This window comes from Streptomyces sp. CA-135486 (assembly GCF_050936555.1).
In the GTDB taxonomy this organism is placed as follows: Bacteria; Actinomycetota; Actinomycetes; order Streptomycetales; family Streptomycetaceae; genus Streptomyces.
In genome coordinates this window covers 1825326-1882156 of sequence record NZ_JBNJMM010000001.1, presented here as the reverse complement: position 1 = coordinate 1882156, position 56831 = coordinate 1825326, and the positions used below count along the sequence as shown (strand labels likewise).

Sequence of the window (56831 nt, the reverse complement as noted above, 5' to 3'; positions counted from 1 at the left end):
GGGGTGCGGGACCCGAAGGTGCTGGCGGGCGTGGTGTGGAAGTCGCAGTCGGGCCGGTGGTACGTACTCGCGGCGGGCAGCGAGCAGTTCACCTCGCTGGCCACGTCGGGCGGGGTCGACGGCAACGCGAACGGGCATCTGCTGGCGGTACGGACGAAGGAGGGCGCACAGGCGGAGCTGAACGGGCGCTTGGGGGACGGGAGTCGGGTGGGCGCGTTGCACTGAGCCGTGCCTGGCGGGGCGTTCGGCCGCACCGCGGCCCGGTATGCCGACGCGGGCGTCTCGCGCTGCCGAAGCGGAAGGCTGGTTTTCGCCTGTAGATGGCCTGTGGAGTACCTGTGGAAAGTGCGCGCGGGCCACTCGGTAGGCTGTTCGCATGACGACCGGGGTACGCCGCAGGATGGGCGTCGAGGAGCGCAGGCAGCAGCTGATCGGAGTGGCGCTGGAGCTGTTCAGCCACCGATCCCCCGACGATGTGTCGATAGACGAGATAGCGGTGGCCGCGGGAATCTCGCGGCCGCTCGTCTACCACTACTTCCCCGGCAAGCAGAGCCTGTACGAAGCGGCACTGCGACGAGCGGCCGAGGAGCTGGCCGGCCGGTTCATGGAACCGTCGGAGGGACCGCTCGGGGCGCGGCTGCTGCGGGTCATGGGCCGGTTCTTCGACTTCGTGGACCACCACGGGCCCGGGTTCTCCGCGCTGATGCGCGGCGGTCCCGCGGTCGGCTCCTCGACGACGAACGCGATGATCGACCAGGTCCGGCAGGCCGCGTACGAGCAGATCCTGGCCCATCTGCGGATCGAGACCCCGCCCGCGCGGCTGGAGTTGGTCGTCCGTTCCTGGGTGTCGCTCGCCGAGTCGACGGCGCTGATCTGGCTGGACGGGCGGCGGGTGCCGCGCGCAGAGCTGGAGTTGCAGCTGGTGCACGACTTCGCGGCGCTGTGCGCGGTGAGTGCCGCGTACGACGAGGAGATGGCGGGCGTGCTGCTGCACATCCTGGCGGACGAGCCGGCCGAGGGACCGTTCGGCGATCTGGCCGACCGGCTCATGTCGTTGGCGCCGGTACTGTCGCAGGTGCCCGTTCAGCGCTTGCGGCACGGGTGACCGGCGGGTACCGGGTGGTTGTGGGACCCACCCGTGCGCGCGTCTCCATGACCCCGTCAATAATGCCGGAATGAAGATCACCTGTCGGCTCGCCGCCCATTCCGACGCGGAAACCCTGGTCGCCCTCTTCGACGGGGCCGCCCGCTGGATGCAGCTCAACGGCATCGCGCAGTGGAAGCCCGGCGACAAGGACGCCGACCACTTCCGGCACTGGATCAAGGAGGGGGAGGTCTGGATCGCCGAGACCGGGGAGGGCGAGGCCCTGGGGGCGTACGAACTGTGGTGGGAGGACCAGCCGGCGTGGGGGATCCAGCCTCCCGTGGCGGGGTATGTGCACCGCCTCATGATCGACCGGGACACCGCCCCGGAAGGCTTCGGCCGACTGCTGCTCGCGCATGCCGAGCAGCGGATCGCCGACACCGGGCGGGAGTTCGTACGGCTCGACTGTCTGTCGAACAATCCCGCGCTGCGGACCTACTACGAGGCCGCCGGCTACCGCGTCGTCGGCGAGGAGCCCGGCAAGGTGGCCAAGGACGGCAGCCGCTACGGAGTCGTCCTGCTGGAGAAGCCCGTCAATTGAAGCCCGGCCAAGGCTTGCGGGGCGGCCCGATCCGCACTCGGCCCGCCCCGCCAACTCGCCCGGATCAGCCTCGGGCGAAGACGCCGACGGTACGCGCCGGCACGGTGAAGCCGCCTGAACTCCCGTCATACGAAGCCGACTTGACGGCAGAGTCCGCGCCGGCCGCCTGGACGGGATGCAGGCCGTACGCCTTCCCGGCGAGCGCCGGGATCTTCTGCGTCTGCTGCTCCGGGGTCGCGTTGAAGACCACCACCAGGTCGCCGAGGGCCATGGTGATCACGCCCGGGGTCTCGTCCTTGCCCGAGAGCGGGAAGGAGACCGTGGACTGCACCTCGCCCGCGGACGCCAGGCTGAAGGCATTCTCGGTGCTGCGGATGGTGAGCAGGTCCCGGTACGCGGCCGAGGCGCCGTCGATCTGTCCACATCCCACCGCGAGCGACGTGGCGGTCAACAGCGGCTTGGCGAACGGCCACTTGGCCTTGTTGTCGGCCTCCGGCGGCAGCCCACGCCCGAAGCCGTTGCCGTCCCGGCAGTCCCAGTGGATCGCGTTGAACCAGTCTCCGCTGTCGTAGGAATTGCGGTCCAGCGACTTGGAGCGCAGCAGATCCGAACCGGCCTGGGAGAGCGCGGGCCCCTGGGAGAGCGTCGCGGTCGCCATCGCGAGCACCTGCATCCGCGCCCGGTCCGCCGGTGAGGTGGAAACGGGCAGTTTGAAGGCGAGGGCGTCGTACAGGGACTCGTTGTCGTGGGCGTCCGCGTAGGCGAGCGCGTCGCCGGGGACGGCCGCGTACCCGGCGGGGGCGCCGTTGTAGTCGACCTCGGAGCCCTTGACGGTGCGGCCGGAGCTGTCGGTGAAGGTGTACGCGGCGAGATTGCCGGTGAGACCGACCTTGATCAGGTCCTGGTAGTGCAGGAGGCGGGCCTTCTGCTCGGCGGGAGTGCCGTTCGCCGCGGCGGAATTGGGGTCGGTGAACAGGCCTGAGGCGAAGCCCTGGATGCCGGGGTCGGCATCGAAGGGGCCGCCGCCGCGGACCGCGTCACGGGCCCGGTCGGAGAAGGTCGCAATGCCCGTCCCGGCCATGTTCTGCTGGGTTGCCTGGACGAACCGGGCGTCGTCCGCGATCTCGCCGAAGTTCCAGCCCTCCCCGTACAGGATGATCTTCTTGCCGTCGACGCCGTCGCGCTGAGGGGTCAGGGAGTCGAGAGCCCCCCGGACCGCGAGGATGTTGGCCTTCGGGTGGTGGCCCATCAGGTCGAAGCGGAAGCCGTCGACCTTGTACTCCTTCGCCCAGGTGACGACCGAGTCGACGACGAGCTTGCCCATCATGGCGTGCTCGGGGGCGGTGTTCGCGCAGCAGGTGGAGGTGGCGACGGTGCCGTCCGCGAGCAGCCGCTGGTAGTAGCCGGGCACGATCCTGTCGAGTACGGACGTGTCGGCCTGCCCGCTCGCCACGGTGTGGTTGTAGACGACGTCCATGACGGTGCGCAGGCCACTGGAGTTCAGGCCCTGGACCATCTGCCGGAACTCGACCGTGCGCCTGGTGCCTTCGGGGTCGGAGGCGTACGAGCCCTCGGGGACGGTGTAGTGCAGCGGGTCATAGCCCCAGTTGTAGGCGTCCTTGGCGGCGGCCTCGGCGATGCACGCCTGCTGCTCGTCGGAGTCGGGCGCGTACACCAACAGGTCGCAGGCGGGCGAGGCCTGGTCGGACTTCCTCTCGGGGATGGTGCCGATGTCGAAGACCGGCAGCAGATGGACGTACGAGGTACCGGACGCGGCGAGCGACGCGAGGTGCTTCATACCGGCCGAATCGCGGTCGGTGAAGGCGAGGTACTGACCCGGGTGCTTCGACGTCCGGTCCGCGACCGAGAAGTCGCGGATGTGCAGCTCCTGGATCTGCGCGTCGCGCAGCGGGGTTGCGGCCGGCTTCTTCAGGGTCGCCCAGCCGGCCGGGGCGAGCTTCGGGTCGGCCAGGTCGACGACCAGACTGCGTGCCGAATCGGTGGTCAGGGCGGTGGAGTACGGGTCGGTGACCTTGTTGGTGACGATCTTCTGGACGCTGGGCGCCCAGACCTTCACCGCGTAGCGGTACGGCTTGCCCGCCCAGCTTTGCGGCCCGGTGACCGACCAGACGCCGGTCGCCTCGTTCCGCCGCATCGGGACCGTCCTCCCGTCGAGTTCGAGGGAGACGGAGTGTGCTGTGGGGGCCCACAGGGAGAGGATGGGACGGCCGCGGTCGAAGACCGGCCCGAGCTTCGCGCTCGTCGCGTCGTACAGGTCGTCGAGGACACCCGGGATCTGTACACCGGTGGCGGCGAGCAGTGCGCCGTTCGCCGCCCGCTGGGTCGCGATCAGCTGGCCGCGCAGCGCGCCGCGCACCCGGTCCCGGTCGCGGGCGTCGACGGTGAAGGCCGGATAGTCCGCCAGGTGCGGATACTTGGCCTTCTGGGCCTCGGTGAGCGCGGCGGGGGTGAGCCGCAGCCACTGCCCTTCGTCGCTCAGCGCGCCGTCGACGACGGAGATCCCGGCGTCCTTCGCGTACACCAGCTGCTGGCTGGTCGCACCGGTCGTCTTCACCTTCCAGACGACGGTGTCCCGGTCGATCCACTGGGCCTCGGCCTTGGTGAGGTCGAGCGAGGGCGCGCCGCCGGTCTGCGGCAGCAGATACTTCGGCACTCCGGCCAGCAGCCAGACCTCGTTCGTGTACGTCGCGAGGTCCAGGGACTGATCGCTCGGCAGGTCCTTCTGGTCGCCCTTGTGGACGATATAGCTGAGCGAGGTCGCGCCGGGCGCGAGCGGCACCTCGAAGGTGACTCCGTACGCGTCCTTCTTCACCGGCTGGAGCGGCTTGGACCAGTCGGTCGGGTCCTTGGCGCCGGTCCAGGTGTGCAGACCCCAGCCGTCGTAGTCGCCGTCCGCCCGGTGGTAGTGGAGGACGGCCTTGCTCTTGTCCTGCGGCGGGTAGGCGCCGTCGGGCGCGGTGTCGCTCTGGCCGTCCTTGCCCTGGGAGATCCAGACCTCGCCGGTGCGGGCGAGGGTGACGCTTCGCTGCGGGCCGTCAGCGGTGCCGTTCTTCTCGACGGTGTACGGGACGGTCGCGGCGCCTTCGGGAACCTTGACCCAGGCGAACGCGCCGTACGCGTCACGGCCGGTGAAGGCCGTCTGCTGGTCGCCGGTCTTCAGCTGCCAGCCGTCGTAGTCGCCGCCCGGGCGCTGGTAGTGGACCACCGCGTAGTCGCGCTCGACGGCCACCGGCTTCTCGGGCGGCGGGGCCTGACCGGCGGTCGTCGATGCGAGGGCGCTTGCGGTGCGGCCCGCGCTGTCCACCACGACCGCCTTGTAGCGCAGGGGCGTTCCGGCCTTCACCTTCGGGTCGATGTACTGGGTGACGCGGTAGGGGGCGTGGTCGGACGAGCCGAGCGTGCGCCATCTGCCGTTGCCCGTCTGGGCGGCGAAGACGACACGGTTCAGCCCGCCGCCGGCCACGTCCGCGTTGATCTCGACGGTGCCGGTGGCGCCGGCGGCCGGGGCCTTGAGGCCGATCGTGGGCTTGACGGCGGGCTCGGGCAGCGGCGCGGTGGCCCGGAGCACGAGCGAGGAGAGCGCCGGGACGGTGACGGTGACCTTCCCGTCGGTGGCGCGGATCGTGCCCGAACCGCCGTAGAGCGTACGGAAGTCGGTGGCATCGGCCGGGATCGACACCTTCTTCGCGGTGTCGGCGTTGTTGACGGCGACGACGTATTCGATGCGGGCCTTCGGGTCCGTACGGGAGAACGCGTACACGGAGTCGGCCGAGTACCGCGGCGTCTGGACGCCGTCGCGCAGCGCCGGGTGCCGCCTGGTGAGCCGGGACAGCTGAGCGATGCCCTTGTAGAGGGGGTGCTGTGTGTCGTACGCATCGGATGCGTGCGTGCGGTCCGTGCCGAGCTGGTCGTCGTCGAGGTAGTCGGCGGTCCTGGAGGCGAACAGGCTCTGGCGGGCGTCCTTGTCGCCGCCGGCGCCGGTGAAGCCCTGCTCGTCGCCGTAGTAGATCACCGGGTTGCCCCGGGAGAGGAACATCAGCTCATTGGCGAGCCGGGCCCGCTCGACCAGTTCGGCGTCGTCGGCCTTGGGGTTGTCCTGCTTGAGGAAGCTGCCGATGCGGCCCATGTCGTGATTGCCGAGGAACGTCACCTGCTCATAGGCGTTGGCCTTGTCGCTGGTGTAGCGGTAGTCGTCGGCAAAGACGCCTGCGAGCCCTGCGGCGGACGCGCCCTGCGAGGCGTAGGCCCGGGCCGCGCCCTGGAAGGGGAAGTCGAGGGTGGCATCCAGCCGGCCGCGCGTGACATACGGCGAGGTGATGGCCGGGTCCCCGGCGAAGACCTCGCCGAACATGAAGAAGTCGTCGCGGCCGTGCTGAGCGGCGTACGCGTCGAGGGCGGTGGCCCACTGGGTCCAGAAGTCCATGTCGACATGCTTGACGGTGTCGACGCGGAAGCCGTCGATGTCGAAGTCGCGGACCCACTTCTCGTAGATCTGCTGCATGCCCTTGACGACTTCGGGGCGCTCGGTCCAGAGGTCGTCGAGACTGAAGAAGTCGCCGTACTCGGAGCTCTCACCGGCGAAGGTGGAGTCGCCGCGGTTGTGATACATCGTGGGGTCGTTGAGCCAGGCGGGGACCTTCGGCGCGGTGACCTTGGGCGTGTACGGGAAGGAGTCCGCGTCGACCTTCTTGATGCCGTCGCGGTCGTCGAAGGGACGGCCGTCCTTGTCGAGGTAGGGATAGGCGCCCTTGGGCCGGTATCCGTACGCCTTCTCGGCGTAGTCGACGGTGTCGGCGGTGTGGTTGGTGATGACGTCGAAGAAGACCTTCATGCCCTTGGAGTGGGCCTTGTCGATCAGCTTCGCCAGATCGGCGTTGGTGCCGAAGTGGGGGTCGACCTGGGTGAAGTCGGTGATCCAGTACCCGTGATAGGCGGCGGACGCGTCCTTGCCGGTGCCCTGGACGGGCCTGTTCTTGAAGATCGGCGCCATCCAGATGGCGGTGGTGCCGAGGCCCTTGATGTAGTCGAGCTTCTGGGTGAGCCCCTTGAGGTCGCCGCCCTGGTAGAAGCCCTCGTCGGTGGGGTCGTATCCGGTTTCGAGGCGTGACCCGGTGAGACCGCCGCGGTCGTTTCTGGTGTCGCCGTTCGCGAACCGGTCGGGCAGCACGAAGTAGAACTGCTCCCGCGTCAGATCATGCCGCGCGGGTTCGGCGGCGAGCGCCTTGCCGGAGGGCGGTGCGGGGGGTCTGGGCGCGCCGGCGGCCGGCCCGGCGGATATGAGCGCCGCGAGGAGGGCGGCGACGGTGCCTAGGGCCGTGCCGGCCGCGCTGGCGCGGGGGGTGGGGGTCACCGGTGGGTTCTCCTTAGGTGGGGCGGAGGTGTTGGTGTCGAGAGGCGGGGCGCGGGTGGCCGCTGCGCGGGCGTTCCCCCCACCCCGCCCCTCCCGTAACTGGGGCTTCGCCCCAGACCCCGGAACGCCCTTCGGGCGTGTCCTCAATCGCCGGACGGGCTTGAATTTCCGGCCGTCGAGCTGAAGATTCAGGCCTACCGGCGGAAATCAAGCCCCGCGGGGGTCCCCCCGGACGAAGTCTGGGGGAGATTGAGGCGGGGGGTCCGGGGACGGAGCCCCGGTTCAAAGTCAGGCCGCGGCTAACTCGACCCGCAGCCGCGCGCGTCCACATGCAGCGCCACCGCCGTATTCGCGCCGAGTGTCGCCGTGAACTGGCCCGAGCCGTTCACCGTCACGCCCCTGCCCGACTGCACGTCGCAGTAGCCGCCCGCCGGCAGCGACGTCTGGAAGGTGCGGGTCAGCGACCACGCCTCGTGGTTGATCGCGACGTACGCCTTCGAGCCCCGCCCGAAGGCGATCTGGTCGCCGCCGTTGTCCCACCAGTTCACGACGCCCTGACCGCGCGCCGTGTTCCGGAAGGCCACCATGGACGCGATCTCGCGCCAGGCGTGCTGGCACTTCCAGCCGTCCTGCCAGCACGCGTTCACCGTCCCGCCGTTCGGCGGTCCGGCGTCCTTGTCGGTCCACTCGTAGCCGGAGTGGACGTCCGGCGACCCGTACGGCCACGCCAGCATGAACACATTCGCCAGCGTGTAGTTCGCGCCGTCCTTGTAGTTGAGGGTGTCCCCGCCGCGCTCGGTGTCGTGGTTGTCGACGAAGACCGCCGACTTCCCCGACTCCATGTATGCCCAGCCCTCGCCGTAGTTCTTCAGATACGCGAGGTTCTCGTTGTTGAAGACCCGCTTGAGGTCACGGGCGTACCGGAACTCCTGCACATCCCCCGACCCCAGGTACTCACTCGGCGAGACCGCCTCACCCGCCCCGTAGATCGCCTCCAGCTTCCAGTAGACGCCGGGGTTCGACAGACATGACTTGATGTTGGCGAGGTCGGCGGCCGGCATGTGCTTGGCCGCGTCGATGCGGAAGCCGTCGACGCCGAGCGAGAGAAGGTCGTTCAGATAGGCCGCGATGCGTCCGCGTACGTAGTCCTCACCGGTGTCCAGGTCCGCGAGCTGGACCAGCTCGCAGTTCTGGACGTTCGCCCGGTCCTGGTAGTTGGTGATCTGCGACCGGCAGTCGTCCATGTCGGCGCCGGAGTAGATCCCCGGGTAGCCGTACTTCGTATACGACGAGCCTCCGGTGCCGGTCCCGTCCGCCGACGCCATGTGGTTGATCACCGAGTCGGCGACGACCTTGACGCCCGCCGCGTGACAGGCGCTCACCATGCTGCTGAACGCGGCGCGGTCGCCGAGCCGTCCGGCGATCTTGTAGCTGACGGGCTGGTACGAGGTCCACCACTGGGGGCCCTGGACGTGCTCCTGGGGCGGGGAGACCTGGACATAGCCGTAGCCGGCCGGGCCCAGGGAGTCGGTGCACGCCTTGGCGACCGACGCGAACTTCCACTCGAAAAGGACGGCCGTGACGTCCTTGTCTCCCGGCGGGGCCGCCTGCGCGGGGCCCGCCGGTGCAATCACACTCACCGCCGCGCCCGCCACAAGGGCAAGCGCCGCGGCAAGAGGTCTGCCGGCCATGTTTCCTCCTGCATGGGGGGAGGTGCGGGTGACGGTGCAGCCTTGTCCGGCAACGCGCCGTGCCCGTAAGGCCGTTGATGGTTCCGATGATGTCTGCTGCGCCACTTGACGGTTCTTGCTGCAAGAACGCAGAAAGTTATTGCGGTCGCGACCGTACGAGCCACCCCGGCCCAGGGTCAACCCTTTGGACACACTCTCGTCGCGCCGCAGAAATGTTGCCGTTTCCCAACTGCAAGACCTTTCGCAAGTTTTGCAGTGGTGCTACGTTCAACCATGGCTCCGGGCCGGCCGGTCGGGGGTCCGGCAGGTCCGGGCCCCACGCGCCCGGCCGGCCGGTCCGGTCACGCGCCTACCGGCGTGCCTGCGCGGTGGTGCCGCGGACCACGAGTTCGGGCTGGAACACATACTCCGTGCTCTGTACGGGACTTCCCTGCAGCTCCTCCAGCAGCGCGCCCACCGCCGCGGCCGCCATCGCCTTCACCGGCTGGCGGAGTGTCGTCAGCGGCGGATCCGTGAACGCCACCAGCTGCGAGTCGTCGAACCCGACCACCGAGAGGTCGTACGGCACGTCGAGGCCGCGCTCCCGGGCCGCCCGGATGACGCCGAGGGCCATCATGTCGCTGCCGCAGACGATGGCGGTGCACCCCTTGTCCAGCAAGGCGCCGGCCGCCGCATGGCCGCCCTCGACGCTGAACAGCGAGCGCTGGAGCAGCTGTTCGGCCGCCGCTTCGGTGTAGCCCAGGACGGAGCGGAGGCCGTCGGTGAAGCCCTCGGCCTTGCGGTGGGCCGGCACATAGCGGAGGGGGCCGATCGCGAGGCCGATCCGCTCGTGCCCCAGCTCGGCCAGATGGTGTACGGCCGTCCGCATCGCCGCCCGGTCGTCGCAGGAGACGCACGGCGCGCTGATGTGCTCGCTGTAGCCGTTCATGAGGACGAACGGGACTCCCCGGTCGAGGAGTTCGGCGTACCGGGTGTGATCGGCCGAGGTGTCGGAGTGCTGCCCCGACAGGAAAACGATGCCGTTGACACCGCTCTCCTGGAGCTGTTCGACCAGTTCGTCCTCGGTCGCGCCGCCCGGCAGCTGGGTGCAGAGCACCGGGGTGTAGCCGTGCCCGGCCAGGACCTGCTCGACGGCCTGGGCGAAGGCGGGGAAGATCGGGTTGGTGAGCTCGGGGGTCAGCAGGCCGATGAGGCCCGCGCTGCGCTGCCGCAGCCGTACGGGCCTCTCGTATCCGAGCACGTCGAGCGCCGCGAGCACCCGCTGACGGGTGCCGCTCGCCACTCCCGGTTTGCCGTTCATGACCCGGCTGGCGGTCGCCTCGCTGACCGACGCCTGGGCCGCGATGTCCGCGAGCCGCGGGGCGGCGCCGGACTGGACGGCGCCGACCCGCGACGGGGGAATCGTCACACCGTCCACCACACAGCGCTGTCCGCGGGCAGTTCGGCCTCGCCGTCGGCCGGCTGCACGGCGCCGCTGGCCAGCAGAACACGGCCGGGGGCCGGTATCCGTACGGCCGCGTCCGTCGTGTTGACGGTGCAGACGAAGCCGCCCGGGCGCCGGAGGGCGAGCACGCCCTCGGGTGCGTCCAGCCACTCGACCGCGTCGCCCGCGCCCAGCGCGGGGTGCTCACGGCGGGCCGCGAGGGCGCTGCGGTACAGCTCAAGGGTCGAGTCAGGGTCGCCGGTCTGCGCCTCGACGCTGAGCCCGGCCCAGCTGTCCGGCTGGGGCAGCCAGCTGCCGCCCGCGCCGAAGCCGTACGAAGTTCCCTCGGCGGTCCACGGGATCGGCACCCGGCAGCCGTCGCGGAAGCCGTCCTGGCCCTCGGTGCGGCCGAACGCCGGGTCCTGGCGGACCTCGTCGGGCAGGTCGGTGACGTCGGGAAGGCCGAGCTCCTCGCCCTGGTAGAGGTAGGCGGAGCCGGGCAGCGCCAGCATCAGCAGGGTCGCGGCGCGGGCCCGTCGCAGACCCAGTTCACGGTCGCCGGCCTCGCGGATCTGGGTGCCGGACGCCGGGCCCGCGAAGCGGGTGGCGTGCCGGGTCACATCGTGGTTGGAGAGCACCCAGGTGGCCGGGGCGCCGACGGGCCGCATGGCGTCCAGCGACGCGTCGATGACCCGGCGCAGCTCGGCCGCGTCCCAGTGGGTGCCCAGGTACTGGAAGTTGAAGGCCTGGTGCAGCTCGTCGGGGCGCACATAGTTGGCGGTGCGCTCGACGGTGGGGGTCCATGCCTCGGCCACCGCGATGCGGTCGCCCGGGTACTCGTCCAGGATCGTGCGCCAGGCGCGGTAGATCTCGTGGACACCGTCCTGGTCGAAGAACGGCATGACATCGCTGCCCAGCAGCTTCAGCTGGTCGCTGCCGCCGATGTCGGGCAGACCCGCCGCCTTGACCAGGCCGTGGGCGACGTCGATCCGGAAGCCGTCGACGCCCATGTCGAGCCAGAAGCGCAGGATCGAGCGGAACTCGTCGGCGACGGCCGGGTGTTCCCAGTTGAAGTCGGGCTGCTCGGGGGCGAAGAGATGCAGATACCAGTCGCCCGGGGTGCCGTCCGGGTTACGCGTACGGGTCCAGGCGGGACCCCCGAAGATGGACTCCCAGTCGTTGGGGGGCAGTTCACCGTCGGCGCCCTTGCCGGGACGGAAGTGGTAGCGGTCGCGCAGCGGGGATCCCGGGCCCTCCTTCAGCGCGCGCTTGAACCATTCGTGGGCGTCGGAGGAGTGGTTGGGCACCAGGTCGACGATGATGCGCAGGCCGAGGTCGTGCGCGTCCCGGATCAGCGCGTCGGCGTCGAGGAGCGTGCCGAACATCGGGTCGATGGCCCGGTAGTCGGCGACGTCGTAGCCGGCGTCGGCCTGCGGCGACGCGTAGAAGGGGCTCAGCCACACGGCGTCGACGCCGAGTTCCTTGAGGTACGGCAGTCGGCTGCGGATGCCCGGAAGGTCGCCCATGCCGTCGCCGTTCCCGTCGGCGAAGCTGCGGGGGTACACCTGGTAGATGACGGCGTCTCTCCACCAGTCCGCGGAGACCGCGGGCAGGTCGGCGTGATGGGCGTCAGCCAGGTACTGGGTCATTCGCGATCCCTCTGAGGCTCGGTGCGATTCGGGCGGAACATCAGGCAGCAGGGGCACCCGGCCGGTCAGGCGGCCGGGTGCCCCGGTTCGTGGGGTCAGGATTTGGCGGCGCCGGCGGTGAGGCCGGTGACCAGGTGGCGCTGGACCAGATAGAAGAACAGCGACGCCGGGACGGCGATGAGCACGGAGGTCGCGGCCATCAGGTCCCACTGGGTGTCGTGCTCGCTGATGAAGGTTTTCAGGCCGACGGCGAGGGTGTACTTGTCGTCGCTGAGCATGAACACCGACGCGTAGGCGACCTCGGCCCAGGCGGTGAGGAAGGTGTAGAAAGCGGCCACCGCCAGGCCCGGCCGGGCGAGCGGCAGGATCAGCCGGTAGAAGGTGCCGAACGGGGTGAGTCCGTCGATCCGGCCCGCTTCGTCGATCTCCGCGGGGATGGTGTCGAAGTACCCCTTGAGCAGCCAGGCGCAGTACGGGATCGCCGTGGTGCAGTAGACCAGGATCAGGGCCCAGTAGGTGTCCAGCAGACCCAGGTTGGCCAGGATGTTGTAGAGCGGCACCATGAGGATGGCGACCGGGAACATCTGGGTGACCAGGAAGGTCCACATCAGCTGGCGGTGGCCGGGGAAGCGCATCCGGGAGACCGCGTAGCCGGAGCTGGCGGCGATGAAGACGCCGAGCAGGCAGGTACCGAGCGCGACGATCAGTGAGTTGACGAACCACTGGAGGAACGACGTGTCGTTCAGGACCGTCGTGTAGTTCTCGAAGCTGATCTTGTCGGCGATCTTGCCGGGGTGGAGGAAGTCGGTCTTGTCCGGGCCGAGCGAGATCCAGGCGATCCAGCCGATCGGGAAGGCCGCGACAAAGCTCGCGATGATCAGCACGGTGTGGATCAGCACGGATGCGGAACGGGGACGCTCTCCGCGCTTCAACTGCCGCTTGTCCGCGGGGCGCTTGCGGGGCGGGACGGCGGTGGCCGCTTCGGCCGCTCCCGTGACCGGGAGATCTGCTGTGGTGCTCATGGGGTTGGCTGCCCTCTCTTTCGTCATGGCTGGTGCTGTTGCTCGACGGCCCGGGGCGGCCGTCAGGCGGCCTTCTCGTTGCGGGCCAGCCAGCGCCGGTAGAAGGAGGCGAAGACGATGAGCATCGACAGGATGATGACGCCGTACGCGGCGGAGCCGGCGTAGTCGCGCGGGTCCTGGCCGAAGCCGAGGCGGTACGCCCAGGTGACGAGGATCTGGGCGTCGGTGCCCGAGTTGTTGCCGAACAGCAGGAAGATGACCACGAACTGGTTGAAGGTCCAGATGACGCCGAGCAGGACGACCGTGCTGCTGACCGAGCGCAGGCCGGGCAGCGTCACATACCGGAAGCGCTGCCAGGGGGTCGCGCCGTCCACCTCGGCGGCCTCGTAGAGCTCCTGCGGGATCGACTGCAGTCCGCCGAGGAGAGAGACCATCATGAAGGGGACGCCGACCCAGGTGTTGACCATGATGGCGGCGGTCTTCTGCCAGAACGGATCGCTGAGCCAGGCCGGGGTGGGCAAGTGGGCCCATTCCAGAGCCATGTTGAGGACGCCGCCGTCGTCGGCAAGGATCAGCCGCCAGGCGAAGACGGTGACAAAGGTCGGCACCGCCCACGGCAGGATCAGGACCATCCGGTAGAAGGTGCGGCCGCGCATCTTGCGGTTCAGCAGCAGGGCGAGGCCCAGGCCGATCCCGTAGTGCAGGGTCACACAGACGATCGTCCAGACGATGGTCCAGGTGAAGTGGGGCCAGAACTGGTGGTCACCGCCGGAGAGGATCTCCGTGTAGTTGTCGAAGCCCACCCACGAGAAGCTGTCGGGGATCTTGTTGACGCCGATCGTCCGGCCGACGTTGCTGCTGTCGGCGTCGGTCAGCGACAGATAGATGCCGCGGCCCAGGGGGTAGAGCACCAGCACGCCGATGACCGCGACGACCGGGGCCACCATCGCCCAGGCATACCAATTCCGGTTGTACGACTGCCTGATACGGCTCATCGGCCCGGGGCGCTGCGCATTGCCACGCTGGGTCTTTCGGCTTCCGCCCTCGACGGCGACGGTCATCTTCGACACCTTTACGACAGATTCTTGAGCGGGTGTACGCGGGGCGTGGTGGTACGGACCGCCCCGAACGGGGACGTGGCCGTACCACCACGGGCGGCCGTCCGTCCCGTCCCGGTGCGGGAGCGGTCCGGACGGCCGGTGGGTGCCTTAGGAGAAGTCCTTGAGCAGCTTCTTGTAGGACTCGGCGGTGGTGTCGAGGCCCTTCTGGGTGCTCACCTTGCCCTGCAGGATCGCGGCCAGGTTGGTGCCGAGGTCGGCGAAGAGCGAGCTGTACTCGGGCAGTTCCGGACGGGGCCGGGCGGAGCCGGAGAGGATGCTCTGGAACTCGGCGATGCCCGGGGTGGCCTTGACCTCGGCGGTGTAGGCGGAGGTGCGGGTCGGCAGGGTGCCGTTCTTCAGCGCGATCTTGGCCTGGGTCTCACCCGAGGTCATGAAGCCGACGAACTTCTGGGCCGCGACCTGGTGCGCCTTGTCGGAGCCGGCGTAGACGGAGAGGTTGTGGCCGCCGGTCGGGGCGCCGGCCTTGCCGGTGGAGCCGGCCGGGACGCCCGAGATGCCGAGGTTGGCCTTGTCCTTGAAGGCGGCGCCCTTGTAGATGTTCGTCAGCTCCCACGGGCCCTGGACGATCATCGCGACCTTGCCGGTGTTGAACGCGTCCATCATGTGGGCGTAGGAGTCGGCGGTCACATCGAGCTTGGCGACACCCGGCGAGGCGAGCAGAGCCTTGCTGGCCTCGACGGCCTTGACGGCCTCGGGCGAGTTGACCGTGATCTTCTTCCCGGCGGCGTCGACCATGTCGGTGCCCTCACCGAAGAGGTAGGGCAGCTCGAAGTAGGCGTCGGCGCGGAGCTGGAAGCCGTCGACTCCGGCCTTCTCCTTGACCGCCTTGGAGACCTTCTTGACCTCGTCCCAGGTGGCCGGCGCCTTGTCGAAGCCGGCCTTCTTCAGGATCTCCTTGTTCCACATCAGGCCGAGGGAGTCGGTGACGAAGGGGGCACCGTAGGTCTTGCCCTGGTACTGGGCCTGCTTGAGCAGCGAGGGAGTGATGTCCTCGGTGTTCTTGAGCGCGTCCGTGCCGTCCAGCGGGGCCAGGAACTGCGACTTGGCCCAGGAGGCGGTCCAGCCGACCTCGGCGCGGATGATGTCGGGAGCGCCCTTGCTGCCGGCCGCGGTCTGGAACTTGTTCTGCGCCTGGTCGAACGGGACGTTGACGTACTTGACCTTGATGTCCTTGTTGGCCTTCTCGAACTCGGCGATCATCGCCTTGTACGTCGGCGCCTCGTTCGTCGCGTTGGACGTGTCCCACCAGGTCAGGGTGACCGGACCGGCGGCCTTGTCACCGCTGTCGCCCCCACCGCACGCCGTCGCTGCCAGTGCCAGTGCCGCTACCAGCGCGGTGGCCGCTATGCCACGCCGCATGTGAACTCCTTCAGAGATGCCCGAGATGGCGGAGGCGACCAGGCCCCCTGCCGACCGCTCCCTCGCGGCGCCGGGTTCGGCAGGAACGTAACAAGGATGAAAGAGAGCCGAAAGACCTTGCGGCAATTTTCTGCAAGAGTGGGGGATCGTTACATCCACGTGTCCTGAGGGTTGCCATTGCATCGCTTGACGGTGGCCCACTTGCCCTACTCGGGGCGCCTGGCAGGAGTTTGCAAAGACCTTCGCAAGCCCTTGCAGAGACTGTTATTTTGGTCCTCAGCACACCGTCACTACGGGCCCACACCCACGTTGACCTCGTTAGATGTACGTCCCCCCGCCCCGGACAGTAACGAGAGGGACCCCTTTATGACCCACGAGCTCGCTGCCGCCATCGGTCTTCCGGCTCCCGCGGCAGCCGAAGGGCCGCACCCTGCAAGCTCTTCCACCGAGGGCCCGGGCTGGTGGCGCGATGCCGTCATCTACCAGGTGTATGTGCGCTCCTTCGCCGACAGCGACGGTGACGGCATCGGCGATCTGCGCGGGGCCACCCAGCGTCTGCCGTATCTCGCGGAGCTGGGCATCGACGCCGTCTGGCTCACGCCCTTCTATGCCTCCCCGCAGGCCGACGGCGGCTACGACGTCGCCGACTACCGGGCCGTCGACCCGCTCTTCGGGGATCTCGCCGACGCGGACGAACTCGTACGCACCGCCCACGAGTTGGGCCTGCGGGTGATCGTGGACGTCGTCCCCAACCACACGTCGGACCAGCACCCGTGGTTCCGGGCCGCGCTCGCGGACCATGCCGGAGGAGCGGACCGCGCTCGCTACCACTTCCTGCCCGGCAAGGGCCCGGCCGGCGAGCTGCCACCCAACGACTGGGAGTCGGTCTTCGGCGGCCCCGCCTGGACCCGGACCCCGGACGGTGAGTGGTACCTCCACCTCTTCGCGCCCGAGCAGCCCGACCTCAACTGGGAGAACGAGGAGGTGCACGAGGAGTTCGACTCCGTGCTGCGTTTCTGGCTGGACCTCGGCGTCGACGGCTTCCGTATCGATGTCGCACACGGCATGGTCAAGGCGGCCGGCCTGCCGGACATCGGCCACAAGGAACAGGCCAGGCTGATCGGCGCGCAGACACTGCCCTTCTTCGACCAGGACGGGGTGCACGAGATCCACCGCACCTGGCGCAGGCTCCTCGACTCCTACCCCGGCGACCGGATCGGCGTCGCCGAGGCCTGGGCCCCCGGCCCGGACCGGCTCGCGCTGTACGTACGCCCCGACGAGCTGCACCAGGCCTTCAACTTCCAGTTTCTGCGGTGCCCTTGGGACCCCGGGGCGATGCGCAGCGTGATCGACGAGTCACTGGCCGCCACCGCCTCGGTGGGGGCGCCGACCACCTGGGTGCTCTCCAACCACGACGTGGTCCGCCACACCACCCGCTACGGCGGCGGCCGGCAGGGGCTGCGCCGGGCCCGCGCGGCCGCGCTGCTCATGCTGGCGCTGCCCGGTTCGACGTACATCTACCAGGGCGAGGAGCTCGGACTGCCCGAGGTCACCGACCTGCCGGACGAGGTGCGCCAGGACCCCGCCTTCTTCCGGGCGGCGGGGCAGGACGGCTTCCGCGACGGCTGCCGGGTGCCGATCCCGTGGTCGGGCCAGGAGCCGCCGTACGGCTTCGGCCCCGGAACCAGCTGGCTGCCCCAGCCCCGGATCTGGCGGGAGCTGTCCGTGGCGGCCCAGACCGGCGACCCGTACTCGACGCTCGAGCTCTACCGCTCGGCGCTGGTGCTCCGCCGCGAGCTGCCGGGCGGCCCGATGCGGTGGCTGCCGGGGCCCGAAGGGCTGCTCGCGCTGTCCCGCACGGGCCTGGTCTGCACCCTCAACACCACCGGATCGGAGATCGAACTGCCCCTGCCGGGACAGCTGCTGATCTCCTCCGAAGCCATGGAGCCGGTGGGTGAAACAGCCCGTATTCCCGGTGATTGCTGTGCGTGGTGGGCAATCTGACGTGCGACCGGTAAGGTCCAGTCCCGTGACCGCACGGCTTGCCGACATCGCAGCCCAGGCGGGGGTCAGCGAAGCCACAGTCAGCCGCGTGCTCAACGGCAAGCCCGGTGTGGCCGCGGCCACCCGCGAATCCGTACTCGCAGCGCTCGACGTGCTCGGATACGAGCGCCCGGTGCGGCTGAAGCAGCGCAGCGCCGGCCTGGTCGGCCTGATAACACCGGAGCTCGACAACCCGATCTTCCCGGCGCTGGCCCAGGTCATCGGCCAGGCCCTGACCCGGCAGGGCTACACCCCGGTCCTCGCCACCCAGACCCCGGGCGGCTCCACCGAGGACGAGCTCACCGAAATGCTGGTGGACCGCGGGGTCTCCGGAATCATCTTCGTCTCGGGCCTGCACGCGGACACCACCGCCGATATGCAGCGCTACGACCAGCTGCGCGGACAGGGCGTCCCCTATGTCCTCCTGGGCGGCTTCTCGCCCAAGGTGAAGGCCCCCTTCGTCTCGCCCGACGACCGGGCCGCCATGCATCTCGCGGTGACCCATCTCGCCTCACTCGGCCACACCCGGATCGGCCTGGCGGTCGGCCCGAAGCGTTTCGTGCCCGTACTGCGGAAGATCGAGGGCTTCCAGCAGGCCATGGAGGCCCGGCTCGGTCTCGCCCCCGAGGAGTCCGAGGAACTGATCCAGCACTCCCTCTACACCCTCGAAGGCGGCCAGGCCGCGGCGGGCGCCCTCATCGGGCTCGGATGCACGGCAGTGGTGTGCGCGAGCGACATGATGGCGCTCGGCGCGATCCGGGCCGCGCGTGGGCAGGGCCTGAAGGTACCGCGCGACGTCTCTGTGGTGGGCTTCGACGACTCTCCGCTCATAGCGTTCACGGACCCGCCGCTGACCACCATCCGGCAGCCGGTGCAGGCCATGGGGCAGGCCGCTGTCCGCACCCTCCTGGAGGAGATCGGCGGGACTCCCGCTCCGCACAGCGAATTCGTCTTCATGCCGGAGCTGGTGGTACGGGGATCGACCGCTTCGGGGCCCGTACAGCGCCCCTGACAGGGACCCGGTGCAGACAGTCGTCCCTAGGGCGTAGACAATGCAAACAGGACCAGACCGAGGGATGATCGGTGTGGGACGCGAATCTGACAGACTCTCTCCCTATGGGCGAAGCGACCGTGAAGACACTGGAAGGCCGGACGGCTACCCCGCCACCCATGGTGGACGAAGCCGCCGAGGTGCCGCCTGTGCGGAGCCGGCTGCAGGAGCTACGGTCGCCCCGCCGCCCGCGGATCTGGTTCGAAATCCTTCTGATCGCGGTGAGTTACTGGACCTACTCACTGATCCGCAATGCGGTGCCGGAGCAGAAGGCGCAGGCACTGCGTAACGCGGACTGGATCTGGGACGTCGAGCACTCGCTGGGCCTGGCGGTCGAGCAGTCGGTCAATCACGCGATGAATTCCGTGACTTGGCTGATCGTGTCGATGAACTACTACTACGCCACATTGCACTTCGTCGTGACGATCGGTGTGCTGGTGTGGCTGTACCGCTGGCATCCGGGCCGGTACGCATCTGCCCGTCTTGTCCTTTTTGCCACGACGGGTGTCGCACTGGTCGGCTACTACCTGTATCCGCTCGCGCCGCCCCGGCTGATGAACGGGCACCGCTTTATCGACACGGTGCTGGTCCACCACACGTGGGGCTCGATGGCCTCGGGCAACCTGAAGAACATGTCGAACCAGTACGCGGCGATGCCGTCGATGCATATCGGCTGGTCGCTGTGGTGCGGACTCATCATCTTCGGGCTGGCGGCCACGCCGTGGGCGAAGATCCTCGGCCTCCTCTACCCGACGCTGACGCTCGTGGTCATCGTGGCCACGGCGAACCATTTCTGGCTGGACGCGGTCGGCGGCATGCTCTGCCTGACCTTCGGCTTCGCCCTCTCCTACGGCTGGTACCGGCAGCTGCCGCACCGGCTGCCGCAGATGCCCGCACTGGCGGGGGACGCGAGCCGCCCGCGGTTCGCCCTCCCGGTGAGCCTCTCGCGCCGCTAGGGCGCAGTGCGCGTCCCGGTGCGTGATACGCCCGCCACCCGCTCCTCCCCCGCGGCCGGGGCCGCGTGCGTGCCTTCCTGCTCGCCGGGGAGCGCGTCACGCACCGTAGAACAGCTCCTCCACCACCGCCCGTGCCCGTCTCGTCACCCTCCGGTAGTCGTCCAGCATGTCCCCCACATGCCCCGGCTCATAGCCCAAGTACCGCCCCACCGCCGCCAGTTCCCGCCCGTCCGACGGGAAAGTGTCGCCCGGCCGGCCCCGCACCAGCATCACCCCGTTGCGCACCCGGGTCGCCAGGACCCACGCCTCGTCGAGGATCTGGGCGTCCTCCGTCGCGATCAGGCCGGCCGCATGCGCGGCGGCCAGGGCGTGCCGCGTACGGGTCGTCCGCAGGCCCGGCTCCGCCCAGCCGTGGCGCATCTGGAAGAGCTGGACCGTCCACTCGACGTCGCTGAGACCGCCCCGCCCCAGCTTCGTGTGGAGCGTGGGGTCCGCCCCGCGCGGCATGCGCTCGGACTCCATCCGGGCCTTCAGCCGGCGGATCTCCCGGACCGCGTCCTCCCCCAGCCCCTCCGCGGGGTAGCGCAGCGGGTCGACCAGATCGATGAAGCGGCGCGCCAGCTCCTCGTCGCCCGCCATCGGCTCAGCCCGAAGCAGTGCCTGGCTCTCCCAGATCAGCGACCACCGGCGGTAGTACGCGTCGTAGGAGGCGAGGGTGCGGACCATCGGCCCGCTCTTGCCCTCCGGCCGCAGATCCGCGTCGATCAGCAGCGGCGGGTCGGTCGTCGGCAGCTGCAGCAGCCGGCGCATCTCCGTGACGACCGTGTTCGCCGCCCGCGTCGCCTCATGCTCGTCCACGCCCTCCCGCGGCTCGTGCACGAAAAGCACATCAGCGTCCGAGCCGTAGCTCTGCTCGTGCCCCCCGAAGCGCCCCATGCCGATGACCGCGAACCGTGTCGGCAGTTCGTCGCCCCACTGTTCGCGCACCGCGGCCCGCACCGCGCCCGCGATCGTCGCCGCGTTCAGGTCGGTGACCGCGTTCCCGACCCGGTCCACCAGCGCGCCGGGGTCCGCCTCGGCGGGATTCTCCTCGGTGCCGTACGAGCCGATCAGGTCCGCAGCGGCGGTACGGAACAGCTCGCGGCGGCGCACCCCACGAGCCACCGCGACCGCCGCCTCCGCGGTGTCCGCGCGCCCCACCGCCGCCAGGATCTCCTGCTCCAGATGGTCCCGGCTGCGCGGCTTCAGGCCCTCCGGATCGCCGAGCAGGGCCACCGCCTCGGGCGCCCGCAGCAGCAGGTCGGGGGCGAGCCGCCCGGCGGACAGCACCCGGGCCAGATTCTCGGCGGCCGCGCCCTCGTCCCGCAGCAGCCGCAGGTACCAGGGCGTCTTGCCGAGCGCGTCGGACACCCTGCGGAAGCCCAGCAGACCGGCGTCCGGATCGGCCGAGTCCGCGAACCACCCGAGCAGCACCGGCAGCAGGGTCCGCTGGATCGCCGCCTTCCTCGACACCCCGGACGAGAGCGCCTCCAGATGACGCAGAGCCGCCGCGGGATCCGCGTAACCGAGCGCTTCCAGACGCTGCCGCGCCGCCTCCTCGCTGAGCCGCGTCTCTCCGGGCGCGAGCTGCGCGACGGCGTCGAGCAGCGGCCGGTAGAACAGCTTCTCGTGCAGCCGGCGCACCACCGCCGCGTGCCGCTTCCACTCCTTGTTGAGCTCGGCGACCGGGTCCGTACGCAGTCCGAGCGAGCGCCCCAGGCGGCGCAGATCAGCCTCGTCCTCCGGCACCAGATGCGTACGCCGCAGCCGGTACAGCTGGATGCGGTGCTCCATGGCGCGCAGGAAGCGGTACGCGGAGTCCAGCTGCGCCGCGTCCGCGCGCCCCACATAGCCGCCGGCCGCCAGTGCCCGTAGGGCCTCCAGCGTGCTGCCGCTGCGCAGCGTCGCGTCGCTGCGCCCGTGCACGAGCTGCAGCAGCTGTACGGCGAACTCGACGTCCCGCAGCCCGCCCGGACCGAGCTTGAGCTCGCGCTCGATCTCGGCGACCGGGATGTTGTCGACGACGCGGCGGCGCATCTTCTGTACGTCGGCGACGAAGTTCTCGCGTTCGGCGGCCTGCCACACCAGCGGCTCGACAGCCTCGATGTACTCCTCGCCGAGCCCGGGGTCACCGGCGACCGGCCGGGCCTTGAGCAGCGCCTGGAACTCCCAGGTCTTGGCCCAGCGCTGGTAGTACGCGAGGTGGCTGGAGAGCGTGCGCACCAGCGGGCCGTTGCGTCCCTCGGGCCGCAGATTGGCGTCGACCGGCCAGATCGTGCCCTCGACCGTCGGCTCGGAGCAGATCCGCATCAGATGGGACGCCAGCCGGGTCGCGGCCTGCATGGCCTTGCTCTCGTCGGCGCCCTCGGCCGGCTCGCCGACGAAGATGACGTCCACGTCGGAGACGTAGTTGAGCTCGTGGCCGCCGCACTTGCCCATGGCGATGACGGCGAGCCGGCACAGCGCGTCGTCGGCGGGGGCCGCGGCCCGGGCGATGGCGAGGGCGGCGCGCAGCGTGGCCGTGGCGAGGTCGGCCAGTTCGGCGGCGGCCTCGGCGACATCGGTCGTACCGCACACATCGCGCGCCGCTATGGACAGCAGGCACCGGCGGTAGGCGATCCGCAGCGAGACCGGGTCGGTGGCGTCGGCGAGTCCGCGCTCGAACTCGGCGACGCCGGGGTGCAGATCGGCCGCCTCATAGGTGACGAGGGCCTGCCAGTCGCCCGGGTGGCGGGCCAGATGGTCGCCGAGCGCCTCGGACGCGCCGAGCACTCCGAGCAGCCGGTCGCGCAGGGGCTTGGCGGTGACGAGCGTGTCGAGGAGGCGACGCCGGGCCGTCGGCTCCTGGGCCTCCACCAGCCGTACGAGAGAGCGCAGCGCGAGGTCGGGATCGGCGACGACGCCGAGCGCGTCGAGCAGGACCGGGTCGGACCGTACGGAAGCCATCTCGGGGAGGCCGAGAAGCCGTTCTGCGACAGCCGGATCGGTGAAGCCGTGCCGCAGCAGGCGGGTGAACGTACTGCTCCTGCGCCCCGGCACCGTCATCCCGCCGTCTCCCGTCCTGCGATCAAGGCCCGGATCCGAGCTTAGGGGGTGTCCGCCCGCGGTGGACCCCGGTGATCCGCGCCCTTGCGGCGAGCGGGCGCCGATGGCATGACATTCACAATCTTGGGCCCGCCCGCCACGTGAGGCCACCCGTACCGGATCGAGGCGGACCGATGAGTACGGGGACCGGCCACGGTCTACATATTCGGTGACCCCCGGACGGAGAGGACCCCGCCATGCCTGAGCCAGTGCCCGAGCTGGACCCCCGCTACAGCGACCCGAAAGCCACCGCCGGGGACTGGTCCCGGGCGGTCGACCGCCTGAAGGCCGCCGAGCTCTTCTGGCTGTCGACCGTACGGCCCGACGGCCGCCCCCATGTCACCCCGCTGATCGCCGTGTGGCACGACGGCGGGCTGCACTTCTGCACCGGCGTCGAGGAGCGCAAGGCGAAGAACCTCCGCCAGAATCAGGAGGTGGTCCTCACCACCGGAGCGAACGCCCTGAACGAGGGCTACGACCTGGTGATCGAGGGCGCGGCGGTGCGCGTCACCGACGAGGCGAAGCTGCGCGCCATCTCCGCGCTGTATGTCCAGAAGTACGGCCCGGACTGGGAATTCGAGGTCGGCGACCGGGGATTCATCAGCTCGGGCGGCCCCGCCCTGGTGTTCCGGGTGGCGCCACGCACGGCATTCGGCTTCGCGAAGGGCGACCCGTTCGGCCAGACCCGCTGGCAGTTCACGCAGTGAAACTCGCTGTGGCTCAGTGAAACCAATGACATCAGTGAAGGAGCTCCGTCGATGGAACTGACCCTTGAAGTGATCATGGTCCCGGTCTCCGATCCCGACCGGTCGAAGACGTTCTACGAGGAGGGCTGCGGCTTCAAGGTCGACCTCGACCAGGAAGTGGCCCCCGGCATCCGCATCATCCAGCTGACCCCGCCCGGCTCCCGCTGCTCGATCGCGATGGGCAGCGGTCTGCCGGGCAACCCGGACCAGCCCTCGATGGCCCCCGGCTCGCTCCAGGGCCTGCAGCTGTGTACGACGGACATCGCCGCGACCCGGGCGGCGCTCGTCGAACGGTCGGTGGACGTCAGCGAGATCCAGCACGTGGGCAGGACGGGCTGGGAGCCCGGCCCCGGCGACAGGTGGAACTCGTTCATGTTCTTCAAGGACCCGGACGGCAACGGCTGGATCGTCCAGGAGGCGCCGGCGCCGCTGTCGGAGCGCTGAGCGGACGCGAGTTGTGACGCCGCACGGCGTCACACAACTTCCGGTCACGATAAGCCCGTTGTCCAAGCCAGCTATCCCCTGGCGGAATTGGCCTGGGCTCCCGCCCCACTCCGTCTCCTGTTACCGACAGTGATCATAAATGTGGCAGGTGAGGCGAAACGCACATATCTTGATGGCAGTGACGCGATACTTCCGTGACAAGGACAGTAATGGGCTCTCCGCGCGTACTCGTGATCGAAGACGATCTGGACGTCAATGCCCTGCTGGAGCGTCATCTCAGCGCATTTGGGTGCCAGGTGGCCGTCGCGGAGACGGGCGAAGAGGGCCTGGAACTCGCCTTCGCGGAGCCACCGGACATGGTGATCATCGACATCCTGCTCCCTGGTATCGACGGCCGGGAGGTCATCCGCAGACTGCGCGCGGACGGCCGTACCAGCAAGTGCCACCTCGTCGTCTCCTCCGTGCTCGACCCGCAGGACCTGGCCGAGTTGGCGGCGGACGAGCTGCTGACCAAACCGTTCCGGCGCTCGACTGTGATGCGCCTTCTCGACTCCTTCCGGAATTCCGCATCCCAGGAGACGTAATGGCTCGTGTCCTCATAGCCGATGACGATGTCGACATACGGGACCTTGTCGCGTTCAAACTGACCCAGAGCGGTCACGAGGTCATCGCCGTGGAGGACGGCATGGCGGCGCTCAAGACAGCGCGCAGCGAGCCGGTGGATGTGGCTCTGCTCGACATACGCATGCCCGGAATGTCCGGACTGGATGTGTGCCGCGAACTGCGCGCGTCGCCCGAGACCGCGTCGCTCCCCGTCATCCTGCTCACTGCCCGCTCCCAGGAGGGAGACGTCGAGACGGGTTTCGCCGCGGGAGCCGACGACTACATCATCAAGCCGTTCAGCCCGCGCGAGCTGAGCAGCCGGGTCCAGGCCGTGCTCACCAGGGCCGCGCGGTGATCGCCACCAGTCTCGTCACCGGCGCGCTGCTGTGCCTGGTGGCCGTCGTGGCGCTGCTGGGGGTGCTGATCGTCGGCCTGCGCGTCACCCGTCGGTATCGGCAGCGCCGAAGAGACCGGATCGTGGCCCCGGTGCGGGGGCTGCTGCTTGAGCTCGTGTGCGCGGAGGAGGATGAGGAGAGCGAGGCGCTGACCCGGCTCTCGGAGCTCGACGACCGCACCTGGAGGGCTCTGGAGCCAACGGTCTCGGCGATGTTCGGCAAGGTCACCGGACAGGCCAGGACCGCGCTCATCCGGCTGTTCGAGCGCCGCGGGGCCACCGCGCACGCCGTGGTGGATCTGGGCCGCCGGGGCGCGGTTCGACGGGGCCGCGCCGCGGAAGTGCTCGGCCAGCTCCGTCACCGGTCCGCGGCACCACCGCTCTGCCGCCTGCTGGACGACCGCGACCCGGAGGTGCGGCTGGTCGCCGCACGGGCGCTGGGCCGGATCGGAGAACCCTCGGTCGTCCCGCAGCTGCTGGACTGCCTCTACGGACCGCGGACCGTACCGCCCGCCGTGGTCACCCGGGCGCTGACGTCCTTCGGGCCGGAGGCCCTGCGGAGCATCGCGGCGGGCCTGGAGCACCCGGAGCCGCTCGTCCGGGCCGTGGCGATCGAGACGCTGGGCGCGATCGGCGGGGTCTCCAGGACCGCTGAGATCGCCCACGCCCTCCGCGAGGATCCAAATCCGGAAGTGCGCATCAGGGCCGCCCGTGCGCTGGGCAGGCTCGGCATGCCCGACGGCCTTCAGCCGCTGCTGGCCGCGGTGGCTCCCGGTCAACCGGTCGCCCTGCGCATGGTGGCCGCCGGGGCCCTGGGCAGCCTGGGTGCCGTCGCCGCGACAAACCGGCTGCGAGGCCTGCTCGGCGACCCGGATGATCATGTGGCCGCCACCGCGGCCCGGTCGCTGCTGCGGCTCGGCGAGGTGGGCGGCGCCGAATTGCGGGCGGCTGCCGACGGCCGTTCCGGCAGTCGGGCGGCGGCGCAGGCCAGGGCGGCGCTGGCGGAGGCGTCCGTCGTGGGCACGTCCTTCAGTCACGTCGTCGGAGTGACCCCGTGAGTGCAGTGAGCGCTGCCGAGGCGCTGAGCCCGGTGAACGCGGCCGGCACCTGGAACGTGGCGAGCGACGGGCCACTCGGATGGCTCCGGGCCGGGGCGCACGGTCTGCTCTCGGTGAGCGACGACGTGATCCTCGCGTACTTCGCCGTCATCAACACCAGCTATCTGTTCTTGATCGTCCTCGCCGTCGGAGAGCTCGTCAGGAGGCTGCGCCGGGCGTCCTTCGCGGGCTACGACGACGCCTCCGCGAACCCCTTCACCCCGCCGGTGTCGCTGATCATGCCCGCCTACAACGAGGCGGCCGGGATCGCGGAGGCGGTCCGGGCCATGCTCCTGCTGCGCTATCCGGTCTTTGAGGTCGTCGTCGTCGACGACGGCTCCACCGACGGGACGCTGGACACGCTCCGGGAGGCGTTCGACCTCGTCGAGGTGGAGCGCGTCGTGCCCGACGACGTACCGGCGCGCGGCACGGTGGAGTCGGTCCATCTGCCCAGGGGCGGCCCGGTCCCCCTGGTGGTGGCCCGCAAGAAGAACGGCGGCAAGGCCGACGCGCTCAACGTCGGGGTCAACGTGGCGCGCTATCCGCTGCTGTGCATGGTGGACGCGGACTCGATCCTGGACTCCGAGGCGTTGCTCGCGGTGGCCAAGCCGTTCTGCGACGACCCGATGCGGGTGGTGGCCACCGGTGGCGTGATCGGCATCGCCAACGACTGCACCATCGTCGCCGGCCGTGTCGTCGAGGCGCGGATGCCCCGGAACCTGCTGGGCCTCGTGCAGGCTGTCGAGTATCTGCGCGCCTTTCTGCTCGGCCGCAGCGGCTGGTCGAAGGTCGGCGGGCTGCTCGTCATCTCCGGCGCCTTCGGCCTCTTCCGCCGGGACGCTGTGGTGGCGGTGGGTGGGATGGATCCGGACTGCATCGGCGAGGATGCCGAGCTGGTCGTCCGGCTCCACCGGCATCTGCGTGAGCAGGGCCGCGACTACCGCATCGTGTTCGTCAGCGAGCCGATCTCCTGGAGCGAGGCGCCGCCCACGCTGAAGGTTCTGGCGCGGCAGCGGCGGCGGTGGCACCGCGGGCTGACCGAGATCCTGCTCAAGCACCGCCGCATGATCGGCAATCCCCGGTACGGCCGGATCGGGCTGGTGGCGCTGCCGTTCTACGTGGTCTTCGAACTGCTCGCCCCCGTCGTCGAACTGGCCGCCGTCGTCCTGATACCCCTGGGCCTGCTGTTCGGCGCGGTCGATCTGGACTTCCTGTGGCGCTTCCTGCTCGTCGCGTACGGCTACGCGCTGGTGGTCACTCTGGTGTCGGTCGCAGCCGAGGAGTACGCCTTCCACCGGTTCGTACGGTGGCGGGACACCGCGGGCGCCATCGTCGGGGCGACCGCCGAGAACATCGGATACCGCCAGCTCACCGCGTGGTGGCGACTGCGCGGCAGCTGGGACGCACTGCGCCAGGCACCGCAGGTGTGGGGCTCCATGGCCCGCAGCGGATTCGCCGAGCCCGGGCAGACGCGAGCGAGCGAAGGTGATCGTGCGTGAGCGGCGGCAGGGATCGTGGCGGCTACTCCGTGACGCGGCGGCTCGGCACCGCGTTCGGCGTGCTGATCGGCCTCATCGTGCTGGTCGCGGCCGGAGTGCTGGCCGGTGCGTTCATCGGGCACGCGACGACCGACGCGATCGTCGACCGGATACAGCCGACCCTCATCGACAATCTGCGGCTGCACCGCGCGGCTGCCGACGTACAGCGTTCCATGCGCGGCTATCTCATCACCGGCGATCAGAAGCAGCTGGATACCTACCGGGCGGCGCGCGAGGCATACCCGGCGATACTGGCCGAAGCCCTCAAGAGCGGCGGTCCTGAGGCAGATCGGAATCTGCGGACACAGGCACAGCAGCTCCAGGCGTATCTGCGCGTCGTCGAACAACAGGAGAGAGCCACACCGAGAAGCGAGCAGGCCGCCCGGCTCACCCGGAAGGCCACCGTCCCCTACGAGGCGTTCGAGGCCAGCAACCACGAGCTGGAGGACCAGTTGACCGCGGACGCCCGGCGGTTGGACCGCCGCGCCGACAGGATCGTCCGCGTCAGTGTCGCAGCAGTCGGCGCCCTGCTGATCGCGGCGATCGCCGCCGCGGTGTACACGTCGCTGCGCACCACGCGTGCCCTGGTCCGGCCCCTCAAGGGCGTGGAGCACACACTCGGCCGGCTGACCGCGGGCGAGCACTCGGCACGGGCGGAGCAGCAGGGGCCGGCCGAGATGTGCGCGGTGGCCCGGTCGGTGAACACGCTCGCCGACGAGAGCGACCGGCTGCGCGAGATCGAGGAGGAGCGGCGGCGACTGTCGGGGATTGCGCGGGGAGTCGGCATCCGGATCCGCGAGCGCCTCGACGTCGATCAGGTCCTGGACGTGACCTGCACGGGGATGGGCGAGGGTCTGGACGCCGATTACCTGTTCGTGCTGCTCTGCGACGGGGACAAGCCGACGGTGCCCGTGACGCGAGCCTGGTCCGCAGAGCAAGGCCTGCTCACCACGGAGCAACAGAGTGCGCTTCCCCCCGTGCCCGCCGAAGTGATCCGCGATCATTACCGCCGGGGAACGATCTGGTCCATCGACAATTTGTCCGACTACCTGGCCGAGACCACGCCCGTGCCGGGCGCCCCCGGCTCCTTCGGCGAGGCGGGCATGCCGGAGGAGAACCGGAATGCCGCCGCGGCCCTGGGCCTGGTCTCGGTGGTATTCATCCCTCTGGGAGTGGGCGAGGAGCCCATGGGCGCCGTGGTCCTGGGCGGCACCCGGCCTGAGCGTCGCTGGCGGGCAGTGGAGATCGAAATCGCGGAGTCCATGGTCGCCGGTGTCGGCCGCGCGCTGCACAACTCGATGCTCTACGGGCAAGAGGCGCGCCTGGTGGAGAAGTTGCGCGCGCTGGACCAGGCCAAGAGCGACTTTCTGTCGACCGTCTCCCACGAGTTGCGGACTCCGCTGACCAGCATCGTGGGATACGTCGAGTTGCTGAAGGACGACGAAACGGGCCCGCTCTCGGAGCCGCAGCACCGCATGCTGGACATCGTCGACCGCAACGCCAACCGGTTGCGCGCGCTGATCGAGGATCTGCTGACCCTGTCCCGGATCGAGGCCGGCACCTTCAGTTCGCAGAAGGGCGAGGTCGACCTGCGCCGGCTGGTGGCGTCGGCGGTGGACACCATCAGGCCCGCCGCCGAGGCGGCCTCCGTCCGCCTGGAGATCGACTGCCCCGAAGTGCCGCTCGTGCTGGAGGCGGACAGCGAACAACTGGACCGGGTCCTGATGAACCTGCTGTCCAACGCCGTGAAATTCACTCCCGGCGGCGGGCACGTACGCGTAGAGGCCGCCGCAGACGACGGCCACGCCGTCCTCAGCGTCAGCGACAGCGGCATCGGCATCCCCGAGAAGGAACGCAAGCAGCTCTTCAGCCGGTTCTTCCGGGCCTCGAACGCCGTGGACGCGGCCATCCCGGGCACGGGACTCGGGCTGACCATCGTCAACACGATCGTGACGAACCACGGAGGCACCACGGAAGTCCGCTCCCAGGAGGGCGAGGGCACCACGGTGACGGCCCGGCTGCCGCTGGTGGCCGCGGAAGAGACCGTGCAAGCCCCCTGATCCGTCCCGCAGGGTTGGCTGCTCGCGGCCGGCCAGGAGGTGCGACCTAATGAAACTGCTGCTACGGAGCCGCCGCACGTGCCCGGCGGTGGCGTCCGCGCTCGCCGTCCTCGCCGTGGGCTGCGGCCCGCCGGCTGCGCGTGCCACCCCGCCGTCCACTGACGGGTGGAACGTCGAGTGGACCGACGACTTCGACGGCAGAGCCGGAACCGCGCCGGACACCAAGGACTGGATCATCGACGTCGGCACCGGATATCCCGGCGGTCCGCCCCAGTGGGGAACCGGTGAGATCCAGAGGTATACGGCCGGCCCCGCCAACCTGAGCCAGGACGGCCAAGGCAACCTGCGCATCACACCGCTGCGGGACGGCGCCGGACGATGGACTTCCGGCCGCATCGAGACGCGCCGCAGCGACTTCCGGCCACCGGACGGCAAGAAGCTTCGCGTTCAGGCCCGCATCCAGCTCCCCGGCGTCACCGGCGCCGCGGCCGCGGGGTACTGGCCGGCCTTCTGGACCCTGGGCCGGCCTTTCCGTACCGGCGAGGGAGTCCCACCCACCGTGGGCGAGTTCGACGTCATGGAGAACGCCAACGGCGTCAACCGGGTCTGGGGCGCCATGCATTGCGGAACGAGCACGGGCGGCCCCTGCAACGAGAGCACGGGCCTCAGTGCCAACACGACCTGCCTCGACTCGGACTGCACCGGCCGCTTCCACACCTACGCCGTCGAGTGGGACCGCAGCGTCGAGCCGGAGCGGGCGAGCTGGTACGTCGACGGAAGGCGCTACCACTCGGTCAGCTCGGCGCAGATGGACGAGGCCACCTGGGACGCCGCCACGGGCCACGGGCACTTCATCCTCCTCAACGTGGCCATCGGCGGCGGCTTCGCCAAAGCCGTCGCCGGGTACAGCACGCCCACTCCGGACACGCGACCAGGCAGCCCCATGCTCGTCGACTACGTCACCGTCCTGGCCGCAGGCGGCTCAGAGTGATGCAGCTGGTCGATCTCCGCCCATACGGTCTTGCAGGGTGCAGGCCCGATTTCGGTCCCCCACCTGTCGGCGTACGCCTCGACCAGCAGCAGCCCGCGGCCCGACTCGCCCTCGGGGAGCGGGCCTTCAGGTGCGTGGGGCAGCAGGTCGGCGCGGGTGTCCGTGACTTCGACGCACACTGTCCCTGTTCCGGTCAGGCGGATGGTGAGGCGGAAGTCCCGTCCGGCCACCCGCCCGTGCAACGCGGCGTTCGCGGCGAGCTCGGCGACGATCTGCCCGGCGGCCTCGTACGGCTGCCCCCAGTCGATGAGTTGCTGCACCGCCAGCCGACGGGCGAGCCGCGCGCCCCGGCGCGTGGGCGAGAGCAGCACGGTGAAGTGGCGTACAGATGTCGCGGTTCGGGTGATTTCTTGGTTCACATCACTCAGCGTGGCCGCCCGCACCTACTGTGAACAGCAACGACGTCGGTACGCAGCGTTACTGTCCGGGCGGGGTCCGGGTCGGTCCGGTCAGTGCGGGTGCGCGGAGGAGGGCGGCATGGACGACGGTACGGAGCAGCAGAGTTGGGACGACGAGAGCGGGGCGGTCCTCAGGGCGGTCGGCCGTCAACTGAAGGCGTGGCGGGAGGCCATGGGGCTGCGGCAGGCGGAACTGGGGGCGGCAATCGGCTACAGCGAGGAGCAGGTCTCCTCGGTGGAACGCGGACGGCGGGCGCCGAAGGAGGCGTTCCTGGTCAGGGCGGATGACGTCCTGGGGGCGGGCGGCAAGATCGCCGCGATGCAGAAGGATGTGGAGGAGGCCAGGTATCCGAAGAAGATCAGGGACCTGGCGAAGGTGGAGTCGGAGGCGGTCGAGCTGGGCGCGTTCAACAGCGGGGTGATCCATGGGCTGTTACAGACCGAGGACTACGCACGGGCACTGTTCCGCATGAGACGGCCTCTGTACACCGAGGACGTCATTGAACGCGAGGTAGGTGCCCGGATGGCACGCCAGGACATCATCGACAAGACGAAGACCCTGCCGGTCTTCAGCTTCGTTCAGGACGAGGTGACGTTGCGTCGGCCGGTCGGCGGCAGAATGGTGCAGCGGCGGCAGCTCGAACGACTGTTGGAGGTCGGGCAGTTCCGGAACGTCGAGATCCAGGTGATGCCGACGGACCGCGAGGAACATGCCGGTCTGACCGGCGGGTTCCGGATCTTCAAGCTCCGGAGCGGTTTGACGCTGGGGTATGCGGAGGTGCTGCACTTCACGCGCCTGATCTCCGAGCCAAGGGAGGTGCAGTTCCTGGAGATGCAGTATGGAAGCATCCGAGCGCAGGCTCTCACGCCACGGGAGTCGCTGGCCCTCATCGAGAAAGTGCGGGGAGAGACATGAGCATCGAGCCCGAGCTCGATTGGTTCAAGAGCAGCTACAGCACCGGAGAAGCTGGCTCCGACTGCGTCGAGGTAGCCGGCACCCCCAGCACCATCCACGTCCGCGACTCCAAGAACACACCCGGCCCACAGCTCGCTTTCGCCCCGCAGGCATGGGCAGACTTCGTGACGCACGCAGCCAACCGCTGACCGCCAGGAGGCACCGGCATGGACTGGACGCTCGAAGTGATCGTGGTCCCCGTCTCGGACGTGGACCGGGCCAGAGACTTCTACCGCGACAGGCTCGGCTTCAAGCTGGACGTCGACAAACAGGTCACCGAAGACATGCGCATCGTCCAGCTGACGCCTCCCGGCTCCGGGTGCTCGATCGTCATCGGTGAGGGCATCGGAGGTCCGGACGGCGGCCCGAAGCCCGGCTCCTACGCCGGGCTTCAGCTGGTCGTCGCGGACATCAAGGCGGCCCACGCCGAGCTCGTCGAGCGCGGCGTGGAGGTCTCGGACCCGGTCGAGATCGCGCCGAGCGACGGCGGGACCTTTATGCACTTCAAGGACCCGGACGGCAACGCCTGGGCGGTGCAGGAGTATCGCGTACGCGCCACAAAGCCGCTGTACGAGGTGCTGCGCCCCAGCGACGACTGAGCCCTGTCCGGCAGCGCACGCTACGGTTCCTGCCATGTCTCGATCAACGGAAGCCAGACGCCTGCCCGTCACCGCGGACGACGTCGACCAGGCCGTTCAGCTCGCCGTCGCCGCACTCCGAGTGGCGCCCCCGGCGGCCTGGGACGGCAATGCCGGCTCGCTGGAGTGGGACTGCTGGGAGACCGTCGAGCACCTCAGCGACGACCTTTTCGCCTACGCCGCCCAAATCGGCCCCAGGACACCGCCGTTGGACCGCGAAGTGCCCTTCGCATGGGAAAGACGACGGCCCGGCGGGCCCGCGAACGCCATCCACGCGGACCGCGCGGCGGGGGCCACCGGGCTGCTGCAGGTGCTGGAGGCGAGCGGCGCGCTGCTGGTCGCCATGGTGCGTACGACACCGGCAACGGTCCGGGCGCACCACAGTTACGGGGTGTCGGACCCGGAAGGCTTCGCCGCGATGGGGGTCGTGGAGACCCTGGTGCACACCCACGATCTGGCCGAGGGACTGGGGCTCGCCTGGGACCCGCCCGCCGATCTGTGCTCGCGGGTGCTGACCCGGCTGTTCCCGGACGCCCCGGAGGACACCGCTCCCTGGCCCACCCTCCTGTGGGCCACGGGGCGCGCGGAACTGCCCGGGCACCCGCGCCTGACCACATGGCGCTGGTACGGCGCACCACGGCCCTAGACAGCGGCGGCCGGGGACGCATCACGGTCAGGGCTGGGGCCTGTCCTCCCGGCCTCCCGTGCCGAACTCGTCCTTGAGCTTGTCCTGGCCAGTGTCGACCTGGCCGCTGTACTTGCCCTGGGTCTTGTCGTCGACGAAGTCGCCCGACTTGTCGACGCCCTTGTCGGCATGCGACTCGTGGCCCTTCATCATTTGCTTGAGCTTGTCCATCATGGACATGGAGTCATCCTCCTTGCGGCATGGCCCCCACCCCTCCAGGGTCGTCGCACATCGCACGGCTCGCACCCTCAGCCAATGAGGACATGGCTCCGGGCCGGTGGCGTACTGCCACCGGCCCGGAGCCGTCTCAGAACGAAAGCCCGCCTGGCCTGCGCTTACAGCACCGGCAGGTTCTTCCGCAGCTCGAAGGCGGTGACCTCGCTCCGGTACTCCTCCCACTCCTGCTTCTTGTTGCGCAGGAAGAAGTCGAAGACATGCTCACCGAGCGTCTCCGCCACCAGCTCGCTCCGCTCCATCAGCGCGATCGCCTCGCCCAGGTTCTGCGGCAGCGGCTCGATCCCCATCGCCCGGCGCTCCGCGTCCGACAGCGCCCATACGTCGTCGTCCGCGCCCGCCGGGAGTTCGTAGCCCTCCTCGATGCCCTTGAGGCCCGCGGCGAGCAGCACCGCGTACGTGAGATACGGGTTCGCGCCGGAGTCGATGGAGCGGACCTCGACGCGGGCGGAGCCCGTCTTGCCCGGCTTGTACATCGGGACGCGGATCAGCGCCGAGCGGTTGTTGTGGCCCCAGCAGATGTACGAAGGGGCCTCGCCGCCCGCGCCCGCGCTGCGGGCCGAGCCGCCCCAGATGCGCTTGTAGGAATTGACCCACTGATTGGTGACGGCCGAGATCTCCGCGGCGTGCCTGAGGAGGCCCGCGATGAAGGAGCGGCCGACCTTGGAGAGCTGGTATTCGGCGCCCGACTCGTAGAAGGCGTTCCGGTCTCCCTCGAAGAGGGAGAGGTGGGTGTGCATGCCGGAGCCGGGGTACTCGCTGAACGGCTTCGGCATGAAGGTCGCCTGCACGCCCTGCTCCAGCGCGACCTGCTTCATGACCAGGCGGAACGTCATGATGTTGTCGGCGGTGGAGAGCGCGTCCGCGTAGCGCAGGTCGATCTCCTGCTGGCCCGGCGCGCCCTCGTGGTGGCTGAACTCCACCGAGATGCCCATGGACTCGAGCATGGTGATCGCCTGGCGGCGGAAGTCCATGCCGACGTTCTGGGGGGTGTGGTCGAAGTATCCGGAATTGTCCGCGGGTACCGGCCGGGAGCCGTCCAGCGGCTTGTCCTTCAGGAGGAAGAACTCGATCTCGGGGTGGGTGTAGAAGGTGAAGCCCAGGTCCGAGGTCTTGGCGAGGATCCGCTTGAGGACGAAGCGCGGGTCCGCGAAGGAGGGCGAGCCGTCGGGCATCAGGATGTCGCAGAACATCCGCGCCGTGCCGGGGGCCTCCGCGCGCCACGGGATGATCTGGAAGGTGCTCGGATCCGGCTTGGCGATCATGTCGGACTCGTAGACCCGCGCGAAGCCCTCGATCGCGGAGCCGTCGAAGCCGATGCCCTCGTCAAAGGCCTGCTCAAGCTCGGCGGGGGCCACCGCGACCGACTTCAGGAAGCCGAGCACATCGGTGAACCACAGGCGCACAAAGCGGATGTCGCGCTCCTCGAGCGTACGGAGCACGAATTCCTGCTGCTTATCCATTTCCACCCATCCTTGCTGGTCAAGCCGCCTGCTCCGCACGAGCATGCCACCCCAGAGTTTCAGGCGCGTTGCGTGCCGCGCCAAGGGCCGCAGAACCGGCTGAGCCCCATTGTGGGCCAGGGCCTGCGCCGATACGACCCCGAGGCCTCCCCGATCTCGTGGGCGGCCACTTCTGCTACCGCTGTTATGGCTGTTTTTCGTGGCCCCATATGAGGTGCCGCGCGCCCCCGCACACTACGATCTGCGGCCATGGGGGGTTCCCGGCTCAACCTCGCGCGCACGGCGCGTCCCATGGCACTGCTGAGTGCCGTGACGACGCTCCTCGGCGCGCTCTTCCGCGCCCCAGAGCGTCACGACCACGGTCAGCTGTCCGTACGACAACGGCGCCTGCGGCCTGGTGCCACTGGTCAAGGCCGCCGTGCTCACCGCGCCGCCGCTGGACGCTCCGCTCGAGGCCGGGGCACAGCCCCCGCACCTCGGCCCGCCGCCGTCCACCGGCCGGCCGCCCCGCTCGGAAGCGCTGCCACGCGCACCCGGCCGTCACGTCCTTCAAGTGCTGCGGACATAGCCACACAGCAGTCCCGCCACCCACAGCTTCTTGATCACACAGACCTGACCTCACGAAGGACGACAACCATCATGGCTTCCCGCAACAACGACCGCCGGGCCCGAATAGAGCAGATGCGCCGCGCCGAGCAGAGCCGCGAGCGCCGCAGCCGCATCATCACCATCGCCGTCAGCGGCGTGGTCGTGGCCGGTCTCGTCGGCTTCGGCGTGTACGCACTCAACAAGGAGTCGGAGAAGAAGGAGCAGAAGGTCGCCGAGGCCAAGGCTCCGGTCATCGGCGAGAAGTCCTGGGACGCGAAGAAGCTCGGCCGCAAGCATGTCGCCAAGGCGGTCACCTACCCGATGAAGCCTCCGGTCGGCGGAGACCACAACCAGGTGTGGATGAACTGCAACGGTGACGTCTACAAGGAGGCGATCCCCGACATGAACGCCGTGCACTCGCTGGAGCACGGCGCGGTCTGGGTGACGTACAACGACAAGGCGCCGGCCGCCGATGTGACCAAGCTGAGCGCCAAGGTCAAGGAGACCCCGTACACGCTGATGAGCCCGGTCAAGGACCAGGCCGGGGCGATCATGCTGAGCGCCTGGGGCAAGCAGCTCACCGTCGACAGCGCCGACGACCCGCGCGTGAGCAAGTTCCTCACCAAGTATGTGCAGGGCCCGCAGACTCCTGAGCCGGGCGCGGCGTGCACCAACGGGCAGAGCGGCAAGTGATCCGGATGAACCGTACGCAGTGGGCGGCGATCACGGCGGTCGTGCTCGCGCTCCTCTTCGCCGGGGCCGCCACGGTGGCCTCGGCGGGCGGCGGTGACTCCACCTCCGAGTCCACCTCCCGTACGCCGTCGGCGGATTCGGCGGACGCGGGCTTCGCGCGCGACATGTCGGTCCACCATCAGCAGGCGGTGGAGATGTCCTTCATCGTCCGGGACCGTACGCAGGACGACGAGGTGCGCAGGCTGGCGTACGACATCGCCAACACGCAGGCCAATCAGCGCGGCATGATGCTGGGCTGGCTGGATCTGTGGGGGCTGCCCAAGCTGTCGGCGGACAGCGAGCCGATGGCCTGGATGATGCCGGGCATGCAGGGTCACGACGGCCACATGGGGCATCAGGCCAAGGACGGTGCCCTGATGCCGGGCATGGCGACCAGGACGGACCTGGACCGGCTCGGCAGGGCGAGCGGCAAGCAGGCCGAGATCGAGTATCTCCAGCTGATGATCAACCACCACAACGGCGGGATCTCGATGGCCGCGGGCTGTGTGAAGCTCTGCACCGTCGGTCCCGAGCGGGAGCTGGCCGAGGGCATGGTGGCCGCACAGCGCTCGGAGGTCGAGCTGATGGTGGACCTGCTGCACAAGCGGGGCGCCGAGGTCCGTGCCTCCTAGGGGCGTGTGCCAGAGGTAGCGCCGTCCGCCCCGGTCAGCCGCGACGTGACCCGGGGCGGGCGGAAGGCCGCGTCAGGCGTGCCACGTCAGGAGCCGTTTTTCACCCGTTCGGCCTACAGCGGTCGCGTACGCCGAACGGCCCAACGACGATGGGTTCGCTCGGGGGCGTCACCGCTCAGGAAGGACGACCCCATGACCACCGCCAGAGACATCATGCATCCGGGGGCCCAGTGGGTCCCCGCGCACGAGACCATCGACCGGGCCGCGCGGCTGATGCGCGAGCTGAACGTGGGCGTGCTGCCGATCGCCGGTGTCGACGGACGGCTCTGCGGCATCCTCACCGACCGCGACATCGTGGTCGGCTGTGTGGCGATGGGGCACGACCCCTCGCAGGTCACTGCGGGCGACATGGCCAGGGGCACCCCGCGCTGGATCGACGCCGACTCGGACGTGGACGAGGTCTTGCAGGAGATGCAGGGCCACCAGATCCGCAGGCTGCCGGTGATAGAGCACAAGCGGCTGGTGGGGATGATCAGCGAGGCCGATCTCGCGCGGCATCTGACGGAGGACCAGATCGCGGCCTGGGTCGGGCAGGTGTACGCGCAGCAGATCTGACCCTGCCGGACTCCTCGCCGCTCCCCCCACTCATCGCCTCGTCCCCCAGCACCGCCCGGGCCACAGCGTCCGGGCGGTCCAGCATCATCAGATGGCCGGACGGGGCGACCGCCTCGAAGCGGGCGCCGAGCAGCTCGGCCAGCGCGCGCTGCCGCTGTGCCCAGCGCGGACCGCCCGCGCCGGCGGCCAGCACGGTGACCGGGACCTGCGGCAGCGGGCGGCGCTCGCGCAGGTCGAGGAGCTCGGCGGCAACCGCGCGGTAGTGGGTGTTCTCCAGGAGGGCGCCCTGCAGCACCCGGGAGGTGGCGTAGCAGCGGCGTACGAGAGCGAGGGGTGCCGGATCCCCGCCGCCCGTACGGGAGAGACGGACCGTCGTACGGCGGGTGAGCGGTCCCAGGGCGGCGGGTGCTCCGGCGGCCGAGAGCGCGGCGCCGAGCGCCCGGGCGGCGGCGGTACGCAGGGCGGGCGCGACGGGCACGCGCGCGTGCTCCTCGACGCTGGAGTCGACGAGGACGACGGCGGCGGTACGGGTGGGATGCAGGCGGGCGAAGGCCTCTGCGTGGAACCCTGCGATCGAGTGCCCGACGACGGTGGCCGGGCCGTGCAGGCCGAGCCCGTCCAGGACGCCCGCGATGCGGTGGGCCTCCCCGGCTGCCGACGGCGGCACGGCGGCCGGGCCGCTCAGCCCGTGTCCCGGGCGGTCGAAGCGGACGACGGTGCGGTGGGGTGCGAGCAGGGGCACGACGGGGTCCCAGTCGAACCAGCTCATCGCGAGCCCGGCGCTCAGGACGCAGACCGGTCCGCTGCCTTCGACGACCACATGGTGCGGTACGCCTCCCACCCGTACGAATGTCACTGCGTGCCACCTTTCCCCTCCCGCGCCAGGGGCAGCGCGAGCACCACCGGCCAGCCTGCCACGAACACGCGTCCGGAGCCGCCGGGAACAGGCGCCCGGAGCCGCCGCCCGGCCCCGGACCGTAGGTGGCCGCGACCGCCCGGGCCGGCGGCGGCCGCGACCCCCCGGACGGCAGCGATGGCGTGGCCCGCCCGTGATGCATACCGGGTGGGGGTAAGCTGCGGATCATGGTGATCGGTCGGCGTGCGCGGTTCGGGCAGCTGCTGCTGTTCATTGCGCTGATCTTCGGGATCGCCACGATGCACACGGCGGGACACCCGGCACCGGGGCACGGTGGCGGGACCGCGGAGCACACGATGTCCTCCTCGACGGCGCACATCGCGCCTCCCGGGCACCGGCAGACCGCCGATCCCGCCGGACTGACGCACACCGGACCGGAGTTGCCCGGCATGGGCATGGACCCGATGACCGTGTGCCTCGCCGTGCTCGACACGTTCACCCTCGTCCTGCTCGCCGGGTCACTGCTGCGGCCGGGACCCGCCGCCGCCCTCGCGGCCTGCCACGCCCGGATACTCCGCGCGCTGTGGCCCGACCCGCCTCCGCGCAGGGAGCTCCTCGCCAGGCTGTCGGTGCTGCGGATCTAGACGTGGGCCCCGCTGCCTGGGAACCTCCGCGCTTCGAGCGGTGTACCAGAAGCAGCAGAAGCGCCCATCTGCACGCACCACCAACACCACGAGGTGTCTTCAGCCATGCGCACTCATCACACGCGCCGCGCCGTGCTCGGCGCCGCAATCGCCGCCGCCGGCGCGGGAGTTCTGGCCGCCAGTTCCGACTCGAGCTCAAGCGGCCACGGCTCGATGAACCACGACAGTGCCGCGGAGGCGACCCCGAAGGCGACGCCGCACGCCCATGGCGCCCCCGACGGCCCGGAGGGCTTCGTCGCCGCCAACGGCCCGGAGGTCGTCAGGCGCGAGGAGGCGCGGGACTCCGGTCCCGTCCGCGCCTTCAAGCTGACCGCCACGGCCACCCCGCTGGAGCTGGGCGGCGGCCGGACGGTCAAGTCGTGGGCGTACGGGGACCGACTGCCCGGCCAGGAGGTCCGGGTCAAGGCCGGTGAGATCCTCGCGCTCTCCCTCGCCAACAACCTGCCGCAGGAGACCTCGCTGCACTGTCACGGCATCTCCATGCGCAACGACATGGACGGGGTGCCGGGTGTGACGCAGCAGCCGATCCGTCCGGGCGCGGAGTTCACGTACCGCTTCACGGTCACCCACCCGGGGACGTACTGGTTCCATCCGCATTCGGGTGTGCAGCTCGACCGCGGTATGTACGCCCCGCTGATCGTGGAGGACCCGAAGGAGCCGCTGTCGTACGACAAGGAGTGGGTCGTCCTCCTGGACGACTGGCTGGACGGGGTCGACGGCTCCACACCGGAGGCGGTCCTGGCGGAGCTGAACCACGGCATGGCCGGACACTCGGGCGAGCACATGCCGTCCATGGCATCCCCGACCGGGAAGACGAAAGGCCCGTCGCGGGTCAGGACAGGCGCGACCAGCCGGCTGCTCGGCGGCGAAGCGGGCGATGTCCACTACCCGTACTACCTGATCAACGGGCGTCTGCCGGACGACCCCGCACAGTTCACCGCCAAGCCCGGCGACCGCATCCGGCTCCGCATCATCAACGCCGGCGGCGAGACGGCCTTCCGGGTGGCGCTCGGCGGCCACAGGCTGACGGTCACCCACACCGACGGCTTCCCGGTCCGTCCCACCAAGACCGATTCCCTGCTTGTGGCCATGGGCGAGCGGTACGACGTGCTGTTCACCGCCGGGGACGGGGTCTTTCCGCTCACCGCGCTCGCCGAGGGCAAGAAGGCCTCGTCGATGGCCGTGCTGCGCACCGGCCGCGGCGCGCTCCCCGCGCCGTCCGTGCGTCCGGCGGAGCTGGACCGGGAGGTGTTGTCGTCGGCCGCCCACCTGGAACCCGACGAGTCGGTGGCCCTGCCCCGGCGCAGGCCGGACAGCATTATGAGGATCAAGCTGACCGGTGGCATGAAGAAGTACGACTGGGCCTTCGACGACAAGCCCTACTCTTCGGACCGGCTCTATGCGATCCGCTCCGGCGAGCGGGTCCGCATGGTGTTCATCAATGCCACGGACATGTGGCATCCCATCCATCTGCACGGACACACCTTCGCCCTGGCGGGAATCAACGGGTCCGGAGCCCGTAAGGACACGGCGGCAGTCCTGCCGCACCGCAAAGTGACCGTGGACTTCGACGCCGACAACCCGGGCCTGTGGATGCTGCACTGCCACAACATCTACCACTCGGAGTCCGGAATGATGGCGACCGTCGCCTACCGCGCGTAATCCTCGGCGGGACCGGGCTCACCGGGGCTCGGTCCCCCTCCCGCGGGCACTTCCGCCGCGGGGCGTGGGGTGGCGCTCACCACACGACGGGACATCGCGTCAGAGAGACGATTACACTGGGCCGCGTGCCTCAACTACGCCTCGCTCTGAATCAGATCGACTCGACCGTCGGCGATCTCGCCGGCAACGCCGAGGCGGTCGTGCACTGGACCCGGCACTCCGCCGAGCAGGGGGCGCATCTCATCGCCTTCCCGGAGATGGTGCTGACCGGCTACCCCGTCGAGGATCTGGCCCTGCGCTCCTCCTTCGTCGAGGCTTCACGGGCCGCCCTGCGGGCGCTCGCCGCGCGTCTCGCCGACGAGGGTTACGGGGAGATCCCCGTGATCGTCGGCTATCTCGACCGCTCCGAGCGGGCGCAGCCCCGCTACGGTCAGCCCGCCGGCGCACCGCGGAACGCCGCCGCGGTACTGCACCGCGGCGAGGTGGTGCTGAGCTTCGCCAAGCACCACCTTCCCAACTACGGCGTCTTCGACGAGTTCCGCTACTTCGTGCCGGGCGACACCATGCCGGTGATCCGCGTGCACGGCATCGACGTGGCACTCGCGATCTGCGAGGACCTCTGGCAGGACGGCGGCCGCGTCCCGGCCACCCGCTCCGCCGGGGCCGGGCTGCTGATCTCCATCAACGCCTCGCCGTACGAGCAGGACAAGGACGACACCCGCCTGGAGCTGGTGCGCAAGCGCGCCCAGGAGGCCGGCTGCACCACCGCGTATCTGGCGATGATCGGCGGGCAGGACGAGCTGGTCTTCGACGGCGACTCGATCGTCGTCGACGCGGCCGGCGAAGTCGTCGCGCGCGCCCCGCAGTTCGCGGAGGGCAGCATCGTCCTGGATCTGGAGCTGCCCGCGGCCCTGGCCGAGCCGCCGACGGGCGTCGTCGACGACGGACTGCGCATCGAGCGCGTCGTCATCTCCGAGGAGCCGCTGGACGCATACGAGGCGGAGCTGGCCGGCGGCTATGCCGAGCGGCTCGACGACGACGAGGAGGTGTACTCCGCACTGGTCGTCGGCCTGCGCGCGTACGCCGCCAAGAACGGCTTCCGCTCGGTGCTGATCGGGCTCTCCGGCGGCATCGACTCCGCGCTCGTCGCGGCGATCGCCTGCGATGCGCTCGGAGCGCGGAACGTGTACGGCGTCTCCATGCCGTCGAAGTACTCCTCCGAGCACTCCAAGGGCGACGCGGCCGAGCTGGCCCGCCGTACCGGGCTCAACTTCCGCACCGTGTCGATCGAGCCGATGTTCGACGCGTACATGGGTGCGCTCGGCCTGACCGGTCTCGCCGAGGAGAACCTCCAGTCGCGGCTGCGCGGCACGACGCTGATGGCCATCTCCAACCAGGAGGGCCACATCGTGCTCGCGCCGGGCAACAAGTCCGAGCTGGCGGTGGGGTATTCAACGCTGTACGGCGACTCGGTCGGCGCGTACGGGCCGATCAAGGACGTCTACAAGACGACCGTCTTCCGGCTCGCCCAGTGGCGCAACCGTGCCGCCGAGGAACGCGGACAGGTCCCGCCGATCCCCGAGGCCTCCATCACCAAGCCGCCGAGCGCGGAGCTGCGCCCCGGCCAGGTCGACACCGACTCGCTGCCGGACTACGACGTACTGGACCGGCTCCTCGCGCTGTACGTGGATCGGGACCAGGGCAAGGACGCGATCGTCGCGGTCGGCTTCGACGAGGAGCTGGTGGCCAAGACGCTGCGGATGGTGGACACGGCGGAGTACAAGCGGCGTCAGTACCCGCCGGGCACCAAGATCTCGGCGAAGGGCTTCGGCAAGGACCGCCGCCTCCCGATCACGAACCGCTGGCGGGAGACGACGAGCTGATCCGGCGCTCCCCGGTACGGGGGCTACCTGCGGCGACGACGCGGGAAGCCCCCGTCGTCGTCTCCGGGCCGCCGCGGTCGAGGAGGCCGGCGACCGCGGCGATCGCCAGGCCGACGACCGCCAGCGCCGCGCCCACCAGCGTCGGGGACGTCCAGCCCCAGCCCGCCGCGATGGCCGCGCCGCCGAGCCAGGCGCCGCCCGCGTTGGCCAGGTTGAAGGCCGAGTGGTTGGAGGCGGAGGCCAGGGTCGGGGCGTCCTGCGCCTTCTGCATGACCAGCATCTGGAGCGGTGTGGTGGTCATGAAACCGACCGCGCCGAGGACGACGACCGTGGCCAGAGCGGCGACCTGGTGGTGCGCGGTGAAGCGGAAGGCCACCAGCACCAGCGCGAGGGCGGTGAGCGACCCGTACAGCGTGGGGCGCAGCGCCCGGTCGGTCAGCGGTCCCGCGGCAAGCGCACCGAGCGTCATGCCGATGCCGAACAGGGCGAGAACGAGAGTGACGGAGGACTCGCCGAAGCCCATCACCTCGGTCGTCATCGAGGCGAGGTAGGAGTACACCGCGAAGACGCCGGCGAAGCCGAAGACCGCGGTGAGCAGACCGAGGAGCACCTGACGGCTGCCGAGGGCGCGCAGCTCGCGGCCCACGCTCTGGTGCGCGTCGAGGGGCACGTACGGAACGAGCCGGGCCAGCGCGGCCATGGCGACCAGGCCGATCACCGTGACGACCAGGAAGGTGGCGCGCCAGCCGAGGTGCTGGCCGAGCAGTGTCGCGGCGGGTACGCCGACGATATTGGCGACGGTGAGGCCGAGGAACATCGTGGCGACCGCGCGCGCCTGGCGTCCGTCCGCGACGAGCCGCGCCGCGACGACCGCGCCGACGCCGAAGAACGCGCCGTGCGGCAGCCCGGCGAGGACGCGGCCGGCGATCAGCCAGCCGAAGCCGGGGGCGAGGGCGGAGGCGAGGTTGCCGACGGTGAACAGGGCCATCAGCAGCTGAAGCATCCGTTTGCGGGGGACGCGGGAGCCGAGGGCGGTGAGCAGGGGGGCGCCGACGACGACGCCGATCGCGTATGCGGAGACGAGGTGGCCGGCGGTGGGGACGGAGGTGTTCAGGTCGTCCGCGACGTTGGGCAGGAGGCCCATCATCACGAACTCCGTTGTACCGATGCCGAACGACGCTATGGCCAGCGCGAGCAGCGCCAGGGGCATGGGAGAGCCTTTCCGAGTTAGTTCTCCTGCGAAACAAAGGCTCTCATGCGGATTGTTCCCACGGATGAACGGGTGGTTGCCGTCACATAGCTGGGGTTCCGCCCCAGCTCCCTCAGGGCTTCACGCGCGCCGCGATCGGCAAATGGTCGCTGTCCGTCCGCGGGAGCGTCCACGAGGAGACCGGCTCCACGCCCTTCACCAGGATCTGGTCGATGCGCGCCATCGGGAACGACGCCGGCCAGCTGAAGCCGAAGCCGTCGCCCGCCGCGCCCTGGGTGGAGCGCATCTGCGAGGTGATGGACTTCAGCGAGCGGTCGTTCATCGTGCCGTTGAGGTCGCCGAGCAGCACGACCTTCGCACCCCGCTCGTGGGCGATCGCCTCGCCCAGCGCGTCCGCGCTGTTGTCGCGCTGGTTGGCGGTGAAGCCCGCGTGGAGCTTGACGCGTACGGACGGCATATGGGCGACATATACCTCGACAGCGCCCATGGGTGTCTGCACGGTGGAGCGCATGGCGCGGGTCCAGCCCAGCCGGGTGTCCACCGGAGCGGTGTTACTCATCGGGTACTTGCTCCACAGCCCGACCGTGCCCTGCACCGAGTGGTACTTGTAGGTGCCGGCCAGGGCATGTTCGTACGCGGAGACCTTGCCGAGCGGCAGCTCCTGCAGCGCGAGCACGTCCGCGCCCGAGGCGGCGACATCCTTGGCCGTGCCCTCGGGATCGGGGTTGCCGGCGTTGACGTTGTGGGTGGCGAGCGTCAGATCGCCGCCGCCGCCCGACTTGTCGGTGACCAGGCCGCCGAAGAGGTTGAGCCAGACGACGGTCGGGAACAGCAGGGCGATCACCGCGGTGGCCGAGCGCCGCCAGACCGCGAGGGCGAGGATCACCGGGATGAACACGCCGAGCCACGGCAGAAAGGTCTCGGCGAGGCTGCCGAGGTTGCCGATCCGGTTGGGGATCTGTGCGTGCAGGATCATCAACAGGGCGATCAGCACGGCGAAGCACGCGAGGGCGATGCCGCGTCGCCAGATCCTGCTGTCGCCGCGCCAGCGCCGGAGCAGGCCCCGGGCCCGGGTTCCGGTGCGCCGGTCCTCCGGATTGCCGTTCCCCGTCTCCGTCTTGTACGCCTGCGCCATGAAGCCGTCCTCACTGCCTTGCCGTCACACCTCGCCGTCGACACTAGGCGATGGCGGGCGTTTTGCCGCCGTCGCCGGACGGCCGTTACTGCCTCGATGACGACCAGGCGGAGGACGAGGTTCCTGGCAACGGCCCAGGTAGGGACGTTGTGACAGAACGCGCACACTTCGGGCGGCCCCGACGGGCGAGTTGATGCCCTCTCAGCGTGGCGGACGTACGCCCTGGAGGACGGCGTCGACGATGCGTTCCGCGCTGCCCGCCTCGGGTTTGCCGTCCGGGCGCAGCACGGTCCGTACCAGCATCGGACCGACGAAGAGGTCGCCGAGCAGATCGAAGTCGATGTCGGCGCGGATCTCGCCGCTCGCGATGCCGCGCCGCAGGACTTCGTCCATCCGCTCGCGGCGGGGGACGACGGAGGTGTGGTGGTACATGTCCCAGAGCTGGGGATAGCTCTGCATCTGCGCGAAGACGTTGTGCAGGAGGGCGGAGGAACGCTTGGCGAGGCCGCGGCGGCGGAGCATCTCGACCATCGCCACGAGATCGTCGCGGACGGAGGTGCCGGGCAGCGGGGGGTCGACCGGTTCCATGGAGCGTACGACGTCGACGAAGAGGGCTTCTTTGCCCTCCCAGCGGCGGTAGATGGTGGCCTTGCCGACCTTGGCCGTGCGGGCGATGCGCTCGATGGACAACTCGGACAGCGGCACGCCCTCTTCGAGGAGCCGCACGACGGTGTCGACGATGGCGCGCTCAATGGCCTCGCTACGGGGCCGCCCCCGCCGCCCCGCGGGCGCGGCGCCGGCGGCCGGGACGGAGGCGGGCCCGGCCGCACGGGAGGCCGAACCCGGGGCGGACACCGGCCCGTCCTCGGGTGCCGGGGCGGCCGGAGCCGCGGCCCCCAGGTTGTCGTCGTGGCGCCTCAACCGCACGTCCGCTCCGTCTCTCGCCGTCTCATCCGCCGTCGTCATCGTCGTCAATTCTCGCTGACCGACCGCGGTGTCATGATCAGCGCCCGGCACTCTCCGACTCGGCCTCCGGCTCCGGCTCGGCCGCGGGCTCGGCCGCCGGTGCCGTCTTCGGGCGGCCGCCCGGCAGGAAGAGCAGGACCACGACCACACCGATCAGCGCCACGCCCGCCGACGCGAGCGCGGTCAGATGCATCGCGTCCAGGAACGCCTCGTGCGCCGGCGCGACCAGCGCCTTGCCCGCCGGGCCGAGCTTCTGCGCGTAGCCGAGGGTCGTCTCGATCGACTCGCCCGCAGCCTCCCGGGCCCCACTCGGAAGCACCTCGAGATGCCCCTCGATCCCGCTCCGGTACCGCGTGGAGAGCAACGAGCCGAGCACCGCGACCCCCAGTGCCCCGCCCACCTGCCGGAACGTGTTGTTGACCGCGGATCCGGACCCCGCCTTCTCGCGCGGCAGCGCCTGCATCACCGAGACCGTCACCGGCGGCATGATGTGCGCCATTCCCGCGCCCTGCACGAAGAAGACCACTTCGAGCACCCACAGTGGCGTGTCCGCGTCGAACAGCGCGAAGGCCGAAAGACCCACCGCGACCAGCAGCATTCCCGCCGTGCAGACCGCCCTCGCCCCGAAGCGCTCGACGACCAGCCGGGCGCGCGGCGCGAAGATCATCTGTGCCACGGCCAGGGGCAGGATCAGCAGTCCGGCGTCCAGCGCGCTGTACCCGCGCACGCTCTGCAGATAGAACGCGGAGAAGAACGTCACGCCCATCAGCGCGAAGAAGACCAGCGCGATCGCGGCGACGGCCGCCGAGAAGGCCGGCTTCTTGAAGTACGAGATGTCGATCGCCGGATGGTCGCTGCGCTTCTCGTGCAGTACGAAGACGGCCAGCACCACAAGTCCGCCGAGCAGCGGGAGCAGCGAGGACGGCGCCAGGAAGTCGGCGAGCTCGCCGCCGCGGATGATTCCGTACACCAGCAGGACCAGGCCGATGACCGACAGCACCACGCCCAGGGGGTCGATACGCCCCGGGTTCGGGTCCTTGGAGTCGGGCACCAGCACCATCATGGCGATCACCGCGATGATCACGATCGGCACGTTGACCAGGAAGATCGAGCCCCACCAGAAGTGCTCGAGGAGCAGTCCGCCGGCGATCGGGCCGATCGCGATGCCCAGCCCGACGCTGCCGGCCCAGATGCCGATCGCCTTCGGCTGCTCCTCGCGCTCGAAGACGTACATCAGCACGGCGAGCGTCGCCGGCATCACAAACGCCGCGCCGAAACCCATCACCGCGCGGTACCCGATGAGTTCGCCGGGCGAGCCGGAGAACGCCGCGAGGGCCGAGCCCATGCCGAAGACGACGATGCCGAACAGCATCACCCTCTTGCGGCCCATGCGGTCGCCCAGCAGTCCCGCCGTGAAGAGCAGTCCGGCGAAGACGAGCGTGTAGGAGTTGATCGCCCACTCCAGCTCGCTCTGCGTCGCGCCGACTCCCGTGGGCGCGGGACTGGCGATCGTCTTGACCGCCACATTCAGGATCGAGTTGTCGAGCACGACGATGAGCAGGCTGAACATCAGGACGCCGAGGATGGCCCAGCGGCGGCGATGGACGGCCTCGGGTATGCGGGGAGCGGCAGCTGCGCCGGATGGAGTCGACATGGTCCCCAGACTAGCCATATTTCGATACGAGACCGTCTCGTATAGAAACACTTTACCGAAGAAACGGGTCCTCTTCCTTCCGGACGGCACGAGGTGCCACCATGGGGGTGATCCGGGGACGCCGTCAGGGCGCCTCGAGATGACGAAGGAGCCGTTTAGCCATGACGCTTCAGGCTGCCCAGAAGCCCGCCGACAGCAGCAAGGCGCTGTACGGCGGCAAGGGCACTCGCCGCATTACGGTCCACGACATCGCCACCGCCAAGGAGCGCGGCGAGAAGTGGCCGATGCTCACCGCATACGACGCGATGACCGCGTCCGTCTTCGACGAGGCCGGCATCCCGGTCATTCTCGTCGGCGACTCCATGGGCAACTGTCACCTCGGCTACGACACCACCGTGCCGGTCACGATGGACGAGATGACCATGCTCTCCGCCGCTGTCGTACGGGGCACCAGGCGCGCCCTCGTCGTCGGCGACCTCCCCTTCGGCTCGTACCAGGAAGGCCCCGTCCAGGCGCTGCGCAACGCCACCCGGCTGGTCAAGGACGCGGGCGTCGGCGCGATCAAGCTGGAGGGCGGCGAGCGCTCACTGGGCCAGACCGAGCTGCTGGTGCAGGCCGGCATCCCGGTCATGTCGCATCTGGGCCTGACCCCGCAGTCCGTCAACACCATGGGCTACCGGGTGCAGGGCCGCGGCAACGAGGATGCGCACCGGCTGCTGCGCGACGCCAAGGCGGCGCAGGACGCCGGCGCCTTCGCGGTCGTCCTGGAACTCGTACCGGCCGAGCTGGCCGCCGAGGTCACCCGCAGCCTGCACATCCCCACCATCGGCATCGGCGCGGGCCCCGACACGGACGCCCAGGTCCTCGTCTGGACCGACATGGCCGGCCTCACCGGCGGCAAGGTTCCGCGCTTCACCAAGCAGTACGCCAACCTCCGCCAGACGCTCGGGGACGCCGCGAAGGCCTTCGCGGACGACGTCGCCGGCGGGGCGTTCCCGCAGGAGGAGCACACCTTCCACTAGGGCCACCCAGGGCTTCCCCTGGCCCCACAGCCACCTCCGGCACCAACGGCAGCCCGCCGATCTTCCCCCGTCGGCGGGCTGTCGGCATGAGAGCCGCCACCAGGCCCCGGCGTAGCCTGGAAAGCGGACTCGGGGCTCTCTCGCACCACCACCCGCCGGGAGGCGGTAGCCATGGCCGGAATCGTGCGCAAGACCTTCGACTCCCCGGAAGAGACCCGTCCCTTCGCAGAGGGAACGGGGAGGCTCGACCTCCTCACCACGGAAGGCGGGCCGCCGCTCGGCCAGGCCGTGTTCGAGCCGGGCTGGCAGTGGTCCAAGCACATCAAGCCCATCGCCGGCACCGACAGCTGCCAGTCGCACCATCTGGGCTATGTCCTCAGCGGCCGCATGAAGGTCGTCATGAACGACGGCGAGACCGATGAGCTACGTCCCGGCGACTTCATCGACATCCAGCCCGGCCACGACGCCTGGGTGGTCGGCGATGAGCCCTGCGTCGTGCTCGACTGGGCCGGCTTCGTCGACTACGCCAAGCTGGCACGCTCCTGACCTGCCTCTTTGCTGCCGTCGGAGGGCTGTCGCCTGCTTGTCGGTGACCTGTCGGTGACGTGTCGGCGGCCTGTCGGCGACGCCCCTCATCGTTGACGGCATGACGCGAAACGACAAGAACCCAGACGGCACGCGCAGCGCCGTCCAGGTACGGGGGCTGGTCAAGCACTACGGCAGCACCAAAGCGCTGGACGGCGTGGATCTGGACGTCCGTGAAGGCACCGTGCTCGGTGTGCTCGGACCCAACGGCGCCGGCAAGACCACTCTCGTACGCTGCCTCTCCACCCTCGTCGCCCCGGACGCCGGCCATGCTGTCGTCGCCGGCTACGACGTGGTGAAGCAGCCGCGGCAGCTGCGCCGCACCATAGGACTCACCGGACAGTACGCCTCGGTCGACGAGAAACTGTCCGGCTGGGAGAACCTGTACATGATCGGGCGGCTGCTCGATCTGTCCCGGCGGGATGCCCGCCGCCGCGCCGACGAGATGCTGGAACGCTTCTCGCTCACGGACGCCGCGAAGAGGCCCGCGTTCACGTACTCCGGCGGCATGCGCCGCCGCCTCGATCTGGCCGCCTCGATGGTCGGGCAGCCGGCCGTGCTCTATCTGGACGAGCCGACGACGGGCCTCGACCCCAGGACCCGCAACGAGGTCTGGGACGAGGTGCAGCGGATGGTCGCGGAGGGAGCGACCGTACTGCTCACCACCCAGTACATGGAGGAGGCCGAGCAGCTGGCGAACGAGCTCACCGTCATCGACCGCGGGCGCGTCATCGCGAACGGCCGCGTCGACGAGCTCAAGGCGAAGGTCGGCGGCCGCACCCTGCAGATCCGGCCCAGCGACCCGGCGCAGCTGTCCGCCATGGCCCGCATGCTCGGCGAGTCCGGCCTCGACGGGGTCACCGGTGCGACGGTCGTCCCCGACGAGGGCCTGCTGTACGTACCGATCCTGAGCGATGAGCAACTGACCGCCGTCGTCGGCCTGTTGGGCGCACACGGCTTCGGGATCGCGCACATCGGCACCCATCTGCCCAGCCTGGACGAGGTGTTCCTGGCCATCACCGGCGAGAAGACGCCCGTGTCCGAAACCATTCCCGAGGAGGTCGCCGCATGAGTACGGCAACTTTGCAGCACTCGAAGAAGCCCGCGCCCGCCCCGGCGAACACCCTTCCCGGCGAGGGCCGGATCGGTATGCGGGCCAATCTGCGGCACATCGGCGCGCTGGTGCGCCGCAACGCGCTGCAGATCAAGCAGGACCCGGAGTCGATGTTCGACGCCCTGCTGATGCCGGTCATCTTCATTCTGCTGTTCGTGTACGTCTTCGGCGGAGCGATCTCCGGCAAGGGCAACCAGCAGGAGTACGTCAACTACGTGGTCCCCGGCATGATGGCGATGATGGGCATGAACATCGCCATGGCCGTCGGCACCGGCGTCAACGACGACTTCAAGAAAGGCGTGATGGACCGCTTCCGGTCCATGCCGATCGCCCGGTCGTCCGTCCTCATCGCGAAGATCGTGGTCGAAGTGGGCCGGATGCTGGTCGCCGCGATCGTACTGCTCGGCATGGGCTTCCTGCTCGGGCTGCAGATCCACACCTCGGTGCTCGAACTGCTCGCCGCCGTCAGCCTCTCCATGGTCTTCGGCGCCTCACTGATGTGGATCTTCATCCTGCTCGGTCTCGTCATGAAGACGGCCCAGGCGGTCCAGGGAGTGGCCATGATGGTCCTGATGCCTCTCCAGTTCGGCTCGTCGATCTTCGCCCCGCCGACCACGATGCCCGGCTGGCTGCAGACCTTCACCGACTACAACCCGCTCTCCAATCTGGCGGACGCGGCCCGGAATCTGATCAACGGCGGCCCGGTCGCCCACGCGGTGTGGATGACGCTCGGCTGGGCGGCGGTGATCACGCTCGTCACGGCGCCGCTCGCGGTCGCCAAGTTCCGCAAGAAGACGTGATCCCGATGGCGGGTCAGGGGACCTGGACCAGGGCGGCGGCCTCGTCGAAGGTGAGGCCGCCGCCCTCGGCGTATGCGGCCTCGTACGCGGCGTCGTCGAGCAGGGCGCGTACGGCCTCCTCCGCCTCGGCCCGGCTCTCGCTCTCGTACAGCGGACGGAAATGACCGGGCGGCAGATCTGCGTCGGCCGCGCCGAGCACCCGGGCCGCGTCCTCGGCGCGCTCCGGCCAGCCCTTGGCCAGGGCAGTCGCGGCGGTCACCATGTGCACCGACGCCAACTGCGGCGCGACCATACGGGCCAGCGGGTCGTGCGCCCTGCTCAGCGCCACACGGGTCCGTTCCAACGACTGCTCGTAACAGCCTTCCATCAGGTCCAGCCAGGCCTGTACGCCGATCACCATGCCCTCGAAGATGGCGAGGGTGCTGGACTCGAACTGCCGCAGCAACTGCGTGATTTCGGCCCGCGCCTCCTGGACGCGACCGCTGCGGGCCAGCCACAGCACGAGGTACAGCCGGGCGATGGCCGACGACTCGTTGCCCATGCCCTTCTCGGCCAGCACCTCGCGGATGATCGCCTCGCCCCGGTCACCCTCGCCCGACTCCAGGAGGATGCCGGCCAGGCGGGAGCGCAGCACCGCGGTCTGTGCCTGGGCGCCGATCCGCTCGGCATGCCCGATCGCGGCCGTGAAGGCCTCGGCAGCCGGCAGATATTCGCCGCGCCGCTCATGCGCCTCGCCACGCGCGGACAGTGCCTCGGCCGCGCCCCAGGCGTCGCCGAGCCGGGTGAACAGCTCCAGCGACTCCTCGGCGTCACGGGTGGCGTCACCCGCCCACTGGGTGCGGTTGGCGAGGACATTGGCGCGGGCCTGGAGCGCGGCGGCGAGCTCCCACTCGTATCCGTAGGCACGGCAGGCATTGACGGTCTCGTCGAGCAGTTCCCTCAGGTCCGCCTCGTTCCCGGTCAGCAGTACGGCGAAGAACCACAGCGAGGCCGGCGGGCGGCAGGTCTGCGGCAGGCCCGGGTGATAGGCCCGGGTGACCCCGCGCAGCCACTCGGTCCGGTCCGGGGCCGTCCACTCCTCGATGTTGTACTCCATGAAGACCATGCGGATCAGCCCCGCGCTGCGTCTGGCCTCCTGCAGCAGCTCCGGCGACATGGGCGGCGGCGCGTCGGTGCACCGCTCGAAGATCGGCGGGGCGGGTTCGACGGGCGCGCGGAAGGGGTCGGGGCCCAGTGCGCCTGCGGCCGAGGCCCAGTGTCTGGCCTCGGTACGCAGATCCCGCATCTGCCAGTACCAGGACAGCGAGAGAACGAGGCAGAGCAGCTCCTGCTCGTCGCGGGCTGCGGCAGCGCGGCGGAGCGCGGTGCGCAGATTCTCGTACTCGCGCTGCAGCAGGGCGATGGCCGCGCGCTGGCCGTGGCCGCGCAGCAGGGGGTCGGTGGTGCGCGCCAACTCCCGGTAGTGGAGCAGGTGCCGGCGCTCCACGGCGTCGCGCTCGCCGGCTTCGTCGAGGCGCTCGGCGGCGTACTCGGCGACGGTTTCGAGGAGGCGGTAGCGCATCCGGTCGTCGGGGGTCGGGGCGGCGACGACGAGTGACTTGTCGATGAGCGAGCCGAGTACGTCGAGGGCGGTCGCGCCGCAGACGGCCTCGGCGGCGGTGATGTCGCAGCCGCCGGCGAAGACCGACAGCCGCCGCAGGACAGCGCGTTCGGTGTCCTCCAGGAGGTCCCAGGACCAGTCGACGACCGCCCTGAGGGTCTGCTGGCGCGGCAGTACGGTGCGGCTTCCGCTGGTCAGCAGACGGAAGCGGTCGTCGAGCCGGTCGGCGATCTGGCGGGGGGTGAGCATCCGCAGCCGGGCGGCGGCGAGTTCGATGGCGAGCGGGAGCCCGTCGAGGCGGCGGCAGATCTCGTCGGCGGCGTCCGGGTCGTCCTCGATGCGGAAACCGGGCCTGGCGGCGGCGCCGCGGTCCGCGAGCAGTTGCAGGGCCATGGGATCCGGCAGCGGATCCACCGGGCGCACCAACTCGCCCGGGACGCCCAGCGGTTCCCGGCTGGTCGCCAGGACGGTGACGGCCGGGCAGCTCTCCAGGAGCCGCTCCGCGAGGGTGGCCGCGGCGCCGACGACGTGCTCGCAGTTGTCGAGGAGGAGCAGCATGCGGCGCCGCGAGCAGTGCTCGGTGAGCCGTGCCAGGGGGTCGTCGCCGTGCCGCTCGGCGGCGCGCAGCTCCTCGGCACCGGCGCCGCGGAGCACGGTCTCGCGGGCGCCGAGGGCGGTGAGGACTGCGTCGGGGACGGTCTCGGGGTCGTCCACGGGCGCGAGTTCGGCGAGCCACACCCCGTCGGGCCATGCCTCTGCGGCCCGCTCGGCCGCCTCCTGCGACAGCCGGGTCTTTCCGGCACCGCCGGGGCCGAGGAGGGTGACGAGGCGGGAGTGGGTGAGGTCGGCGTGGATGGTGCGGATGTCGGCGTCGCGCCCGACGAAGGAGGTGAGCCGGGCACGCAGATTCCCGGCGCGGGGGCGGCTTTCCCCCACCCCACCCCTTCCCGAAACCGGGGCCACCCCGGACCCCGCGCCTTCGCCGCTGCGCGGCGGGAAGGATTCCCCGGGACGCGGTCCCGGACCCCGATCCCCCGCCCAGGCTTCGCCGGTCGCCTCGGACCCGGGACCAAGTCCCTGGGCCCGGACCCCGCTCGCCCCTGCCTCGCCGACGGCGTCCCCTGCGGGAGCACCAGGACCCGTTTCCTCGCCGCTCCGCGGCGGAACGGGCTCCCCGGGACGCGGTCCCGGACCCCGATCCCCCGCCCAGGCTTCGCCGGTCGCCTCGGACCCGGGACCAAGTCCCTGGGCCCGGACCCCGCTCGCCCCTGCCTCGCCGACGGCGTCCCCTGCGGGAGCACCAGGACCCGTTTCCTCGCCGCTCCGCGGCGGAACGGGCTCCCCGGGACGCGGTCCCGGACCCCGCTCCCCCGCCCAGGCTTCGCCGGTCGCCTCGGACCCGGGACCAAGTCCCGGGGCCCGGACCCCACTCGCCCCTGCCTCGCCGACGGCGTCCCCTGCGGGAGCACCAGGACCCGTTTCCTCGCCGCTCCGCGGCGGAACGGGCTCCCCGGGACGCGGTCCCGGACCCCGCTCCCCCGCCCAGGCTTCGCCGGTCGCCTCGGACCCGGGACCAAGTCCCGGGGCCCGGACCCCGCTCGCCCCGGCTTCGCCGACGGCGTGCCCGGCGGGAGCCCCACGGGCTTCTTCCGCCGCAGAGCGGCGAAGCGGCGCGGTTCCGGGCGCGAGCCCGGGATCGGACAGGCCCGCCGGCCCGGGCGCAGACTCCTGCGCCGGCCCCGGTGGGGGCTGGGGCGCCGCCCCAGGTTCGGGGAGGGGCGGGGTGGGGGAAAAATCCGGGCGCAGCAACTCCGCGTGGAGCATGCGCAGTTCGCGGCCCGGGTCCGCCCCCAGCCGGTCCGCCAGGTCCGCCCGTATCTCCTCGTACGCCGCCAGCGCCTCCGCCGACCGCCCCGCGGCCCGCAGTGCCCGCAGCCGCAGTGCCTGGAGGCGTTCGTCCAACGGGTGCTCCCCGCAGAGCGCGACGAGCTCCGGCAGCGCCTCCTCCGCGCGGCCCAGTGCAAGCGCCGCCGCGAGACGTGCGCCGCGGGCGTCCAGGCGGCGGGCCTCCCAGCGCGCCGACTCGGCCGTGCGGAGGGGCAGATCGGCGAGCACCGGCCCCTGCCACAGACCCAGCGCGTCGTCGAGCAGCGCCGCCGCCTTCACCGCGTCGCCCTCCTCCAGCGCCCGCGCTCCCTCCCCCGCAAGACGCTCGAATCGGTGCAGGTCGACATCCTCGCCCTCGGCGCACAGCCGGTAGCCACCGTCCGCCGATGCCACCGCCGCATGCCCCAGCGTCCGCCGCAGCCGCCCGACCAGCGCCTGCACCGCGCCCACCGCGTCCGCGGGCGGATCGCCGTCCCACACTTCGTCGACGAGGACGCCGACCGGGACCGTACGACCGGGCCGAAGCGCAAGCACGGCCAGCAGCGCGCGCAGCCGCGCACCGCCGAGCGCGACGGGCGTGCCGTCGTCGTTCAGAGCCTGAGTGGTGCCGAGTACCCGATAGCGCACCCGCCCATTGTCACCGCTGCCGCCGTGGCCCCGTGCAGCAGGAACCACCGCGCACCCGCGGGACGTTCCCTCCACGTCACCGGTACGGTCGATCCCGCACGTCCCTCCCCCTGCGCCCTGGCGGGCGTGGGGGGATCCCCAAGCCTCAGGAGCCGCACCCATGACCACCGCCACCAAGCGCCACGGCGACCGGCGCATCAGTCCGGTGTTCCTCGGGATCGTCGCCGTGATGGCGGTGACCGGCTGGGCGGTGTGGACGGACTTCTCGGCGAGCCCCGGCATCGCCGTGTTCCTCTTCGTCACATCCGCCTGGATCGTCTCGCTCTGTCTGCATGAGTACGCGCACGCCCGCACCGCACTCCACAGCGGCGACATCTCCATCGGCACCAAGGGGTACTTGACGCTCAATCCGCTCGTTTATACCCATGCGCTGCTGAGCATCGTGCTGCCCGTACTGTTCGTGATCATGGGCGGCATCGGTCTGCCCGGCGGCGCGGTCTTCATCGAGCGGGGCCGCATCCGCGGCCGCTGGAAGCACAGCCTGATCTCGGCGGCAGGGCCGCTGACGAACGCCCTGTTCGCCCTCGTGTGCACCGCGCCGTTCTGGCTGAACGCGCTGGCCGGCGTCCCGCTGGTCTTCCGCTTCGCGCTCGCGTTCCTCGCACTGCTCCAGATCACCGCCGCGATCCTGAACTCCCTGCCGGTGCCCGGCCTTGACGGCTACGGCGTGATCGAGCCGTGGCTCTCGTACAAGGTCCGCCGCCAGGTCGAGCCGTACGCGCCCTTCGGGCTGCTCGCCGTCTTCGGCATCCTGTTCATCCCCGAGGTGAACCACGCGTTCTTCGGCGCGATCGACGCCATCCTGCGGGGGCTCGGCATCAGCGAGGCCGAGACGTACTGCGGCCAGGACTTCTACCGCTTCTGGCAGACCAGCGACGCCTGCCAGGCGTTCGTCAACCGGTAGCCCCGCGGGCCTGGCGCTCCGCCTTCGCCCGGCGCAGGCAGTACCACGCCATGTTGGAGGAGAGCCCGGCCAGCAGCACCCACACGATCCCCAGCCAGCTGCCCTGTACGAAGGACACCACCGCCGCCGCGGCGGCGAGGATGCAGACGGCGAGGGAGTAGAGAGCGAGGCGGGGCATGGGGTACGGCTCCTGTCCGGGTACTGATGACGTACTGCTGACGTACGCCGTCCAGTGTCCCCCATGTCCCCACCTGCCCTGGCGTCGGCTAGACGTCGGTGACGCGCAGACCCGCGTGCGCCTTGTAGCGGCGGTTCACCGAGATCAGATTGGCCACCAGCGACTCGACCTGATGGGCATTGCGCAGCCGGCCCGCGAAGACTCCGCGCATGCCCGGGATACGGCCCGCCAGCGCCTGCACCAGGTCGGTGTCCGCACGTACCTCGCCCAGCACCATCACATCGGTGTCGATCTCCTCGATCGACTCGTCCTGGAGCAGCACGGCGGACAGATGGTGGAAGGCCGCGGTCACCCGCGAGTCGGGCAGCAGGGCGGCGGCCTGCTCGGCGGCGCTGCCCTCCTCCGGCTTCAGTGCGTACGCGCCCTTATTGTCGAAGCCGAGCGGGTTGACGCAGTCGACGACGAGCTTGCCCACGAGCTCCTTCTGAAGCGTCTCAAGGGTCTTGGCGTGCCCGTCCCACGGCACGGCCACGATCACCACGTCGCTGCGCCGGGCGCACTCGGCGTTGTCGGCGCCCTCGATGCCGAGGCCCAGCTCGGCGGCCGCGGTCTCGGCG

47 protein-coding genes and 1 pseudogene (2 of these 48 cut by a window edge) are annotated in these 56831 nt (G+C 70.2%); 29 read left to right on the top strand and 19 right to left on the bottom strand.

All coding sequences use genetic code 11. The features are described 5' to 3' along the window. The 3 genes from ACQEVG_RS08510 to ACQEVG_RS08500 all read left to right on the top strand — a co-directional run. A protein-coding gene (locus tag ACQEVG_RS08510) for a hypothetical protein (protein ID WP_432979360.1) crosses the window boundary here: on the top strand, window positions 1–225 show its end. Its footprint begins 1728 nt before the window's first position; 225 of the gene's 1953 nt are visible here — the last part of the coding sequence; the start codon falls outside the window, past its left edge; the stop codon is at window positions 223–225. Between the two features lie 151 nt (window positions 226–376). Continuing rightward, window positions 377–1105, top strand: a complete 729-nt coding sequence (locus ACQEVG_RS08505; RefSeq protein ID WP_432979357.1) for a TetR/AcrR family transcriptional regulator — start codon at window positions 377–379, stop codon at window positions 1103–1105. 70 nt (window positions 1106–1175) lie between these two features. Then, on the top strand, window positions 1176–1685 hold the full coding sequence (locus tag ACQEVG_RS08500; protein ID WP_432979354.1) for an N-acetyltransferase family protein: 510 nt from the start codon (window positions 1176–1178) through the stop codon (window positions 1683–1685). 64 nt (window positions 1686–1749) lie between these two features. Here ACQEVG_RS08500 and pulA read toward each other — a convergent pair whose 3' ends face one another. The 7 genes and pseudogenes from pulA to ACQEVG_RS08465 form a co-directional block, all read right to left on the bottom strand. Continuing rightward, complete coding sequence (gene pulA, locus ACQEVG_RS08495; protein WP_432979351.1) at window positions 1750–7056, bottom strand: pullulanase-type alpha-1,6-glucosidase; 5307 nt, start codon at window positions 7054–7056, stop codon at window positions 1750–1752. Window positions 7057–7367: 311 nt separating this feature from the next. Continuing rightward, window positions 7368–8747: pseudogene (locus tag ACQEVG_RS08490) on the bottom strand (alpha-amylase); the annotation flags it as partial. Between the two features lie 349 nt (window positions 8748–9096). Further along, window positions 9097–10167, bottom strand: coding sequence for a LacI family DNA-binding transcriptional regulator (locus ACQEVG_RS08485; protein ID WP_432979348.1), 1071 nt, complete (start codon window positions 10165–10167; stop codon window positions 9097–9099). Next, on the bottom strand, window positions 10152–11819 hold the full coding sequence (locus tag ACQEVG_RS08480) for a glycoside hydrolase family 13 protein (RefSeq protein ID WP_432979345.1): 1668 nt from the start codon (window positions 11817–11819) through the stop codon (window positions 10152–10154). The genes ACQEVG_RS08485 and ACQEVG_RS08480 overlap by 16 nt, the downstream gene beginning before the upstream one ends. A 95-nt stretch (window positions 11820–11914) precedes the next feature. Continuing rightward, entirely contained in the window at window positions 11915–12841 is a 927-nt protein-coding gene (locus ACQEVG_RS08475; RefSeq protein ID WP_432979342.1) for a sugar ABC transporter permease, read from the bottom strand. Between the two features lie 62 nt (window positions 12842–12903). Then, on the bottom strand, window positions 12904–13902 hold the full coding sequence (locus tag ACQEVG_RS08470) for a carbohydrate ABC transporter permease (RefSeq protein ID WP_432979339.1): 999 nt from the start codon (window positions 13900–13902) through the stop codon (window positions 12904–12906). Between the two features lie 147 nt (window positions 13903–14049). Then, the gene (locus ACQEVG_RS08465) at window positions 14050–15321 is read right to left on the bottom strand and encodes an extracellular solute-binding protein (protein WP_432979336.1); all 1272 of its coding nucleotides are present in this window, start codon (window positions 15319–15321) and stop codon (window positions 14050–14052) included. A gap of 366 nt (window positions 15322–15687) precedes the next feature. Between ACQEVG_RS08465 and ACQEVG_RS08460 the strand changes: the two genes are divergently transcribed. From ACQEVG_RS08460 to ACQEVG_RS08450, 3 genes are all read left to right on the top strand, one after another. Continuing rightward, on the top strand, window positions 15688–17325 hold the full coding sequence (locus ACQEVG_RS08460) for a glycoside hydrolase family 13 protein (RefSeq protein WP_432979333.1): 1638 nt from the start codon (window positions 15688–15690) through the stop codon (window positions 17323–17325). A 25-nt stretch (window positions 17326–17350) separates the two neighbouring features. Beyond that, window positions 17351–18376, top strand: coding sequence for a LacI family DNA-binding transcriptional regulator (locus tag ACQEVG_RS08455; protein WP_432979330.1), 1026 nt, complete (start codon window positions 17351–17353; stop codon window positions 18374–18376). 104 nt (window positions 18377–18480) lie between these two features. Next, window positions 18481–19371, top strand: a complete 891-nt coding sequence (locus tag ACQEVG_RS08450; RefSeq protein ID WP_432979327.1) for a phosphatase PAP2 family protein — start codon at window positions 18481–18483, stop codon at window positions 19369–19371. A 96-nt stretch (window positions 19372–19467) separates the two neighbouring features. Here ACQEVG_RS08450 and ACQEVG_RS08445 read toward each other — a convergent pair whose 3' ends face one another. Continuing rightward, window positions 19468–22455: a bifunctional [glutamine synthetase] adenylyltransferase/[glutamine synthetase]-adenylyl-L-tyrosine phosphorylase gene (locus ACQEVG_RS08445; RefSeq protein ID WP_432979324.1), complete on the bottom strand. Its 2988-nt coding sequence runs from the start codon at window positions 22453–22455 to the stop codon at window positions 19468–19470. Window positions 22456–22691: 236 nt separating this feature from the next. Between ACQEVG_RS08445 and ACQEVG_RS08440 the strand changes: the two genes are divergently transcribed. The 8 genes from ACQEVG_RS08440 to ACQEVG_RS08405 all read left to right on the top strand — a co-directional run bounded on the left by ACQEVG_RS08440 (window position 22692) and on the right by ACQEVG_RS08405 (window position 30367). Then, the gene (locus ACQEVG_RS08440) at window positions 22692–23201 is read left to right on the top strand and encodes a pyridoxamine 5'-phosphate oxidase family protein (protein ID WP_432979321.1); all 510 of its coding nucleotides are present in this window, start codon (window positions 22692–22694) and stop codon (window positions 23199–23201) included. Window positions 23202–23252: 51 nt separating this feature from the next. After that, window positions 23253–23684 (top strand): VOC family protein, encoded by a 432-nt coding sequence (locus ACQEVG_RS08435; protein WP_432979318.1) that lies wholly within the window; start codon window positions 23253–23255, stop codon window positions 23682–23684. Between the two features lie 209 nt (window positions 23685–23893). Beyond that, complete coding sequence (locus ACQEVG_RS08430) at window positions 23894–24268, top strand: response regulator (protein WP_432979315.1); 375 nt, start codon at window positions 23894–23896, stop codon at window positions 24266–24268. Continuing rightward, window positions 24268–24642 (top strand): response regulator transcription factor, encoded by a 375-nt coding sequence (locus tag ACQEVG_RS08425; protein WP_432979312.1) that lies wholly within the window; start codon window positions 24268–24270, stop codon window positions 24640–24642. Before ACQEVG_RS08430 ends, ACQEVG_RS08425 begins: the two co-directional genes overlap by 1 nt. Further along, on the top strand, window positions 24639–25739 hold the full coding sequence (locus ACQEVG_RS08420) for a HEAT repeat domain-containing protein (protein WP_432979309.1): 1101 nt from the start codon (window positions 24639–24641) through the stop codon (window positions 25737–25739). Before ACQEVG_RS08425 ends, ACQEVG_RS08420 begins: the two co-directional genes overlap by 4 nt. Further along, complete coding sequence (locus tag ACQEVG_RS08415; RefSeq protein ID WP_432979306.1) at window positions 25736–27277, top strand: glycosyltransferase family 2 protein; 1542 nt, start codon at window positions 25736–25738, stop codon at window positions 27275–27277. Before ACQEVG_RS08420 ends, ACQEVG_RS08415 begins: the two co-directional genes overlap by 4 nt. Next, entirely contained in the window at window positions 27274–29376 is a 2103-nt protein-coding gene (locus ACQEVG_RS08410) for an ATP-binding protein (RefSeq protein WP_432979303.1), read from the top strand. The genes ACQEVG_RS08415 and ACQEVG_RS08410 overlap by 4 nt, the downstream gene beginning before the upstream one ends. A 49-nt stretch (window positions 29377–29425) precedes the next feature. Beyond that, window positions 29426–30367, top strand: a complete 942-nt coding sequence (locus ACQEVG_RS08405) for a glycoside hydrolase family 16 protein (RefSeq protein ID WP_432979300.1) — start codon at window positions 29426–29428, stop codon at window positions 30365–30367. Here the strand turns inward: ACQEVG_RS08405 and ACQEVG_RS08400 are convergent. Continuing rightward, window positions 30331–30786: an ATP-binding protein gene (locus ACQEVG_RS08400; protein WP_432979297.1), complete on the bottom strand. Its 456-nt coding sequence runs from the start codon at window positions 30784–30786 to the stop codon at window positions 30331–30333. The two genes, ACQEVG_RS08405 and ACQEVG_RS08400, sit on opposite strands and share 37 nt — an antisense overlap. A 118-nt stretch (window positions 30787–30904) precedes the next feature. Here ACQEVG_RS08400 and ACQEVG_RS08395 point away from each other — a divergent pair, with 118 nt between their 5' ends. From ACQEVG_RS08395 to ACQEVG_RS08380, 4 genes are read left to right on the top strand one after another with little or no spacing between them, the layout of a single operon-like run. Further along, a complete protein-coding gene (locus ACQEVG_RS08395) occupies window positions 30905–31741 on the top strand; it encodes a helix-turn-helix domain-containing protein (RefSeq protein WP_432979294.1) in 837 nt (278 codons plus the stop codon). Beyond that, complete coding sequence (locus ACQEVG_RS08390; protein WP_432979291.1) at window positions 31738–31929, top strand: DUF397 domain-containing protein; 192 nt, start codon at window positions 31738–31740, stop codon at window positions 31927–31929. The genes ACQEVG_RS08395 and ACQEVG_RS08390 overlap by 4 nt, the downstream gene beginning before the upstream one ends. Window positions 31930–31947: 18 nt before the next feature. Then, window positions 31948–32379, top strand: a complete 432-nt coding sequence (locus ACQEVG_RS08385; RefSeq protein ID WP_432979288.1) for a VOC family protein — start codon at window positions 31948–31950, stop codon at window positions 32377–32379. Between the two features lie 34 nt (window positions 32380–32413). Further along, the gene (locus ACQEVG_RS08380; RefSeq protein WP_432979285.1) at window positions 32414–33064 is read left to right on the top strand and encodes a hypothetical protein; all 651 of its coding nucleotides are present in this window, start codon (window positions 32414–32416) and stop codon (window positions 33062–33064) included. Between the two features lie 27 nt (window positions 33065–33091). Here ACQEVG_RS08380 and ACQEVG_RS08375 read toward each other — a convergent pair whose 3' ends face one another. Continuing rightward, complete coding sequence (locus ACQEVG_RS08375) at window positions 33092–33283, bottom strand: antitoxin (RefSeq protein ID WP_432979282.1); 192 nt, start codon at window positions 33281–33283, stop codon at window positions 33092–33094. 155 nt (window positions 33284–33438) lie between these two features. Then, window positions 33439–34800: a glutamine synthetase family protein gene (locus ACQEVG_RS08370; RefSeq protein WP_432979279.1), complete on the bottom strand. Its 1362-nt coding sequence runs from the start codon at window positions 34798–34800 to the stop codon at window positions 33439–33441. A gap of 639 nt (window positions 34801–35439) precedes the next feature. On the opposite strand from ACQEVG_RS08370, the gene ACQEVG_RS08365 reads away from it, so the two are divergent. From ACQEVG_RS08365 to ACQEVG_RS08355, 3 genes are all read left to right on the top strand, one after another. After that, window positions 35440–36081 carry a DUF3105 domain-containing protein gene (locus ACQEVG_RS08365; RefSeq protein ID WP_432979276.1) on the top strand — a complete coding sequence of 214 codons (642 nt, stop codon included), beginning with the start codon at window positions 35440–35442 and terminating at the stop codon, window positions 36079–36081. Window positions 36082–36086: 5 nt separating this feature from the next. Further along, a complete protein-coding gene (locus ACQEVG_RS08360; RefSeq protein WP_432979273.1) occupies window positions 36087–36752 on the top strand; it encodes a DUF305 domain-containing protein in 666 nt (221 codons plus the stop codon). A 192-nt stretch (window positions 36753–36944) separates the two neighbouring features. Further along, on the top strand, window positions 36945–37367 hold the full coding sequence (locus ACQEVG_RS08355; protein ID WP_432979270.1) for a CBS domain-containing protein: 423 nt from the start codon (window positions 36945–36947) through the stop codon (window positions 37365–37367). Here ACQEVG_RS08355 and ACQEVG_RS08350 read toward each other — a convergent pair. Beyond that, entirely contained in the window at window positions 37285–38223 is a 939-nt protein-coding gene (locus ACQEVG_RS08350) for an alpha/beta fold hydrolase (protein ID WP_432979267.1), read from the bottom strand. The genes ACQEVG_RS08355 and ACQEVG_RS08350 overlap by 83 nt on opposite strands. A 227-nt stretch (window positions 38224–38450) precedes the next feature. On the opposite strand from ACQEVG_RS08350, the gene ACQEVG_RS08345 reads away from it, so the two are divergent. The 3 genes from ACQEVG_RS08345 to ACQEVG_RS08335 all read left to right on the top strand — a co-directional run bounded on the left by ACQEVG_RS08345 (window position 38451) and on the right by ACQEVG_RS08335 (window position 42472). Beyond that, entirely contained in the window at window positions 38451–38867 is a 417-nt protein-coding gene (locus ACQEVG_RS08345; protein ID WP_432979264.1) for a hypothetical protein, read from the top strand. A 105-nt stretch (window positions 38868–38972) separates the two neighbouring features. Further along, window positions 38973–40589 carry a multicopper oxidase family protein gene (locus tag ACQEVG_RS08340; RefSeq protein ID WP_432979261.1) on the top strand — a complete coding sequence of 539 codons (1617 nt, stop codon included), beginning with the start codon at window positions 38973–38975 and terminating at the stop codon, window positions 40587–40589. A gap of 125 nt (window positions 40590–40714) precedes the next feature. Continuing rightward, on the top strand, window positions 40715–42472 hold the full coding sequence (locus tag ACQEVG_RS08335; protein ID WP_432979258.1) for an NAD+ synthase: 1758 nt from the start codon (window positions 40715–40717) through the stop codon (window positions 42470–42472). Here ACQEVG_RS08335 and ACQEVG_RS08330 read toward each other — a convergent pair. The 4 genes from ACQEVG_RS08330 to ACQEVG_RS08315 form a co-directional block, all read right to left on the bottom strand. After that, window positions 42441–43682 carry an MFS transporter gene (locus tag ACQEVG_RS08330; RefSeq protein ID WP_432979255.1) on the bottom strand — a complete coding sequence of 414 codons (1242 nt, stop codon included), beginning with the start codon at window positions 43680–43682 and terminating at the stop codon, window positions 42441–42443. The genes ACQEVG_RS08335 and ACQEVG_RS08330 overlap by 32 nt on opposite strands. A gap of 112 nt (window positions 43683–43794) precedes the next feature. Continuing rightward, on the bottom strand, window positions 43795–44817 hold the full coding sequence (locus tag ACQEVG_RS08325) for an endonuclease/exonuclease/phosphatase family protein (protein WP_432979252.1): 1023 nt from the start codon (window positions 44815–44817) through the stop codon (window positions 43795–43797). A gap of 201 nt (window positions 44818–45018) precedes the next feature. Continuing rightward, window positions 45019–45672 (bottom strand): TetR/AcrR family transcriptional regulator, encoded by a 654-nt coding sequence (locus tag ACQEVG_RS08320; RefSeq protein ID WP_432985179.1) that lies wholly within the window; start codon window positions 45670–45672, stop codon window positions 45019–45021. Window positions 45673–45820: 148 nt separating this feature from the next. After that, entirely contained in the window at window positions 45821–47437 is a 1617-nt protein-coding gene (locus tag ACQEVG_RS08315) for an MFS transporter (RefSeq protein WP_432979249.1), read from the bottom strand. 161 nt (window positions 47438–47598) lie between these two features. On the opposite strand from ACQEVG_RS08315, the gene panB reads away from it, so the two are divergent. The 4 genes from panB to ACQEVG_RS08295 all read left to right on the top strand — a co-directional run bounded on the left by panB (window position 47599) and on the right by ACQEVG_RS08295 (window position 50958). Beyond that, a complete protein-coding gene (gene panB, locus ACQEVG_RS08310) occupies window positions 47599–48459 on the top strand; it encodes a 3-methyl-2-oxobutanoate hydroxymethyltransferase (protein WP_432979246.1) in 861 nt (286 codons plus the stop codon). Between the two features lie 171 nt (window positions 48460–48630). Continuing rightward, a complete protein-coding gene (locus tag ACQEVG_RS08305; RefSeq protein WP_432979243.1) occupies window positions 48631–49005 on the top strand; it encodes a cupin domain-containing protein in 375 nt (124 codons plus the stop codon). 100 nt (window positions 49006–49105) lie between these two features. Continuing rightward, entirely contained in the window at window positions 49106–50116 is a 1011-nt protein-coding gene (locus tag ACQEVG_RS08300) for an ATP-binding cassette domain-containing protein (protein ID WP_432979240.1), read from the top strand. Next, the gene (locus ACQEVG_RS08295; protein ID WP_432979237.1) at window positions 50113–50958 is read left to right on the top strand and encodes an ABC transporter permease; all 846 of its coding nucleotides are present in this window, start codon (window positions 50113–50115) and stop codon (window positions 50956–50958) included. The genes ACQEVG_RS08300 and ACQEVG_RS08295 overlap by 4 nt, the downstream gene beginning before the upstream one ends. Before the next feature lie 13 nt (window positions 50959–50971). On the opposite strand, the gene ACQEVG_RS08290 is transcribed toward ACQEVG_RS08295, so the two are convergent. Beyond that, window positions 50972–55072 (bottom strand): BTAD domain-containing putative transcriptional regulator, encoded by a 4101-nt coding sequence (locus ACQEVG_RS08290; RefSeq protein ID WP_432979234.1) that lies wholly within the window; start codon window positions 55070–55072, stop codon window positions 50972–50974. Between the two features lie 160 nt (window positions 55073–55232). Here ACQEVG_RS08290 and ACQEVG_RS08285 point away from each other — a divergent pair, with 160 nt between their 5' ends. Next, window positions 55233–56036: a site-2 protease family protein gene (locus tag ACQEVG_RS08285; protein WP_432979231.1), complete on the top strand. Its 804-nt coding sequence runs from the start codon at window positions 55233–55235 to the stop codon at window positions 56034–56036. Here ACQEVG_RS08285 and ACQEVG_RS08280 read toward each other — a convergent pair. Beyond that, window positions 56026–56214 (bottom strand): hypothetical protein, encoded by a 189-nt coding sequence (locus tag ACQEVG_RS08280; protein WP_432979228.1) that lies wholly within the window; start codon window positions 56212–56214, stop codon window positions 56026–56028. The two genes, ACQEVG_RS08285 and ACQEVG_RS08280, sit on opposite strands and share 11 nt — an antisense overlap. Window positions 56215–56302: 88 nt before the next feature. Then, window positions 56303–56831 carry the 3' portion of an NADPH-dependent F420 reductase gene (gene npdG, locus ACQEVG_RS08275; protein ID WP_432979225.1) on the bottom strand. 185 nt of this gene lie beyond the right edge of the window, so 529 of the gene's 714 nt are visible here — the last part of the coding sequence; the start codon falls outside the window, past its right edge; it ends in the stop codon at window positions 56303–56305.

Excerpts from the sequence above, each read along its gene's own strand:
- ACQEVG_RS08360 (WP_432979273.1), top strand. The coding sequence starts at position 36,087 with ATGAACCGTACGCAGTGGGCGGCGATCACGGCGGTCGTGCTCGCGCTC.
- ACQEVG_RS08380 (WP_432979285.1), top strand. The coding sequence starts at position 32,414 with ATGTCTCGATCAACGGAAGCCAGACGCCTGCCCGTCACCGCGGACGAC.
- ACQEVG_RS08480 (WP_432979345.1), bottom strand. The coding sequence starts at position 11,819 with ATGACCCAGTACCTGGCTGACGCCCATCACGCCGACCTGCCCGCGGTC.
- ACQEVG_RS08315 (WP_432979249.1), bottom strand. The coding sequence starts at position 47,437 with ATGTCGACTCCATCCGGCGCAGCTGCCGCTCCCCGCATACCCGAGGCC.
- ACQEVG_RS08470 (WP_432979339.1), bottom strand. The coding sequence starts at position 13,902 with ATGACCGTCGCCGTCGAGGGCGGAAGCCGAAAGACCCAGCGTGGCAAT.
- ACQEVG_RS08365 (WP_432979276.1), top strand. The coding sequence starts at position 35,440 with ATGGCTTCCCGCAACAACGACCGCCGGGCCCGAATAGAGCAGATGCGC.
- ACQEVG_RS08425 (WP_432979312.1), top strand. The coding sequence starts at position 24,268 with ATGGCTCGTGTCCTCATAGCCGATGACGATGTCGACATACGGGACCTT.
- ACQEVG_RS08405 (WP_432979300.1), top strand. The coding sequence starts at position 29,426 with ATGAAACTGCTGCTACGGAGCCGCCGCACGTGCCCGGCGGTGGCGTCC.
- ACQEVG_RS08305 (WP_432979243.1), top strand. The coding sequence starts at position 48,631 with ATGGCCGGAATCGTGCGCAAGACCTTCGACTCCCCGGAAGAGACCCGT.
- ACQEVG_RS08340 (WP_432979261.1), top strand. The coding sequence starts at position 38,973 with ATGCGCACTCATCACACGCGCCGCGCCGTGCTCGGCGCCGCAATCGCC.
- ACQEVG_RS08500 (WP_432979354.1), top strand. The coding sequence starts at position 1,176 with ATGAAGATCACCTGTCGGCTCGCCGCCCATTCCGACGCGGAAACCCTG.
- ACQEVG_RS08460 (WP_432979333.1), top strand. The coding sequence starts at position 15,688 with ATGACCCACGAGCTCGCTGCCGCCATCGGTCTTCCGGCTCCCGCGGCA.
- ACQEVG_RS08355 (WP_432979270.1), top strand. The coding sequence starts at position 36,945 with ATGACCACCGCCAGAGACATCATGCATCCGGGGGCCCAGTGGGTCCCC.
- ACQEVG_RS08345 (WP_432979264.1), top strand. The coding sequence starts at position 38,451 with ATGGTGATCGGTCGGCGTGCGCGGTTCGGGCAGCTGCTGCTGTTCATT.
- ACQEVG_RS08440 (WP_432979321.1), top strand. The coding sequence starts at position 22,692 with ATGCCTGAGCCAGTGCCCGAGCTGGACCCCCGCTACAGCGACCCGAAA.
- ACQEVG_RS08435 (WP_432979318.1), top strand. The coding sequence starts at position 23,253 with ATGGAACTGACCCTTGAAGTGATCATGGTCCCGGTCTCCGATCCCGAC.
- ACQEVG_RS08330 (WP_432979255.1), bottom strand. The coding sequence starts at position 43,682 with ATGCCCCTGGCGCTGCTCGCGCTGGCCATAGCGTCGTTCGGCATCGGT.
- ACQEVG_RS08370 (WP_432979279.1), bottom strand. The coding sequence starts at position 34,800 with ATGGATAAGCAGCAGGAATTCGTGCTCCGTACGCTCGAGGAGCGCGAC.
- ACQEVG_RS08295 (WP_432979237.1), top strand. The coding sequence starts at position 50,113 with ATGAGTACGGCAACTTTGCAGCACTCGAAGAAGCCCGCGCCCGCCCCG.
- ACQEVG_RS08375 (WP_432979282.1), bottom strand. The coding sequence starts at position 33,283 with ATGTCCATGATGGACAAGCTCAAGCAAATGATGAAGGGCCACGAGTCG.
- ACQEVG_RS08390 (WP_432979291.1), top strand. The coding sequence starts at position 31,738 with ATGAGCATCGAGCCCGAGCTCGATTGGTTCAAGAGCAGCTACAGCACC.
- ACQEVG_RS08475 (WP_432979342.1), bottom strand. The coding sequence starts at position 12,841 with ATGAGCACCACAGCAGATCTCCCGGTCACGGGAGCGGCCGAAGCGGCC.
- ACQEVG_RS08450 (WP_432979327.1), top strand. The coding sequence starts at position 18,481 with ATGGGCGAAGCGACCGTGAAGACACTGGAAGGCCGGACGGCTACCCCG.
- ACQEVG_RS08445 (WP_432979324.1), bottom strand. The coding sequence starts at position 22,455 with ATGACGGTGCCGGGGCGCAGGAGCAGTACGTTCACCCGCCTGCTGCGG.
- ACQEVG_RS08385 (WP_432979288.1), top strand. The coding sequence starts at position 31,948 with ATGGACTGGACGCTCGAAGTGATCGTGGTCCCCGTCTCGGACGTGGAC.
- ACQEVG_RS08395 (WP_432979294.1), top strand. The coding sequence starts at position 30,905 with ATGGACGACGGTACGGAGCAGCAGAGTTGGGACGACGAGAGCGGGGCG.
- panB (WP_432979246.1), top strand. The coding sequence starts at position 47,599 with ATGACGCTTCAGGCTGCCCAGAAGCCCGCCGACAGCAGCAAGGCGCTG.
- ACQEVG_RS08505 (WP_432979357.1), top strand. The coding sequence starts at position 377 with ATGACGACCGGGGTACGCCGCAGGATGGGCGTCGAGGAGCGCAGGCAG.
- ACQEVG_RS08325 (WP_432979252.1), bottom strand. The coding sequence starts at position 44,817 with ATGGCGCAGGCGTACAAGACGGAGACGGGGAACGGCAATCCGGAGGAC.
- ACQEVG_RS08430 (WP_432979315.1), top strand. The coding sequence starts at position 23,894 with ATGGGCTCTCCGCGCGTACTCGTGATCGAAGACGATCTGGACGTCAAT.
- ACQEVG_RS08465 (WP_432979336.1), bottom strand. The coding sequence starts at position 15,321 with ATGCGGCGTGGCATAGCGGCCACCGCGCTGGTAGCGGCACTGGCACTG.
- ACQEVG_RS08280 (WP_432979228.1), bottom strand. The coding sequence starts at position 56,214 with ATGCCCCGCCTCGCTCTCTACTCCCTCGCCGTCTGCATCCTCGCCGCC.
- ACQEVG_RS08285 (WP_432979231.1), top strand. The coding sequence starts at position 55,233 with ATGACCACCGCCACCAAGCGCCACGGCGACCGGCGCATCAGTCCGGTG.
- ACQEVG_RS08300 (WP_432979240.1), top strand. The coding sequence starts at position 49,106 with ATGACGCGAAACGACAAGAACCCAGACGGCACGCGCAGCGCCGTCCAG.